This window comes from Streptomyces sp. NPDC002776 (genome assembly GCF_053592195.1).
On record NZ_JBSFVG010000001.1, the window covers coordinates 111,493 to 164,026 of the forward strand.

General features: G+C 72.0%; 41 protein-coding genes and 1 tRNA gene (1 of these 42 cut by a window edge). 14 read left to right on the forward strand and 28 right to left on the reverse strand.

Going from position 1 to position 52,534, the window contains the following annotated elements; translation table 11 throughout:
• From ACWD11_RS00545 to ACWD11_RS00555, 3 genes are all read right to left on the reverse strand, one after another.
• On the reverse strand, window positions 1-925 hold the 5' portion of the coding sequence (locus tag ACWD11_RS00545; protein WP_389415031.1) for a tetratricopeptide repeat protein. It extends 896 nt beyond the left edge of the window; only the first 925 of its 1,821 coding nucleotides appear in the window; it begins with the start codon at window positions 923-925; its stop codon lies beyond the left edge, outside the window.
• Window positions 926-1,132: 207 nt separating this feature from the next.
• Window positions 1,133-1,206: transfer RNA gene (locus tag ACWD11_RS00550), tRNA-Met, on the reverse strand.
• Window positions 1,207-1,247: 41 nt separating this feature from the next.
• Window positions 1,248-4,199, reverse strand: a complete 2,952-nt coding sequence (locus ACWD11_RS00555) for a UPF0182 family membrane protein (protein ID WP_451280433.1) — start codon at window positions 4,197-4,199, stop codon at window positions 1,248-1,250.
• Between the two features lie 143 nt (window positions 4,200-4,342).
• Here ACWD11_RS00555 and ACWD11_RS00560 point away from each other — a divergent pair, with 143 nt between their 5' ends.
• Window positions 4,343-4,885 carry a PPA1309 family protein gene (locus tag ACWD11_RS00560; RefSeq protein ID WP_389415033.1) on the forward strand — a complete coding sequence of 181 codons (543 nt, stop codon included), beginning with the start codon at window positions 4,343-4,345 and terminating at the stop codon, window positions 4,883-4,885.
• A 51-nt stretch (window positions 4,886-4,936) separates the two neighbouring features.
• Here the strand turns inward: ACWD11_RS00560 and ACWD11_RS00565 are convergent, their stop codons facing one another.
• The 3 genes from ACWD11_RS00565 to ACWD11_RS00575 form a co-directional block, all read right to left on the reverse strand.
• Window positions 4,937-6,031, reverse strand: coding sequence for a YlbL family protein (locus ACWD11_RS00565; RefSeq protein WP_389415034.1), 1,095 nt, complete (start codon window positions 6,029-6,031; stop codon window positions 4,937-4,939).
• Window positions 6,032-6,346: 315 nt separating this feature from the next.
• On the reverse strand, window positions 6,347-6,808 hold the full coding sequence (locus ACWD11_RS00570; protein ID WP_389415035.1) for a molybdenum cofactor biosynthesis protein MoaE: 462 nt from the start codon (window positions 6,806-6,808) through the stop codon (window positions 6,347-6,349).
• 131 nt (window positions 6,809-6,939) lie between these two features.
• On the reverse strand, window positions 6,940-8,052 hold the full coding sequence (locus ACWD11_RS00575; RefSeq protein ID WP_389415036.1) for an SDR family oxidoreductase: 1,113 nt from the start codon (window positions 8,050-8,052) through the stop codon (window positions 6,940-6,942).
• Between the two features lie 193 nt (window positions 8,053-8,245).
• On the opposite strand from ACWD11_RS00575, the gene ACWD11_RS00580 reads away from it, so the two are divergent.
• Both ACWD11_RS00580 and ACWD11_RS00585 read left to right on the forward strand, forming a co-directional pair.
• Complete coding sequence (locus ACWD11_RS00580) at window positions 8,246-9,679, forward strand: zinc-dependent metalloprotease (protein ID WP_389415037.1); 1,434 nt, start codon at window positions 8,246-8,248, stop codon at window positions 9,677-9,679.
• On the forward strand, window positions 9,676-10,191 hold the full coding sequence (locus ACWD11_RS00585; protein ID WP_389415038.1) for an NUDIX hydrolase: 516 nt from the start codon (window positions 9,676-9,678) through the stop codon (window positions 10,189-10,191). The genes ACWD11_RS00580 and ACWD11_RS00585 overlap by 4 nt, the downstream gene beginning before the upstream one ends.
• 44 nt (window positions 10,192-10,235) lie before the next feature.
• On the opposite strand, the gene ACWD11_RS00590 is transcribed toward ACWD11_RS00585, so the two are convergent.
• From ACWD11_RS00590 to ACWD11_RS00605, 4 genes are all read right to left on the reverse strand, one after another.
• Window positions 10,236-10,991, reverse strand: a complete 756-nt coding sequence (locus ACWD11_RS00590; protein ID WP_389415039.1) for an AIM24 family protein — start codon at window positions 10,989-10,991, stop codon at window positions 10,236-10,238.
• A 16-nt stretch (window positions 10,992-11,007) separates the two neighbouring features.
• Window positions 11,008-11,688: an AIM24 family protein gene (locus ACWD11_RS00595; protein ID WP_015657951.1), complete on the reverse strand. Its 681-nt coding sequence runs from the start codon at window positions 11,686-11,688 to the stop codon at window positions 11,008-11,010.
• 13 nt (window positions 11,689-11,701) lie between these two features.
• On the reverse strand, window positions 11,702-13,447 hold the full coding sequence (locus ACWD11_RS00600) for a TerD family protein (protein WP_451280438.1): 1,746 nt from the start codon (window positions 13,445-13,447) through the stop codon (window positions 11,702-11,704).
• Window positions 13,448-13,579: 132 nt separating this feature from the next.
• Window positions 13,580-14,176, reverse strand: a complete 597-nt coding sequence (locus ACWD11_RS00605) for a M48 metallopeptidase family protein (RefSeq protein ID WP_389415041.1) — start codon at window positions 14,174-14,176, stop codon at window positions 13,580-13,582.
• Between the two features lie 236 nt (window positions 14,177-14,412).
• Between ACWD11_RS00605 and ACWD11_RS00610 the strand changes: the two genes are divergently transcribed.
• Window positions 14,413-15,630: a TOMM precursor leader peptide-binding protein gene (locus ACWD11_RS00610; RefSeq protein WP_451280440.1), complete on the forward strand. Its 1,218-nt coding sequence runs from the start codon at window positions 14,413-14,415 to the stop codon at window positions 15,628-15,630.
• Entirely contained in the window at window positions 15,623-16,990 is a 1,368-nt protein-coding gene (locus ACWD11_RS00615; protein WP_451280442.1) for an ABC1 kinase family protein, read from the forward strand. The genes ACWD11_RS00610 and ACWD11_RS00615 overlap by 8 nt, the downstream gene beginning before the upstream one ends.
• A 4-nt stretch (window positions 16,991-16,994) precedes the next feature.
• Here ACWD11_RS00615 and ACWD11_RS00620 read toward each other — a convergent pair whose 3' ends face one another.
• The 5 genes from ACWD11_RS00620 to ACWD11_RS00640 all read right to left on the reverse strand — a co-directional run bounded on the left by ACWD11_RS00620 (window position 16,995) and on the right by ACWD11_RS00640 (window position 20,891).
• Window positions 16,995-17,204 carry a hypothetical protein gene (locus ACWD11_RS00620; RefSeq protein WP_451280444.1) on the reverse strand — a complete coding sequence of 70 codons (210 nt, stop codon included), beginning with the start codon at window positions 17,202-17,204 and terminating at the stop codon, window positions 16,995-16,997.
• Between the two features lie 135 nt (window positions 17,205-17,339).
• A complete protein-coding gene (locus tag ACWD11_RS00625) occupies window positions 17,340-17,663 on the reverse strand; it encodes a hypothetical protein (RefSeq protein ID WP_451280446.1) in 324 nt (107 codons plus the stop codon).
• On the reverse strand, window positions 17,660-18,028 hold the full coding sequence (locus ACWD11_RS00630; protein ID WP_451280448.1) for a WhiB family transcriptional regulator: 369 nt from the start codon (window positions 18,026-18,028) through the stop codon (window positions 17,660-17,662). The genes ACWD11_RS00625 and ACWD11_RS00630 overlap by 4 nt, the downstream gene beginning before the upstream one ends.
• 173 nt (window positions 18,029-18,201) lie before the next feature.
• Window positions 18,202-18,531, reverse strand: coding sequence for a hypothetical protein (locus ACWD11_RS00635; RefSeq protein WP_389415047.1), 330 nt, complete (start codon window positions 18,529-18,531; stop codon window positions 18,202-18,204).
• Between the two features lie 164 nt (window positions 18,532-18,695).
• A complete protein-coding gene (locus ACWD11_RS00640; protein WP_451280450.1) occupies window positions 18,696-20,891 on the reverse strand; it encodes an ATP-dependent DNA helicase UvrD2 in 2,196 nt (731 codons plus the stop codon).
• Between the two features lie 185 nt (window positions 20,892-21,076).
• Between ACWD11_RS00640 and ACWD11_RS00645 the strand changes: the two genes are divergently transcribed.
• Window positions 21,077-21,319, forward strand: a complete 243-nt coding sequence (locus tag ACWD11_RS00645) for a mycoredoxin (protein ID WP_351979992.1) — start codon at window positions 21,077-21,079, stop codon at window positions 21,317-21,319.
• A 64-nt stretch (window positions 21,320-21,383) separates the two neighbouring features.
• On the opposite strand, the gene nudC is transcribed toward ACWD11_RS00645, so the two are convergent.
• The 5 genes from nudC to ACWD11_RS00670 all read right to left on the reverse strand — a co-directional run bounded on the left by nudC (window position 21,384) and on the right by ACWD11_RS00670 (window position 31,500).
• Window positions 21,384-22,328 carry an NAD(+) diphosphatase gene (gene nudC, locus ACWD11_RS00650; protein ID WP_451280452.1) on the reverse strand — a complete coding sequence of 315 codons (945 nt, stop codon included), beginning with the start codon at window positions 22,326-22,328 and terminating at the stop codon, window positions 21,384-21,386.
• Between the two features lie 156 nt (window positions 22,329-22,484).
• On the reverse strand, window positions 22,485-23,897 hold the full coding sequence (locus ACWD11_RS00655) for a dipeptidase (protein ID WP_451280454.1): 1,413 nt from the start codon (window positions 23,895-23,897) through the stop codon (window positions 22,485-22,487).
• A 10-nt stretch (window positions 23,898-23,907) separates the two neighbouring features.
• Entirely contained in the window at window positions 23,908-27,429 is a 3,522-nt protein-coding gene (locus tag ACWD11_RS00660) for a UvrD-helicase domain-containing protein (protein ID WP_451280456.1), read from the reverse strand.
• Between the two features lie 91 nt (window positions 27,430-27,520).
• Complete coding sequence (locus ACWD11_RS00665) at window positions 27,521-30,856, reverse strand: ATP-dependent helicase (RefSeq protein WP_451280458.1); 3,336 nt, start codon at window positions 30,854-30,856, stop codon at window positions 27,521-27,523.
• Window positions 30,857-31,113: 257 nt separating this feature from the next.
• A complete protein-coding gene (locus ACWD11_RS00670) occupies window positions 31,114-31,500 on the reverse strand; it encodes an MGMT family protein (RefSeq protein WP_389415053.1) in 387 nt (128 codons plus the stop codon).
• 186 nt (window positions 31,501-31,686) lie between these two features.
• On the opposite strand from ACWD11_RS00670, the gene ACWD11_RS00675 reads away from it, so the two are divergent.
• From ACWD11_RS00675 to ACWD11_RS00685, 3 genes are all read left to right on the forward strand, one after another.
• Window positions 31,687-34,416, forward strand: a complete 2,730-nt coding sequence (locus tag ACWD11_RS00675) for a lysylphosphatidylglycerol synthase transmembrane domain-containing protein (protein WP_451280460.1) — start codon at window positions 31,687-31,689, stop codon at window positions 34,414-34,416.
• An 81-nt stretch (window positions 34,417-34,497) separates the two neighbouring features.
• On the forward strand, window positions 34,498-36,042 hold the full coding sequence (locus tag ACWD11_RS00680) for an alpha/beta hydrolase (RefSeq protein ID WP_451280462.1): 1,545 nt from the start codon (window positions 34,498-34,500) through the stop codon (window positions 36,040-36,042).
• Window positions 36,043-36,179: 137 nt separating this feature from the next.
• Window positions 36,180-37,730: an alpha/beta hydrolase gene (locus ACWD11_RS00685; protein WP_389415056.1), complete on the forward strand. Its 1,551-nt coding sequence runs from the start codon at window positions 36,180-36,182 to the stop codon at window positions 37,728-37,730.
• A 62-nt stretch (window positions 37,731-37,792) separates the two neighbouring features.
• Here ACWD11_RS00685 and moeZ read toward each other — a convergent pair whose 3' ends face one another.
• The 7 genes from moeZ to ACWD11_RS00720 form a co-directional block, all read right to left on the reverse strand.
• The gene (gene moeZ, locus ACWD11_RS00690; protein ID WP_389415057.1) at window positions 37,793-38,971 is read right to left on the reverse strand and encodes an adenylyltransferase/sulfurtransferase MoeZ; all 1,179 of its coding nucleotides are present in this window, start codon (window positions 38,969-38,971) and stop codon (window positions 37,793-37,795) included.
• Window positions 38,972-39,034: 63 nt separating this feature from the next.
• On the reverse strand, window positions 39,035-39,784 hold the full coding sequence (locus ACWD11_RS00695; protein WP_389415058.1) for a spherulation-specific family 4 protein: 750 nt from the start codon (window positions 39,782-39,784) through the stop codon (window positions 39,035-39,037).
• Window positions 39,772-40,731: an NAD-dependent epimerase/dehydratase family protein gene (locus ACWD11_RS00700; protein WP_383312041.1), complete on the reverse strand. Its 960-nt coding sequence runs from the start codon at window positions 40,729-40,731 to the stop codon at window positions 39,772-39,774. Before ACWD11_RS00700 ends, ACWD11_RS00695 begins: the two co-directional genes overlap by 13 nt.
• Window positions 40,732-40,861: 130 nt before the next feature.
• Window positions 40,862-41,998 (reverse strand): hypothetical protein, encoded by a 1,137-nt coding sequence (locus ACWD11_RS00705; RefSeq protein WP_451280465.1) that lies wholly within the window; start codon window positions 41,996-41,998, stop codon window positions 40,862-40,864.
• Window positions 41,999-42,354: 356 nt separating this feature from the next.
• The gene (locus ACWD11_RS00710; protein WP_451280467.1) at window positions 42,355-44,067 is read right to left on the reverse strand and encodes a DUF3492 domain-containing protein; all 1,713 of its coding nucleotides are present in this window, start codon (window positions 44,065-44,067) and stop codon (window positions 42,355-42,357) included.
• Window positions 44,068-44,257: 190 nt separating this feature from the next.
• Window positions 44,258-45,706, reverse strand: a complete 1,449-nt coding sequence (locus ACWD11_RS00715; protein WP_451280468.1) for a DUF3152 domain-containing protein — start codon at window positions 45,704-45,706, stop codon at window positions 44,258-44,260.
• A 7-nt stretch (window positions 45,707-45,713) separates the two neighbouring features.
• Window positions 45,714-46,784 carry an alpha/beta fold hydrolase gene (locus ACWD11_RS00720; RefSeq protein ID WP_451280470.1) on the reverse strand — a complete coding sequence of 357 codons (1,071 nt, stop codon included), beginning with the start codon at window positions 46,782-46,784 and terminating at the stop codon, window positions 45,714-45,716.
• A gap of 201 nt (window positions 46,785-46,985) precedes the next feature.
• On the opposite strand from ACWD11_RS00720, the gene ACWD11_RS00725 reads away from it, so the two are divergent.
• The 4 genes from ACWD11_RS00725 to ACWD11_RS00740 all read left to right on the forward strand — a co-directional run bounded on the left by ACWD11_RS00725 (window position 46,986) and on the right by ACWD11_RS00740 (window position 48,877).
• Complete coding sequence (locus ACWD11_RS00725; protein WP_451280472.1) at window positions 46,986-47,210, forward strand: hypothetical protein; 225 nt, start codon at window positions 46,986-46,988, stop codon at window positions 47,208-47,210.
• Between the two features lie 197 nt (window positions 47,211-47,407).
• Window positions 47,408-48,052, forward strand: coding sequence for a TetR/AcrR family transcriptional regulator (locus tag ACWD11_RS00730; protein ID WP_451280474.1), 645 nt, complete (start codon window positions 47,408-47,410; stop codon window positions 48,050-48,052).
• 135 nt (window positions 48,053-48,187) lie between these two features.
• Window positions 48,188-48,415, forward strand: coding sequence for a DUF3107 domain-containing protein (locus tag ACWD11_RS00735; RefSeq protein WP_351979974.1), 228 nt, complete (start codon window positions 48,188-48,190; stop codon window positions 48,413-48,415).
• Between the two features lie 192 nt (window positions 48,416-48,607).
• Window positions 48,608-48,877, forward strand: a complete 270-nt coding sequence (locus ACWD11_RS00740) for a hypothetical protein (RefSeq protein WP_389415064.1) — start codon at window positions 48,608-48,610, stop codon at window positions 48,875-48,877.
• Between the two features lie 74 nt (window positions 48,878-48,951).
• On the opposite strand, the gene ACWD11_RS00745 is transcribed toward ACWD11_RS00740, so the two are convergent.
• Window positions 48,952-49,707: a ferritin-like fold-containing protein gene (locus ACWD11_RS00745; protein ID WP_389415065.1), complete on the reverse strand. Its 756-nt coding sequence runs from the start codon at window positions 49,705-49,707 to the stop codon at window positions 48,952-48,954.
• Window positions 49,708-50,198: 491 nt separating this feature from the next.
• Here ACWD11_RS00745 and ACWD11_RS00750 point away from each other — a divergent pair.
• Window positions 50,199-52,534, forward strand: a 2,336-nt coding sequence (locus ACWD11_RS00750) for a DEAD/DEAH box helicase (protein ID WP_451280476.1), incomplete at its 3' end; no start/stop codon positions are given.

Consider the following 52,534-nt stretch of genomic DNA (forward strand, 5'->3'; position numbering starts at 1 on the left):
ACCACCGCTCGGCGGTCTGGGTCTCGCCCCGCTCGGCATGCAGCGCGCCGAGCGCGTTCGCGGCGTTGCCGTCGCCCTCCTGAGCGGCCCTTAGCCACCACACGGCGGCGCTCTCGGGGTCCCCCGCGTCACGCAGCAGGAACCCGAGCGCGCACGCGGCCCGCGCCTCGCCGTCCTTGGCGGACGTCAGGTACCAGCGCCCGGCCTCCCGCAGCTCACCGCGCCGCTCCAGGATCGCGCCGAGATGCAGCGCGGCCCGCCGGTGTCCGCGCGCGGCGGCCTGGCGGTACCACTGCTCGGCCTCCGCCGCGGCGGACGCCACGCCCGCGGTGGGGTCCGCCCCGACACCGTTGTCGCCGTCGCTCTCCCCGGCGCCCCGCCGGTCCAGCGCTCGCGCCAGGCGGTACGCGGCCTCCCGGTGCCCCCGCTCGGCCGCCGCCCGCATCCACCGCTCGGCGTCGGCGTCACCGCGGTGCTCCAGCAGATCGGCGAGCGCGTACGCGCCCAGCGCGTGCCCCTGCTCGGCGGACTGCCGCAGCCAGTACTCGGCGGCCGGCTCGTCCCCGCGCTCACGGTGATGGCGGCCCAACGCGTGCGCGGCCGCGGCCGATCCGGCGACGGCGGCCACCCGCCACCACCCCGCGGCCTCCTCGGCGTACCCGCGCTGATGAAGGAGGACTCCCAGGTTGTTGGCGGCGGCGCGGTCCCCCGCGGCGGTGGCGGCACGCAACTGGGGCTCGGCCGCGTCGAGATCACCGCGGCGCAGCAGCAAGGCACCGAGGACGCTCATCGCCTCGGCGTCGCCGGTCTCCGCCGCGAGCCGCAGTCGCAGTTCCTCGGCGGCCTCACCGGCTTCGTCCCGGTCGGAAGACTGCACAAAACGCCCTGTCTCCAACAGAGTTGCCTTGTCCCCCATAACGTCCATCGTCGCACCACCTGCAACCTGGGTACACCTCGTATACCGCAGCCAGTGAGGTCACTTCAGCGTTTTGTCGACATGCCCACAGAGAGACAAGTCAAACACAGATGGGCCAACTCCCCACCGCGGCACGGCCGTCCCCACCCCTCGGCACATGCGTTCGCACATCACGAAGGCCCGGATCCCTGTGAGGATCCGGGCCTTCGCCATCAGTAGCGGGGACAGGATTTGAACCTGCGACCTCTGGGTTATGAGCCCAGCGAGCTACCGAGCTGCTCCACCCCGCGCCGTTGTTCTGCAACAGTATCACGGCGCGGGATGGGCTTGATCAGCTGCTGTCCGGGCTGGGGCTGGGGCTGGGACTCGCGTCCCCGCCGTCGCCGGACTCGCCGGCCTGGGCCTCCTCGGCCCGCCGCAGCGCTTCCTCCAGTGCTTCCTGTGCCCGGCCGTACGCCTCCCAGTCGCCGTCCTTCAGCGCCTGCTGGCCGTCCTCGAAGGCCTTCTGGGCGTCGTTCAGCGCCTCTTGGACCGTCGGGTCCTCGCTCGTCGGCGGTGGCGTCGGCTTGCTGGGGTCACCGTCGTCCTCCGGTGGCTCCGACGGTTCCGGACTCGTACCCTTCGATCCGAAGATCTTGTTGAGCGCCTCTTCGAGGGTGTCCTCGAAGGCCGTACTGCCGCCGTAGGTCACCAACACCTTGCGCAGCAGCGGGTACTTGAGCCCGCCGCCGCGAACGTAGACGGGTTCGACGTAGAGGAGTCCGCCGTCCAGTGGCACCGCGAGCAGGTTGCCGTACTCGACGTTCGAGTCGCCTCTGCTGAGGAGGCTGATCGTCTCGGCGATGTCCTGTTCGGAGTTGAACTGGCTCTGGACCTGTTTGGGCCCGTTGACGGTGGTGTTCGTCGGCAGTTTCAGGATTCTGATCTTGCCGTAGTCGCTGGTGCCCGCTTCCGCGTCGACCGCCATGAACGCGCTGAGGTTGTCACGGCCGTTCGGGGTGAACGTCGTCGTCAGCGAGAACGCCTGGGACTTCTGGTCCGGCATCTTCATGCTCAGGTAGTACGGCGGCACCGCGTTGCCCGACTTGTTGGTCGGGTCGTCCGGCACCTGCCACACCTCGCTGCCGCTGAGGAACGTCGTCGCGTCGTCCACGTGGTAGCGGCTGAGCAGCTCGCGCTGGACCTTGAACAGGTCCTGCGGGTACCGCAGATGGGCCATCAGGGCGGGCGAGATGTCGCTCTTGGGCTCCACCGTGTCCGGGAAGGCCTTCATCCAGGTCTTCAGGACCGGATCCTGGGTGTCCCACTGGTAGAGCTTGACCTCGCCGCTGTAGGCGTCGACGGTCGCCTTCACCGAGTTGCGGATGTAGTTGACCTGGTTCTGCTGGGCCACCACCGCGCGGGAGTCGTTCGTCGCGGTCAGCGAGTCGGCCGTCGTGTCACCGAGGGTCGTCCGGGACGCGTACGGATAGCCGTTGGTGGTCGTGTAGGCGTCGACGATCCACTGGATCTCGCCGTCCACGACCGCCGGGTAGGCGTCGCCGTCGATGGTCAGCCAGGGCGCGACCGCCTCGACGCGCTCCTTGGGTGTGCGGTTGTACAGGATCCGCGAACCCTCGCCGATCGCCCCGGAGTACATGATCTGCGGCTCGCTGAACGCCACCGCGTAGGCGGCGCGGTTGACCGGGTTGGAGAGGTTGACCCCGCTGTTGCCCTCGTAGCTGTAGGTCTTCTCACCGGTGTCGTCGGAGTAGTCGATCTCCTTCTGGGGACCGCCGACGATCGAGTACGTCGAGGTCTTCTCGCCGTAGTAGATCCGCTGCTGGTACTTGCCGAGATCGCCCTTGGAGGGCAGGTCGGACTCGGTGAAGACCGGGCGGCCCTGGGAGTCGGCGCTGGTCCCCTCCGCGGCGACCGCGCCGTACCCGTGGGTGTAGCGGAAGTGGTCGTTGATCCAGTTGTTCTTCGGAATGCCGCTGAGGTTCAGCTCACGCAGACCGATGACCGTGTCCTGGTCCTTGCCGTCCTTGCTGTACCGGTCGACGTCCAGGTTGGTCGGGAAGCCGTAGTAGTTCCGGATCTGCTGGAGCTGCTGGAACGTCGGCGAGACGATGTTCGGGTCCATGATGCGGATGCTCGCGGCCTTGTCGACATCGTCCCGCAGCTGGGCCTTGTCGTCGGTGCTGCTCTGCCCCGAGTACTCGGTGACCTTGGCGTCGTCGATGCCGTACGCCTCACGCGTCGCCTGGAGGTTCTTCTCCACGTACGGCGCTTCCTTGGCCTGCTCGTTCGGCTGGACCTGGAACTTCTGGACGATCGCCGGGTACAGGCCGCCGATGAGGATCGCCGAGAGCACCATGAGGCCGAAGCCGATGACGGGCAGCTGCCAGGTGCGCCGCCACAGGGTGGCGAAGAACAGCAGGGCGCAGATGACCGCGATGCAGAACAGGATCGTCTTGGCCGGCAGATAGGCGTTGGCGTCGACGTACCGCAGACCGGTCCAGCTGTCGGTCGCCTTGAAGTCGCTGGACTTCACGGCCAGGCCGTACCGGTCGAGCCAGTAGGCGACCGCCTTCAGCGCGACGAAGATGCCGAGCAGCACCGACAGATGCCCCGTGGCCGCCGCGGTGGCCCGCGCGCCGGGGCTGGTGATGCGCAGCCCGCCGTACAGGTAGTGGGTGAGCGCGGCGGCGATCAGGGACAGGATCGCGGCGGCGAAACCGAAGCCGAGCAGGAACCGGTACCAGGGCAGGTCGAAGGCGTAGAAGGAGACGTCCAGATCGAACTGGGGGTCCTTCTGCCCGAACGAGACGCCGTTGACCCACATCAGCCAGGTCCGCCACTGACCGGAGGCGGAGGCGCCGGCGATCAGCCCGACCAGCGCGGTGATCGCGAGCAGCAGCCACTTCTTGTAGGGCGCGATGCCCATGCGGTAGCGGTCGAGGCTCTGCTGCTCCATCGACATGGCGCTCAGCGGCGGGCGCAGCCGGTGCGCCAGCCAGATGTTGAGGCCCACCGAGAGGGCCATCAGCAGGCCGAAGACGAAGAACAGACCGATCTTCGTCGACAGGGTGGTCGTGAAGACGGACGAATAGTTCACCGACCGGTACCACAGCCAGTCCGTCCAGAAGCCCGCGAACATGGTGAACGCCATGCCGAGTACGGCAAGGACGCCCAGCGTCATGAGCAGGGTCCGGACACGCCGGGACGGGCGGCCCACTCTGATCCGTGGCCCCGTCGGGCCTCCGCCGCGGTCCGGCATCTGGAAAGCCAAGGTGCGCACCTCGAAGTTCGCTGTTGATCCGTCAGGCCCGCGTCTCGTGGAGCCCTCCGGGGGGCCTCGTGATCGTAGGCCCACACCTATGCAACTTACTCACGCTTTACTCGGTTCCCGATTCCGGGTGGGAACGAGGCAGGATTGTGACCATGTCCAACACTCCCATGGCGGCGAGCCCGCTCACCCGGGCCGTACTCGAGATCGACGAGTACGCCTCCGGCCTCGGCTGGGACCAGCCCGCCCGCCTGTTCGCCCTCGTAGACACCGCACGGCTGCGGGCCCAGGAACCCGGCCTCGCCCGCCAGCTCGGCCTGGAGGACGAGCAGGAGACCTCCGGCCTGACCCCCATCGAGCAGGACGAGGTTCCCACCGGCAAGCCGCTCGACGAATTCCTCGGCACCATCGCCTGGCCCGACGCGGTGACCGGCTGCGCGCTCACCGTGGAGCGGCTGATGCTGCCGCCGTCCGCGGAGGCCCAGGTGCCGCAGGACCTGAGCGGGGCCGCGCTGACCAAGTGGGTGGCGAACCACCCCGAGCGGCAGGAGGTCCGGATGACGGTCGCCGTGCTGCGCGACGGCACCCGCGAGTCGGCCCTGCGGCTGCGCGAGAAGGACACCCCGACGGAGGTCCTGACGGGCAAGGACCTGGTGCCGGGTCTGGCGGAGGCGCTGACGGCGACGTTCGAGGACTGACGTTCCCGGGGTCCTGGCTCGCGCCGCACTTCGGGACTGAGGGCCGGGGTCCTAGCTCGCGCCGCACGTCGGCAGGTCGGCGGTGTCGCCGGCGCGGATGTCCTTCAGGGCGCCGAGCGCGTCGTCCATGGTGCCGACCTTGACCAGGGTGAGCCCGTCGGGGATGTCCTGGGCGGCGGCCGCGCAGTTGTCGGCCGGGGTGAGGAAGTACTGGGCGCCCTTGTCGCGGGCGCCGACGGTCTTCATCTCGATGCCGCCGATGGGGCCGACCTTGCCGTCGTCGTCGATGGTGCCGGTGCCGGCCACGAAGGAGCCGCCGGTGAGGCTGCCCGGGGTGAGCTTGTCGTAGATGCCGAGCGCGAACATCAGACCCGCGCTCGGCCCGCCCACGTCGGCGAGCTTGATGTCGATGCTGAACGGGAAGGTGTGGTCCGTCCCGGCGGAGATCCCGACGATGGCGCGCTTCTCGCCGCCGTCGTCGGCGGTCGTGGTGGTGATCGTGACCTTCTCCGTCCTGGCCGTCGCCCGCTGCTCCTTCTCGGCCTCGGCCTGTTCCTTCGCGGGCACGATCGTGAAGTCGACGTCCTCGCCGGGCTGGTGCCTGGTCACCAGTTCGGCGACGTCGGCCGGCTCGCGCACGGCCGTGCCGTCGACGGCCTTGATCACATCGCCGGCGTGCAGCTTGCCCTCGGCCGGTGAGTCCTTGACGACCGTGGAGACGATCACCCAGGACTGCACGGGGATGTCCAGCGCCTCCAGCGCGGCGACCTTCGCGCTCTCCTGGGACTGGCTGAACTCCTCGGCGTTCTCCTGGGTGGACTCCTCCTCCGTCTTGCCGTCGGGGTAGAGGGTTTCGTGCGGCACGACCTTGTTGTCGTGCGCGAGCCAGCCGTAGACGGCCTCGACGAGGTTCATCCGGTAGTCGGCGCTGGTGACCCGGACGGTGGTCATGTTCAGGTGCCCGCCGGCGGCGTACGTCTTGCGGCCCGAGATCTGCAGCACCGGCTCGCCGCCGTGGTCCCCCAGGGTGTTCACCGTCGGCCCCGGGGACATCTCCGAGTACGGCACGGGGATGAACACTCCCGCGCACAAAAGCGCGATCAGCATCAGGGTGGAGGCGAGCATCGTCGCGGTGCGGCGTGGCATGCCTCGACAGTACGTGACACCCCTGTCGGCGTCCCGTCAGGGCTGAGTCTTCTCCATGGCCGCACGGAACCGGGCATATCCGTCCAGCTCAGGACCGTCGCTACGGGCCTTTCGCGTCCGGTGGGCCCAACTGCCCCACAGACCGGCGCCGATCGCAGCGACAAGCGGAATCAGCAACCAGGCGAGCGCCGCCATGCCGTCCTCCCAACCCCATTGAGCGACCGCAACTGACTGATCAGCAGATTAACCATCCGCACTGACAACGCTCGGGGCAGGGGTGCGGTTACGCAACCGGAGAGGCGGGCGGGGCACGGCTCAACAGGCGCCGACCCACTCCTCGGTGCCGTCGGAGAACTTCTGGTGCTTCCAGATGGGCACTTCGTGCTTGAGATCGTCGATCAGCTTCCGGCAGGCCTCGAAGGCCTCCCCGCGATGGGGACAGGAGACGGCGACGACGACGGCCAGATCCCCGACCTGGAGATCCCCGATCCGGTGCACGGCGGCGAGCGCCCGCACCGGGTACGCACCGGCCACCTTCTCGGCGATCCGCCGCATCTCGCTCTCGGCACTGGGATGACAGGAGTACCCCAGCTCATCGACGTCGGCACCCCCGTCGTGGTTGCGCACGGTCCCGACGAACAGGGCGGTCCCCCCGGCGGCGTCGTCCCCGACGGCCCGGAAGACCTCGTCGAGCGAGAGCGCGGTCTCCCGGACGGCGATCAACTTGATGGGGTCCTGCCCGGTCAGCTCGCCGGGGTGGTCGTTCATGGGTGCCATGCCCCCATCGTGCCCCACCCGGAGGAACCCGCGGAATACCGAAATCACCCGGCACACACGCGTGCGGCTTTGGAGCCTCCTACAGACGGCGGCTGCCGCCGGGCCCCGCCATGACGGCAGCGGGCGCCCCGTCAGATCCGCCGCCGGGCCTTCCGTGCCCGCCGCACCACCGCGGCCGCGCCCAGCAGGGCCACCGTCGCCCCGGCCGCCCCCGCGGCCGTCGCGTCCTTGCGGCCGAGCCGCCGCCCGGCCACCGTGTGCCGCCCGGCGACCTCCTCCAGCAGCTCGGCCAGCACCTCCTCGTTCGTCCACTGGGGCCGCCATCCGGCGGCGTGCAGCCGGCTCCCGCTCACCACCCAGGGATACATGGTGTACGCGAGGTCCCCGGCCGGCGAGGGCGTCAGGCCGATCCGGTGCAGGCGGGCCGCCGCCCCGAGCGCGACCGCGGACGGCAGCTCCATCCGCCGGATCCCGCTGAGCTCCTCGACCTCCTCCTGCTCCAGCCATCCGTCGCACCCGACGGCGAGCTCTCCGTCGACCCTCTCCAGGACGGCGTACTCCAGCGCGCTGCACAGGTCCTCGACATGGCAGAACTGCCAGGCCGGCCGCGACCCGGCCACTACCAGCAGCCGCGGCGACTCGAAGTACCTGGTCAGCGCCGTGTCCGTGCCGCCGACGAGGATGGCGGGCCGCACCACGGTCACGTTCAGCCCCGGATGCGCCCTGGGCGCCCGCCGGGCGAGCCGCTCGACCTCCAGCAGATCGCCGACGCCGGTCGCCTCCGCGGTCGCCCGCAGCTCCGCGTCCTCGGCCAGCGGCAGCTCGTTGTCGGGAAGGGCGCCGTAGACCATCGCGGAGGTGCACAGGACGACCCGGTGCACCCCGGCGGCCGCGGCGGCGGTCAGCACGGTCTGTGTCCCCCGGACGTTGTAGGCCGTCCGGGCGGCTCCGTCGGTCTCCAGATCGAGATCGAGCGCGAGATGGACGACCACGTCGGCGCCGCGCAGCTTCTCCGCGATGGCCGGGTCCCGCACGTCCAGGATGTGCCACAGCGCGTCCGCGCACTCGCCGCGCCGCTCGTCGATGGCGATGACCTGCTTGATCTCCTCGGACGCGGCCAGCCGCTCGGTGAGCAGCGCTCCTACGCCGGACGCGGCACCGGTGACCGCCACGACGGGGCCACGCGCCGCGGGACTGGTTGACTGGTTTCGCGCTGCGCGAACCTGCGGATCAGGGGAACTCACCGGGCGTCTCCAGCGGTTGTCTTCAGTACGGACGCGCGTGACGCGTACGTACCAGGTGGCATCCATCCTGCCGCAGGCCGAGAGTCGGCGAAGCACCGAGGCCCTATCCGCCCGTGGTGTCTACGCTGGGTGGTGTTATCGGGCAGTCGTGCCGTCGGAGCAGAACCGGCGGCCTTACCAGCCGAGGAATCCCGTGAGTGACACCCCATTCGGATTCGGCCTTCCGCCGGAGGAGCCGGACGACGGCGACGAGGGCAAGAAGAAGGACCAGGAGAGCGGTGGTGGTCAGGGACCTGCCAACCCGTTCGGTTTCGGCGGCCTGCCCGGTGGCGGGGGCTTCGGCGGCCCGGGCGGTCCAGGTGCCGACAACCCGTTCGCTGCCATGTTCGGCTCGCTGAACCCCACCGACCTGGGCGCCGCGTTCCAGCAGCTCGGCCAGATGCTCTCGTACGAGGGCGGTCCGGTGAACTGGGACATGGCCAAGCAGATCGCCCGCCAGACGGTCTCCCAGGGCACGTCGGACGGCACCAAGGACGCGAGTGTCGGCCCCGCCGACCGCACCGCCGTCCAGGAGGCCGTCCGCCTCGCCGACCTGTGGCTCGACGACGCGACGTCGCTGCCCTCCGGCGCGGGCTCCGCGGTGGCGTGGTCCCGCGCGGAGTGGGTCGAGGCGACGCTGCCGGCCTGGAAGGAGCTCGTGGACCCGGTCGCCGAGCGCGTCGGCACCGCCATGGGCGATGTCCTGCCGGAGGAGATGCAGGCCATGGCGGGCCCGCTGATCGGCATGATGCGGTCCATGGGCGGCGCCATGTTCGGCACGCAGATCGGGCAGGCCGTCGGCGTGCTCGCGGGCGAGGTCGTCGGCTCCACCGACATCGGCCTGCCGCTCGGCCCGGCCGGCAAGGCCGCGCTGCTGCCGGTCAACATCGACGCCTTCGGCAAGGACCTGGGCGTGCCGAAGGAGGAGGTGCGGCTGTATCTCGCCCTGCGCGAGGCCGCCCACCAGCGCCTGTTCACCCATGTGCCGTGGCTGCGCTCGCACCTGTTCGGTGCCGTCGACGGCTACGCGCGCGGGATCAAGGTCGACACCGCCAAGCTGGAGGACGTGGTCGGCCAGTTCGACCCGCAGAACCCCGAGCAGCTTCAGGACGCCCTCCAGCAGGGCATGTTCCAGCCGGAGGACACGCCCGAGCAGAAGGCCGCCCTGGCCCGTCTGGAGACTGCTCTGGCACTGGTCGAGGGCTGGGTGGACGCGGTGGTGCACGCGGCCGCGAAGCCGCGTCTGTCCTCCGCGGACGCGCTGCGCGAGACCCTGCGCCGCCGCCGCGCCTCGGGTGGCCCGGCCGAGCAGACGTTCGCCACCCTGATCGGCCTGGAGCTGCGTCCGCGTCGGCTGCGCGACGCCTCGCGTCTGTGGGCGTCGCTGACGGACGCGCGCGGGGTGGACGGCCGGGACGCCCTGTGGTCCCACCCGGACATGCTGCCGACGGCCACCGACCTGGACGACCCGGACGGCTTCGTCCACCGCGAGCAGCTGGACTTCTCCGAGCTGGACAAGATGCTCGGCGAGGCGGCTGACGGCTCCCCCGGGAAGCCGGAGAAGGACAAGGACGACGACTCCGAGTGACACTGCACGCCGACGCGGTCCAGGTACTGAAGACCTACGCGGACCAGCAGGATCTGCGCCAGGTCTACCTGGACCATCTGGACCGTCATTCCGACGGAATGTGGAAGGACTGCAAGGACGGGCACATCACGGCGAGCGCCCTGGTGATCGACCCCGAGCGCGAGCGCGTCCTGCTCACGCTCCACCGGAAGCTGCGCATGTGGCTGCAGATGGGCGGTCACTGCGAGCGGGCCGACGACACGCTCTCGGGGGCCGCCCTCCGGGAGGCCACGGAGGAGTCGGGCATCCCCTCGCTGCGCCTGCTGCGGAGCACCCCGGTCCGCCTGGACCGGCACCGGACGCCCTGTGCGTGGCACCTGGACGTGCAGTACGCCGCCATAGCCCCGGGCGGAGCGGTGGAGGCGATCAGCGACGAGTCGCTCGACCTGCGCTGGTTCGCCTACGACGAGGTGGCGGACGTGGCGGACGACTCCGTCGTACGGCTGCTCGAGGCAACCCGCGCCGGGCTGTGAAACCGTAAGGGGTGACCGCCCTCGCGGTCACCCCTTGGCCCGGCTCAGCTCCAGACGTTGCCCTGGTTCTGGCCGCGGGCGCCCTGCTGGCCCATGCCGTACTGGGCGGCGACGCCCGAACCGAGCTGGGCGTTCTGCGGCGGCAGCAGCTCGCTGGGCTGCACGAGCGCGTAGCCGCTGCCCATGAAGCTCAGCTCCCAGCCCTCGCCGGTGTTGCCGCGGCGCCGCCACACCCCGGAGGAGTGCGTCTGGGCCTGCATCTGGACGCGCAGGCTGGTGGACCAGGCGACGATGGCGTCGGCGTCGCAGTTGACGTACTTGTCCGGCGTGACCTGCAGCATCAGCGGCATGCCCGAGGTCATCAGGGCGACCTTGCCACGGCCGGTGATGTTGAGCTGGTACTTCCCGGAGCCGGAGATGCCGTAGAGGCTGTCCACCGCGATGACCTCGTGGTGCAGCGAGGAGTCCATCGCCAGCACATAGCTGCTGTCGACGGTCAGCCCGTCCTGGTCGACGTCCATCAGGTGGATGTGCTGCTTGAGGTTGGCGAGAAAGACCGTGCCCTGCCCGTGGCAGCGCATCAGGTCCAGGCCCTCACCGGTGTGGGCCCGCGAGCGTCCCTGATCGTTGCTCTGGTACTCGGCGTCGAACTCGATCAGGCCCTGGTAGGCGACCATGGTGCCCTTGCGGGCGAGGATGTCGTCGTGACCCTCCAGGGTGAGCCGGAGCATCTGCTTGTTCTGCAGGCTCCAGCGCTCCTGGGTCTGCTGGTCGTTATGGGCGAAAAGCGGACTCTGCATGGTGTGGTGCTCCCCCTCAGCCCCGGACCCGGAGACGGTCGGTGCTGTCCTCGCTGGGCTGGACGACGACGATGCCCTGGCCGGAGAAGGCCATCTGGTACGCCTCGCCGCTGCCCCGGCCGATCAGCGACTGCGCCTTGAAGCTGCGCTTGCCCTTCACCTTCAGGTTCGGGGACCAGGCGACGAGCGCGTCCGGGTCGACGTACGTCTCGTTCTCGCCACCGCCGCAGTCGACGACGATCGGCTTGCCCCGGGAGGTCAGCGCGACCCAGCCCTGCCCGGAGATCTTGGTGTTCCACAGGCCCTGTCCGGCGAACTTCGCCAGGCCCTTGACCCGCTCGACGCCCCACGTGAGGTGGGCGTCGAAGGCCAGCAGGTTGGTGGCGTTGACGGAGATGCCGTCGCCGTTGAGGTTGATCACGACGACGTTCGCGCCGTAGTCCGCGAGGTAGAGCAGTCCGTCGCCGGAGCACTTCATCAGGGGCGCGCCCTCGCCGGTCATCCAGTCCTTGGCGATCTGGCGCACGGCCGGCGGGTTGGGCTCGTACTGGACGAACCCCTCGTAGGCGACCATCGACCCCACGCGCGCGAGGAGGTCGTTCCCGGTCTGCATGGCGACCTTCAGCATGTGGTTGCCGTGGTTCTCCATGCGGGCGGTCACCGGCGCGGGAGCGTAGCCCGCGAGCGGCTGGTTCATGACGGGCTCTCCCTCAGATCTCGTACGGCTGGACGACGATGAAGTTGCCGGGAGCGGCCCGGAACTGGAGATTGACGCTCTCTCCGGTGTCGCCGGGGTAGGCGTTGCGGCGCATCCGCACCTGGCTGGAGACCACCACCTGCGCGGCGGCCGACCAGGCGACCACGGCGTTGCAGTCGGCGAACGTCGTGGGCGTGACCGGCAGGACGACCGGCGTGCCGTGCGTCTTGACGACGATCGTGCCGGTGCCGGTGAACTGCATCGTGAACAGCGCGCCGCCGGGAATGCCGTGTCCCTCGATACGGCGGACCTCGTACTGCAGGCCCTCGTCGAAGGCGAGGACGTTCTCGGCGGAGACGCACACCCCGTCGCCCTGGAGCTCGATGGGGTGCAGCATCGTGGAGTTCTCGGCGAGGAACACCTGGCCCTGGCCGGTGCAGCGCATCAGCTGCATCTCCTGGCCGGTGGCGTTGCCCGCGATCCGGCCCGCGAACCCTGCGCCCTTGTAGCTGAAGTCGACCTTGCCCTGGTAGAGCACCATGCTGCCCTGCCGGGCCAGCACCGGCTGACCGCCGATACCGAGGTCGACGCGGATCATCTTCTTGTTCTGCTGCGTCCAGCGCTGCCCGGTGGGCGTCTCCCGGAACTGCTCCAGCGCACCGGCCACACCGGGCGCCTGGGGAGCACCCTGGGGGGCACCGTAGGGGGCGGCGGCGTGGCCCGGGCCCTGTCCGTACGCGGGCTGCTGGCCGTAGCCGGGAGGCGGCGCCGGCTGACCGTACCCCTGCGGGGCGTGCGGTGCCTGGGGCTGGCCGTAGCCCTGGGGGGCGTGCGGTGCTTGGGGCTGGCCGTAGCCCGGGGGCAGCGGTGCGCTCGGCGGCTGGCCGTGCGGCTGCGGCGGCTGGCCGTAGGGCTGCTGCGGCTGGGCGGGCTGGCCGTACGGCGCGGGTGCGGGGGCCGGCGGGGGTACCTGGGTGCCGCCGGGCGGTGTCATGGGCGCGATGATCGTCGGCTGGGCGTGCACCGACGGCGCGGGGGCCGGTGCCGGCGGCGGAGGCGTGGCTCCCGGCGGGGGCGCGAAGCCCTGGTGGGCGGGCTGCGGGGCGGGGGCAGGCGCGGGCGCGGCCGCGGGTGCGCCGAAGGCGGGGGGCGCGGTGGCCTGGGCCGGGGGCGCGAAACCGGGGGTCGCGCCGGACTGCGGCTGCTGCGGGGCCGGGGCGGGAGCCTCTTCCTCCATGACCTCGCCGCCGAAGTTCTTCAGCAGCGCGTCGAGCCCGCCGTCGAAGCCCTGGCCGACCGCGGCGAACCGCCAGACGTCCTTCAGATAGAAGTCGCCCAGCATGACGGCCCGCTCGGTGCTGAACTCCGAGCCGTTGAACGCGTACCGGGCGACTTCCTCGCCGCCGGCCACGATGCGGATGTATCCGGGGTTGATCTGCGACATCTGCCCGGCGCCGTCGAGCGTCGCGGTGAACGACAGCTTGTGGATCTGCGGCGGGATCCGGTCCAGCGTGACCCGGAAGGACTCCGTGTCACCGGCCTGGGCACCCAGGAGCTGAACGGACTCCTCGGGGGTCTTCGGCTGGTTGAAGAAGACGAAGTAACGGTCGTCCGAGAGCCGTTCATCGGCGTCGAGGCCGAAACAGCTGATGTCGAAGGTCAGACCGGGACCGGAGATCTGCACGCCTACGTACAGATCCGTGCCCGCGGTGAGGTCACTGATCCTGGCCTTGTGGCCGCGTTGGAATTCCCTGGCCATGCGTAACGACCGTCCCCCATCCCGAATACGAGTGCGTCGCGTCAGGCTAACGGCAAACTCGGACACCGGACGAAGTCGGTACAGAGCCGGTACAGAACCGGCGCCCCGCGGTACCGGAAGGTCGGCGGACGGTCACTCTCCGCGTGTGCCGGGCAGGTGCGGCAACCGGTCGGCGGCGACCACTCCTTCGAGGTAACCCCGGGCCCGCTCGGTCCGCGGATACGCCTCCAGCAGCCGCCAGAACCGGGGCCCGTGGCCGGGCACCAGCAGATGGGCGAGCTCGTGCAGCAGGACGTAGTCGACGACGTACTCGGGCATGCCCTGGAGGCGGTGCGACAGCCGGATGCTGCCCTCGGCCGGGGTGCACGAGCCCCAGCGGGTGTTCTGGTTGGTGACCCAGCGGACCGAGCCGGCCCGGGCCCGGCCGTCGAAGTACTGGGCGGAGAGCCGTTCGGCGCGCTCCGCGAGCTCGGTGTCGCCGAGCACCCGCTTGCTCTCCTGGGCGGCCAGCTTGTCGAGCATGACGCTCACCCAGCGCTGCTCCTCCGCCTCGGACATCCGCGCGGGAATCAGCACGACGGTGCGATCACCCTCGCGGTACGCGGAGACCGTCCGGCGCCGACGGGCACTTCTGCGCACCTCGATCGCGCTCGCCCCCGAACCGTTCGGCGGCGGGCTCGGCGGGCGGCGCTGTGGCGTTCCGGCGCTGTGCAGTGGGTCGACGGACACGCCCTGACGTTACCCGCTGCACACGGGGGAAGTCCCGACTCCGGTACGGTTCCGCGCCGAGACCCCACCATGCGTTTGATTTGTACGAAGATTTCCGGGGCCTGTGGACAACTTTCGGCGCCGGACCGCGGCCGGGGGCATGCTGGCTCTGCCGGGGCGACCGCGACCGACTCCAAGGAACACGCGACGGCCGCCTGTGGCACACGGGGACCGACCATGAGTTACGGGGGCCTGTCATGCATCCGATGGTGAAGCCGGCGCTCAGGCGCGGCTGGCGCGACCTCAACACCGTGCAGTTCGGGATGACGCCCGCGCACGCGATGACGCTCGGCCCGATGGACACGGCGACGGGCAGCTTCCTCGACCTGCTCAACGGCACCCGGGGGCTGGACCTGCTGCGCGCCGAGGGGCGGCGGATGCGCCTGCCCGACGGCCATGTCGACGGGCTGGTGACCCGGCTGACGCGGGCCGGGCTGCTCGACGACGCGCGCGGGGGCGGCCCCGGCGGTGCCGAGCTGCGCGGGAAGAAGGAGGCGATGGACCGGCTCCGCCCCGACCTGGCCTCGCTCTCCCTGACCACCTCCGAGCCGGGCGAGGCCATGCACCGGCTGACCGCCCGCGGCTCCCTGCGTGTCCAGGTGCGCGGTGCCGGGCGGGTGGGGGCGGTGCTGGCTTCCCTGCTGTCCGGCGCGGGCGTCGGCGAGGTCGACGTGCGCGACGGCGGCCGGGTCGAGCCGTGGGACGTGGCGCCGGGCGGACTGCCCGCCGAGGCGATCGGTGAGCGCAGGGAGGAGGCCGTCCGCCGGGCCGTACGCCGGGCCGCCCCGGACCGCCCGCCCCGCCGCGGCCCGCAGTCGCGGCCCGGTGACGCCGACCCGGGTCACTCCCTGGTGATCCTCGCCCCACGGGACGAGGTCGGGGTGCACGCGCCCCTTCCGTCCGCCGCCGAGCCGCTGATCGCTTCCGGCACTCCTCATCTCTACGCCGGAGTGGTCGAGGGAACCGGTGTCGTCGGTCCGCTCGTCCTGCCGGGCGAGACCGGCTGTGCGGGCTGTCTGCACGAGGGCCGCACCGACCGGGACCCGGTCTGGCCCCGGCTGGTCGCCCAGTGGCGTTCGGGCGTGGGCAGGCCGCGCCCGGTACCGGCCTGCGACCTGGCACTGGCGGCCATGGTGGCCGGACTGGCGGCGGCTCACGCCCTGGCCTTCCTCGACGGCGGGACCCCCTCCAGCGCGGGCGCCCGCTGGGAGGTGTCACTGCCCGGTCTGACCTGGCACGCACGCCCGGTCTGGGCCCATCCCGCATGTCCGTGCGGGGCCGCGGAGAAAGGTAAGGAAGGACACACCTCCAAGGAGGGGGAGGCGCACGAGACAATGGCGGTGCAACGGCCGTCGAGAATGTCACGCCGTCAGGCGAACGCTCGTCCCGTTGGGACCTGGAGGGCGCATGTCTGATCTTCCCCGCAAGGCGGTCACCCGCACCGCCAAGCTCGCCGCGCTCCCGCTCGGCTTCGCCGGGCGGGCGACCTGGGGACTGGGCAAGCGAATCGTGGGCGAGTCCGCGGAACTCGTCGGCAAGGAGCTGCAGCAGCGCACCGCCGAGCAGATGTTCAAGGTGCTCGGCGAGCTCAAGGGCGGAGCCATGAAGTTCGGGCAGGCCCTGTCCGTGTTCGAGTCGGCGCTGCCCGAGGAGGTCGCGGGGCCCTACCGCGCGGCGCTGACGAAGCTCCAGGAGGCGGCGCCTCCGATGCCGACCCGCACGGTGCACGCGGTGCTCGCCGAACGGCTCGGGGAGGACTGGCGCGAGCTGTTCGTCGAGTTCGACGACAAGCCTTCCGCGGCGGCCTCCATCGGCCAGGTGCACCGGGCGGTGTGGCAGGACGGCCGCGCGGTGGCGGTCAAGGTGCAGTACCCGGGCGCCGGTGAGGCCCTGCTCTCCGACCTCACCCAGCTGAGCCGGTTCGCCCGTCTGCTGGGCCCCCTGGTCCCCGGCATGGACATCAAGCCGCTGATCACCGAGCTGAAGGACCGGGTCTCCGAGGAGCTGGACTACGGCCTGGAGGCCCAGGCGCAGCGGGCTCACGCGGAGGAGTTCGCGGACGACCCGGACGTGGTGGTGCCCGACGTGGTCCACCAGTGCGACCAGGTCCTGGTCACCGAGTGGATCGACGGCATACCGCTGTCGGAGATCATCGCGGACGGCACCGAGGAGCAGCGCGACCGCGCCGGCCAGCTGCTGGCCCGCTTCCTCTTCTCCGGCCCGGCCCGTACCGGCCTGCTGCACGCCGACCCGCACCCCGGCAACTTCCGGCTCCTGCCCGGTGACCCGGACGGCGAGCAGGAATGGCGCCTCGGCGTGCTGGACTTCGGCACGGTCGACCGCCTCCCCGGCGGTCTGCCCACCCCGATCGGGGAGTCGCTGCGGATGACCCTGGACAGCGATGCGGAGGGCGTCTACGAACTGCTGCGCCGGGAGGGCTTCGTCAAGGAGTCCATAGAGCTGGACCCGGACGCCGTCCTGGACTACCTCCTGCCGATCATCGAACCGGCCGAGGTCGACGCGTTCGCCTTCAGCCGGGGCTGGATGCGCGGCCAGGCGGCCCGGGTCGCCGACCCCCGCTCCCCCGCCTACCAGCTGGGCAAGCAGCTCAATCTGCCCCCCGCCTACCTGCTGATACACCGGGTGACGCTGAGCACGATCGGCGTGCTGTGCCAGTTGGGGGCCACCGTCCGACTGCGCGAGGAGCTGGAGGAGTGGCTGCCCGGATTCGTCCCGGAGGGGGAGACCCCCGAGGAGTCGGCCGCGGGGGCCTGAGCCGCTACCACCAGGACGATTCCAGCCGTCCCTCGATCGCTCTGAGGTTCTGCCGGGAACAGACGTCGCAGAAGTAGTGGCGCTCGCCGTTCTCCACGGAGAAGGTCCAGGTGGCCTGCGGGCCCTCGGCCGTGGCGCCGCACCCGGCGCACATCAGGGGTTGCGGCTCCGAAGTGGAGCCGGCGTCGTCACCGCCTCCGGGAAGACTCGTCACCCCGTGACGATATCGCCGCCGTCGGCGCCCCCGCGGGTACCACGCACCGCGGGGGCCGGTCCGTTCGGACGGACCGGCCCCCGTGGGGAGTTGCTTCCTCCCGGGCCGGGAGGCGGCTGGCTGCAGCCGGGTCGATTACTGCATGACCGCCATGGCGATCGCGCGACGGGCGCGCATCGAGGCACGCTCGGCGCGGCGCTGCATACGGCGCGCGGTCAGCAGGCGCAGCGCCCGGCGTTCCTGCTCCGCCTCGTGCAGGCGCTCGTGCATATGCGCACGGGCCAGGGCTTCTGGGATGAGTTGCATTTCGCGGGTCCTGTTCTGGCGCGAGTCGAACGCGCCGGTGGTGGTGAAGTCTTCAGGCGTGGCGCTTGCGTGCTCGTTGAGGGACGGCTTCATCGGGGCCTGCTTCTTGGGGTCGTGCGTGAAGGGGCGGTCGATCGTTCCTGCGGTGTTCATGCCGTAACCGGGTTCTTGCGCGGGCGGCCACGCGGCCGCTTCCGGGCGACGACGACACCCTGGACGAACAGCTCGCCACCCCAGACACCCCAGGGCTCACGCCGCTCCTTGGCGCCGGCGAGGCAGGCCTCCATCAGCGGGCAGGTGCGGCACAGGGACTTGGCGTACTCCACGTCCGCGGGCGACTCGGCGAAGAAGACCTCCGGGTCGTAGGAGCGGCAGGGGACGGGTACGCCGAGGTTCTCGATGGCGTCGTCGAGCGCGGTGAGCGCCGTGAGCGGGGTCAAGGTGGAGTCCTCCGTGAGACCGGGCGGGCGGAGCGTTTCGGAAGGCGGTACGGACGGGGCGTGCGCTTCGAGTTGCACGGGTCGTCTTCCTCGTCTGTTCGTTCCGGTCGGGTGGGACCGGGTGGCGGTGGTACCGGGTTCTTTTCTTGTCCCGAGGCCCCTTCGCTCCGTCGTCCCCGTTCGGGGACAAACAGAAGGGCCGCGGATCCCGGATGGGGTTCCGCGGCCCTGAAGGCGCCGACCTGAATGAATCAGGCTGGATCACTCCAGGGTTCTGGCCCACGGAAGGCCCACATCTGGTGGTGCTGCGTCGTCTGCTTCCGGAATCCGGCACCGGTCGCCGTAAAGGCATAGGCATGCGCCTGCGCCACTACTGCCGCTTCCAGTGCCTTGGTCGGTCGCTCATTGCGCTCGCGGACAGGAAGACCCGCGAGGGACAGGGAGGCGGCCGGACGCACGGCACGGATGCCGGACAGACCGGTGCCGTCGTTCGAGGCGCCGAGCATGCACAGGGAGGCGATGACCGAGGGATCGGTCATTTTCACGGTGCTGATGATGGAGCTGGTGTTGATGCTGACCACTGGACTCGCCTCCTCTCGGCGTCTGAGGGACTGGGGTGAACCAGTCCGACGGGTATGCAAGTACAACACGGAATTAGGGCCTCCAGGAAGGCCTCCGTTCCCGTGCCTAAGAACCTATGGGGATTGCTGGGGCATGCGCAAACTATTTTTTCGACGAGTTCGCATCAGTGCCCGTCTTCTTCTTCCGCGGGCTGCCGACCTGCGCAGATGGCCAGGACATCGGCACCGTAGCGGTTGAGCTTGCGCACGCCGACGCCGGGGATCCGGGCGAGGTCGCCCTCCTCGTCGGGGCTCGCCTCGGCGATCGCCATCAGTGTCTTGTCGGTGAAGACGCAGAAGGCGGGCTGGCCGCTGCGCTGCGCCTGGTCCGCGCGCCATTCCCGGAGCCGTTCGTACAGCCCCTCGTCCATGTCGGAGGGACAGTCCTCGCAGCGCATCAGTTTCATCTCGCCGGCGTCGGTGAGGGTGCGTCCGCAGACCCGGCAGCGGGCGACGGTGCGCTGGGTGCGCCGCGGGGCGGCATCCGGTCTGCTGGTGAAGCCGCGCTCGACTCCCCCCGAGCGGGCCGCACCGGCGCGGCCCACGGTGGCGGTGGAGCCGGGGCGCAGTCCGTCGAGGAAGCGGCTGGGCCGGCGGTTGGCGCGGCCGCCGGGTGAGCGGGCCAGGGACCAGGAGACATGGAGGTGTTCCCGGGCTCGGGTGACGCCGACATAGAGGAGACGGCGCTCCTCCTCGATCTGCTCGTCGGTCTTTGCGTAGGTGATCGGCATCATGCCCTCGGCCACGCCGACCAGGAAGACGACGTCCCACTCCAGGCCCTTGGCCGAGTGCAGGGAGGCGAGGGTGACGCCCTGGACGGTGGGGGCGTGCTGGGCGCTCGCCCGTTCGTCCAGTTCCGCGACGAGGTCACCGAGGGTGGCGCCGGGTCTGGCGGCGGCGAAGTCCTGGGCGAGGTTGACCAGGGCGGCCAGGGACTCCCAGCGCTCTCTGACCGCGCCCGACCCGGCGGGCGGCTCGCTGGTCCAGCCCTCGCCCGAGAGCACCGCGCGCACCTGGGAGGGCAGGTCCACGGCGTCGTCGAGGAGGGAGTCGTTGCCGCCGAAGCGGGCCGCTCCGCGCAGCGCGATGCCGGCCTTGCGCACCTCGGGTCGGTCGAAGAACCGCTCCGCTCCGCGCAGCTGGTAGGGGATCCCGGCGTCGGCGAGGGCCTGTTCGTAGGTCTCGGACTGGGAGTTCGTACGGAACAGGACGGCGATCTCGCTGGCCGGGACGCCGGAGTGGAGGAGCTCGCGGATGCGGCGCGCGGCACCCTCGGCCTCGGCGGGCTCGTCGGTGTACTCGGCGTAGCCGGGCTCGGGGCCCGGATCGCGCTGGGAGATCAGCTCCAGACGGTGGTCGGCCGCGCGGCCCCGGGCCTGGGCTAGCAGGCCGTTGGCGAGGTGGACGACCTGGGGAGTGGAGCGGTAGTCGCGGACCAGCTTGACGACGGTGGCGCCGGGGTGGCGGATGCGGAAGTCGAGCAGATGGTCGGGGGTTGCTCCCGTGAACGAGTAGATCGTCTGGCTGGCGTCGCCGACCACGCACAGGTTGTCGCGGTCACCGAGCCACAGGTCCAGCAGCCGCTGCTGGAGGGGGCTGACGTCCTGGTACTCGTCGACGACGAAGTGCTGGTACTGGGAGCGGACCTGCTCGGCGATGTCGTGCCGGTCCTGGAGGATCGCCACGGTCAGCAGCAGCACGTCCTCGAAGTCGATGACGCCCCGCTCGCGCTTGAGGTCCTCGTAGGCGGAGTAGAGCTGGGCGATCTCGGCCGGGTCGCGGGGGGTCTCCCGGCCGGCCTTGGCGGCGGCGAGCGCGTAGTCGGCGGGGACGGTCTGGGTGACCTTGGACCATTCGATCTCGCCGGTGGTGTCCCGCAGCTCGCCCCGGTCCAGGCGGATGCGGCAGGCGGCAGCCGCGTCCGCGACGAGCTGGATCTTCCGGTCGACGAGCCGGGGCATGGAGCCACCGATCGCTTTCGGCCAGAAGTACTGGAGCTGGCGCAGGGCCGCCGAGTGGAACGTCCGGGCCTGGACGCCCCCCGCGCCGAGCTGGCGGAGCCGCCCGCGCATCTCTCCGGCGGCCCGGTTGGTGAAGGTGACGGCCAGTACGCTGGACGGCTGGAGGATCCCGGCGCGCACTCCGTAGGCGATGCGGTGGGTGATCGCCCGGGTCTTGCCCGTCCCGGCCCCGGCCAGCACGCACACCGGTCCGTGCAGGGCGGTGGCCACTTCGCGCTGCTCGGGGTCGAGTCCCTCGAGCACCGCGTCGGCCGAGTCCGGTACCTGCGGGAAGAGCGGGGAGTGCGTTGCTGCTGTCACACAGCCATGCTGCCAGGTCGCCGGTGACGGGTGAGCCGGTTGTCCACAGGCGGGGCCTCGCAGTCGTACTAATGCGGCAGGCGTCACGTCGCCGGGCATGCCCCCCGCCGGGAATGGCGGGCCGGGCGCGTGCGTTCCCTCTTCGGACGACCTGGTCCCCGAGCCATCGAAGGAGCGCGCGAGACATGCAGGGCACTGTGACGATGTACAGCACCACCTGGTGCGGCTACTGCCAGCGGCTGAAGAAGCAGCTGGACCGCGAAGGCATCGCGTACACCGAGATCAACATCGAGCAGGACCCGGCCTCCGCGGCGTTCGTCGAGAAGGCCAATGGCGGAAACCAGACGGTTCCGACCGTGCTCTTCCCCGACGGCTCGACCCTCACCAACCCGTCGCTGGCGCAGGTGAAGCAGAAGGTCGGCGTCTGACGGCTCGCTGTCCGAAGGGGCGGTTCCCAGGACCCCAGGTCCTGGGAACCGCCCCTTCGCTGTGTCAGACGAAACTCCGCGTCGGCAGCGGCTTGCCGTACCAGAGCTCGATCAGACGGGCCGCGATCGAGATGCCGTAGGGCGGCAGCACCTCGCCGGACTCGAAGGCGGCGCCCAGTTCGTCGCGGGAGAACCAGCGGGCCTCGTGGATCTCGTCGCCGTCGACGTCGATCTCGGTGGAGGTGGCGCGGGCCATGAAGCCCAGCATCAGGCTGGACGGGAAGGGCCACGGCTGGCTGGCGACGTACTCGACCTGGCCGATGGTGATGCCGGCCTCTTCGAAGACCTCGCGGCGCACCGTCTGCTCGATGGACTCGCCGGGCTCGACGAAACCGGCCAGCGTGGAGAAGCGGCCCTCGGGCCAGTGGACCTGGCGGCCCAGCAGGATGCGGTCGTCCTCGTCTGTGACGGCCATGATCACGGCCGGGTCGGTGCGCGGGTAGTGCTCGGCGCCGCACGCCTGGCAGCGGCGGATGTGACCGGCGGCGGCGATCACGGTGCGGTCGCCGCAGCGGGAGCAGAAGCGGTGGGTGCGCTGCCAGTTCTCCAGGCCGACCGCGTGCACCATCAGGCCGATGTCGCGCGCGGACAGCAACAGGCCCGCCTCGCGCAGTCCGGCCGGGCGCGCGGACTGGTCGATGCGGCCGGGCAGGGCGTCCTTCTGCAGCGCGAAGTAGCTGACGCCGTCCTCGTCGATGCCGAGGAAGTAGCGGTGCGCCTCGGTGAGGGGGGCCTCGAAGGAGGGGGTCATGACGAGTTCGGTACGGCCGTCGGCCGTCTCGTCGATCAGGACCTGGCCGCCGGAGACCACGAAGCAGCGCGTCGTGGGGTGGCTCCATGCCGCGGCCAGCCAGGCCTCGTCGAGGCGGTGGTGGGCGGCGCGGTCGATGCCGCTCGATGCGGTGAGCGAGATGGGGCGGTCGGCGGTGTGGTCGGTCCAGGTGGTCACGGGTGCTTCCAACTCCCCCGGTGGAACGGTTGGTTTCGGCGGGCGGTTCAGCGGGACGTAGGACGGGAGGGGACCGGGTCCGGCAGACCGGTGCGGTAGGGGGCGGCTTTCTCAGTGTGCCCCGCGCGCGGTGGCGTGCCGGACGGTGCCGGGTGCTCAGGGCGCATGACGCCAGGTCTCCGCGAGGTCGCCCCACAGGTACGCGGTGGTCTCGACGCCTTTGAGCAGCAGGTCCAGCTCGACCTTCTCGTTCGGGGCGTGCCAGCCGTCGGAGGGGACCGAGATGCCCAGGAAGAGCACGGGGGCGCCGAGGACTTCCTGGAGATCGGCGGCCGGTCCCGAGCCGCCCTCGCGGGTGTAGCGGACGGGCTTGTCGAAGGCGCGGCCCATGGCGCGGGCCACGGACTGCAGGGCGGGGTGGTCCAGCGGGGTCAGGCACGGGCGCGTGGCCGAGCCGAAGACGACCTCGCAGCGGATCCCGGCGGGCACCTGCTCGGCGGCCCAGGCGCGGACGGCCTTCTCGATGTGCTCGGGCTCCTGGCCGGCGACCATGCGGAAGGACAGCTTCAGCATGGCGTCGGACGGGATGATCGTCTTGCTGCCGGGGCCCTGGTAGCCGCCGCCGATGCCGTTGACCTCGGCGGTGGGGCGGGCCCAGATGCGCTCCAGCGTGGAGTAGCCGGCCTCGCCGTGGGTGGCGTGGGACTTGGCGGTGCGCAGCCATCGCTGCTCGTCGAAGGGCAGCTCGGCGAAGAGCGCCCGCTCCCGGTCGGTGAGCTCGACGACGCCGTCGTAGAAGCCGGGGATCGCCACGCGCCCGTGCTCGTCGTGCAGGGCGGCGACCAGGCGGGCGGCGGCGGTGGCCGGGTTGGGCACGGCGCCGCCGAAGGAACCGGAGTGGATGTCCTGATCGGGGCCGTGGAGCCGGATCTCGCACTCGGTGAGGCCCCGCATGCCGGTGCAGACGGTGGGGGTGTCCTCGGACCACATGCCGGTGTCGGAGACGATCACGGCGTCGGCGGCGAGCCGGTCCGCGTGCTCCTCGACGAGGGCCCGGAAGTGCGGCGAACCGGACTCCTCCTCGCCCTCGATCAGCAGCTTCAGGTTGACGGCCGGGGTGGTGCGGCCCGTCACCGCGAGGTGGGCGCGGACGCCGAGTGTGTGGAAGAACACCTGGCCCTTGTCGTCGGCCGCTCCGCGCGCGTAGAGGCGATTTCCCCGGACGACGGGCTCGAAGGGGTCGCTGTCCCAGCCGTCCTCGCGGGCGGCGGGCTGCACGTCGTGATGGCCGTAGACGAGGACCGTGGGGGCGCCGGGGTCCGCGGAGGGCCACTCGGCGAAGACGGCGGGGGCGCCGGGCGTCCGCCAGATCTCGACGGTCGGGAAGCCGGTCCCGGTGAGCTTGGCGGCGAGCCAGTCGGCGCTGCGCCGCACATCGGGCGCGTGGTCGGGCTGGGCCGACACGGAGGGGATGCGCAGCCATGCGGCGAGGTCGTCGAGGAAGGCGGCGCGGTGCTGCTCGATGTGCGTACGGACGGCGCTGACGACGCTGTCAACGGGATGGCTCATGGTCACGAGCCTATCGGCCCGCACCGACATCCTTGCTGGGCGGTTCGTCACATGACGGGTCCTCGGTCAGCAGCCGCTCCAGCGCGGCCCGGTCCGGCAGACCCTCGGGACGGACGATCTCGCCGCCGCGCACGTACAGGAACGCGGCGCTGACCGATTCCAGCGGCACCCCCTGCTGCTCCGCCCAGGCCACCCGGTACACGGCCAGCTGGAGCGGGTCGGCGTCGCGGCCGCGGTTGGTCTTCCAGTCGACGATCTCGTACGTCGCCCGCTCGCCGTCGCCCTCCTTGTACACGGCGTCGATCCGCCCGCGCACGACGCGGCCGGCGAGGGCGAGCTGGAAGGGGGCCTCGACCCGGTACGGAGTGCGCTGGGCGTACTCGGTGCGCTCGAAGGCCTCCTTGAGCGCCTCCAGGTCCCGCTCGTCGGCGATCTCGGCCTCGGCGCCGGGCAGCTCCTCCGGCTCCAGCATGGGCAGGGTCAGCTCTTCGAAGCGGGCCTCGACCCACGCGTGGAAGCGGGTGCCGCGGCGCGCCGCGGGTTGCGGCGGGCGGGGCATGGGGCGGGCCAGTTCCTGGGCGAGGCCGTCCGGGTCTGCGGCCAGCCGCAGCACCTGGGAGGCGGTCAGGGAGGCCGGCAGGGGTACGTCGGTGACGGCCTCCCGCGCGCGCAGGAGCTCTCCGGTGAGGGCGTCCAGGTCACGGTCCCAGGAGGCGACGGTGCGGGCCTCCTCCGGAGTGAGGCGGCTAGGGGTCGGCTCCGGGGTGAGGCGGGTGCGGGCCTCCTCCGAGGCCAGGCGGGTGTGGGTCGGCTCCGGCTCGGGGGGTGGCGCCTGGCGGGGGACGGTGGGGCGGTCCGCGGGCCAGGAGTCCCAGTCGGCGGGGTCGGCCGGGAACGGGTCCTCGTCGGGGAGGTCGTAGGGGTCCTCGGCGGGAGGGCCGTACGGATCCTCGGCGGGGTGGCCGTAGGGGTCCTCGTCGTCCGGCGGTGGGGGCCAGTCCGGGTCGTGCGCGGTGCCGGGGTGGTCGTCGTCGTGGGAGGCGAGGTGCGCGAGGACCGTCTCGGCGGCCGCCCTGCGCCGGGCCAGCGCCGCTTCGTCCAGGGGCAGCGGCCACACCTGGTCGGCGCCGGCCGTGTGCAGCGCCGGGTTCTCCTCGTCCTCGGCGGGTTCGTCCGCCCACACCTCGATCTCGCCGTACCCGGCCGCGCAGTGGTCGTGGAGGTCCTGGAGGAAGGCGGAAGGGCCGCGGGGCTTCTTCTGGCTGGGGCCCCACCAGTGGCCGGAGCCGAGGAGCAGGGAGCGGGGGCGGGTGAACGTGACGTAGCCGAGGCGGAGTTCCTCGGTGTGCTGGTGCTCCTTCATCGCCTCGTGGAAGGCTTTCAGGCCGCGTGAATCCCAGGAGTCGACGTCGGGCAGGGTGTCGGCGTCCCCGCGCAGGGCGTGCGGCAGCACCTTGCCCTGAGAGGTCCACTTCTCGCGCCCCTGGGTGCTCGGGAAGGTGCCGGTGACCAGGCCGGGGACGGCGACGACGTCCCATTCGAGGCCCTTGGACCTGTGCGCGGTGAGCACCTTGACGGTGTTCTCGCCGCCCGGGAGGGCGTTGTCGAGGCCCTTCTCGTACTGGGCGGCGGTGCGCAGGAAGCCGAGGAAGGCCAGCAGGCTGGCCTCGCCGTCGCCCGCGGCGAAGGAGGCGGCGATGTCCAGGAAGTTCGACAGGGTCTCACGGCGGCGAGCGGCCAGGGCGTGTGGGGAGGCCGACATCTCGACCTCCAGGCCGGTGACGGCGAGGACGCGGTGCAGGACGTCCATAAGCGGGTCCGCCAGCGACCGGCGCAGGTCGCGCAGTTCGGTGGCCAGGCGCGCGAACCGCACGCGCGCGTCCGGCGAGAAGGGCAGCCCGTCGTCGTCGCCGGCACTGTCGAAGGGCGTCTCCACGAACGTGTCCAAGGCGTCCGCGAGCGATATCACCTCGGCGGGGTCGACCCCCTCGACGGCCTCGGCGAGCCGGCGGTCCGGGTCGTCGTCGCCGTCCACGCGTGCGTGGGACACCAATCGGCGCGCCCGGCGCCCGAGGAGGGCGAGGTCGCGGGGGCCGATGCGCCAGCGCGGGCCGGTCAGTACCCGGACCAGGGAGGCGTTGGCGCCGGGGTCCTGCAGCACCTCGCAGACGGCGACCAGGTCGGCGATCTCGGGCAGATGCAGCAGCCCGGACAGGCCGACCACCTCGACAGGGACGTCCCGGGCCACCAGCGCGCCCTGGATCTCGGCGAAGTCGGTGGCCGTACGGCACAGGACGGCGATCTCGCCGGGCGCCTTGCCGGTGTTCACCAGGTGGGCGACGGAGTCGGCGATCCAGTCGATCTCCTCGGCGTGGGTGCGCAGCAGCGCGCAGCGCACCGTGCCGTCGCGTTCGGCGCCCGGGGCCGGGCGGAGCGCCTCCACGCCCGCGTGCATGGCGCGCAGGGGTTCGGCGAGGCCGTTGGCGAGGTCCAGGAGGCGGCCGCCGCTGCGGCGGTTCTCGCTGAGGGCCTGGCGGGTGGCGGGGCGGCCGTCGGCGTGCGCGAAGTGCTCGGGGAAGTCGTCCAGGTTGGCCACGGAGGCACCGCGCCAGCCGTAGATCGCCTGGCAGGGGTCGCCCACGGCGGTGACCGGGTGGCCGGTGCCGCCGCCGAACAGGCCGGCCAGCAGGATCCGCTGGGCGACCGAGGTGTCCTGGTACTCGTCGAGGAGGACCACGCGGAACTCGTCGCGCAGCACGCGGCCCACCTCGGGGATCCGGGCCAGCTGTGCCGACAGGGCGATCTGGTCGCCGAAGTCGAGCAGGTCGCGTTCGCGCTTGGCGGCGCGGTAACGGACCACCAGGTCGGCCAGTTCGCGGCGCGCGGCGGCCGTCTCGGGGACCTTGCGCAGATCGGCGTTGGTGAGCTTGACGCCGTGCAGGGTGAGCAGCAGCTCGGCGTCGTGGGCGCGCAGCGCCTCGGGGCGTACCAGGTGCTCGGCGAGTTCGGCGTCGAGCGCGAGGAGGTCGCTCACGAGGTCGGCGAAGGAGCGGGTCAGCGCCGGGTAGGGGCCCGGGGCCTCGCGCAGCACCCGCGCGGCGAGCTGGTAGCGGGTGGCGTCGGCGAGCAGGCGGGAGGTCGGTTCGAGCCCGATGCGCAGGCCGTGGTCGGTGAGCAGGCGGCCCGCGAAGGCATGGTACGTCGAGATCACCGGCTCGCCCGGCGGGTCGTCCGGGTCGATGACGTCGGGGTCGGTGACGCCCGCCCTGATCAGGGCCTTGCGGACGCGCTCGGCGAGCTCACCGGCGGCCTTGTTGGTGAACGTCAGGCCGAGCACCTGCTCGGGGGCCACCTGACCGGTGCCGACCAGCCACACCACGCGCGCGGCCATCACCGTGGTCTTGCCCGACCCGGCTCCGGCCACGATCACCTGCGGGGCGGGCGGCGCGGTGATGCAGACCGTCTGCTCCGGGGTGAAGGGGATGCCGAGGAGCTCTTTGAGCTGCCCGGGGTCGGTGATACGTGGTGGCACCTCAGAGAGGCTAGCGGCGGCCACTGACAGTCGAGGCCGAATCGGCTGCCGTGAGCGGCGCAGCGCAGGTCAGCACGTGGGGTGCCGTCCGTCACTCGACCACGTGCCGCCCCTCGGGGCGCGCGCTGCACGAGGCGCGGAACGCGCAGTGCGTGCAGTGCTGGCCCGCGGTCGGCGTGAACCGTTCGTCCAGGACCTTGCCGGCGGCGGTGGCCAGCAGCTCGCCGACCCACTCCCCCTCCAGCGGCTCCTGGGCCTGCACCTTGGGCAGGGTCTCGCCGCCGTCCCGCTTCGCCGCGCCCTGCCGCAGATGGACGAGCTCGGCACCGCCCGCCTCCGGGCGCACCCCGTCGAAGGCCTCGTCCACGGCGCCCTCGCGGACGGCGAGCTGATAGACGGCGAGCTGCGGGTGCCGGGCCACCTCGGCCGAGCTCGGCGCCTGCTTGCCGGTCTTGAAGTCGACGACATAGGCGCGGCCGTCGCCGTCGGCCTCGACGCGGTCCATCTGGCCGCGGATGCGGACCTCGTACTCGCCCGCTTCGAGGGTGACGTCGAAGTCGTGCTCGCTGGTGACGGGGGTACGGCCGGTGCGGTCCGTGACATGCCACTGCAGGAAGCGTTCGAGCGCCACGCGCGCGTGTTCCTTCTCCTGCGCCGACTTCCACGGGGCGTCGAAGGCGAGGGCGTTCCACACGGAGTCCAGCCGCTCCATGAGCACGGCGAGATCGGCCGGGGTGTGCCCGGAGGCGACCTCGTCGGCGAGGACGTGCACGACGTTGCCGAAGCCCTGGGCGACGGTGGCGGGCGCGTCGGCCTTCACCTCGCGGCCCAGGAACCACTGGAGGGAGCAGGTGTTGGCGAGCTGGTCGAGGGCGCTGCCGGAGAGCACCACGGGCTGGTCGCGGTCGCGCAGCGGCACCTTGCTCTCGGTGGGCTCGAACATGCCCCACCAGCGGTAGGGGTGCGCGGAGGGCACCAGCGGGCGGCCGTCCTCGTCGGCGAGCGCGGCGAGCCGGGCCAGGCGGCGGGCGGCGGCCTCCCTGAGGGTGTCGGACACCCGCGGGTCGACGGTCGTGGCGCGCAGCTCGGCGACCAGCGCCGCGACCGACAGGGGGCGCCGCGGGCGTCCGGTGACGTCCTTGGGTTCGACGCCGAGTTCGGTCAGGAAGCGGGAGGGCTGGTCGCCGTCGTCCGCGGGGGCCTTCACCGCGGTGACGACAAGGCGCTCGCGCGCGCGCGTGGCGGCCACGTAGAACAGCCGGCGCTCCTCGGCGAGCAGCGCTCCGGGGGTGAGCGGTTCGGCGAGTCCGTCCCGCCCGATCCGGTCGGCCTCCAGCAGGGAGCCACGGCGGCGCAGGTCGGGCCACAGGCCCTCCTGGACGCCCGCGACGACGACCAGCCGCCATTCCAGGCCCTTGGAGCGGTGGGCGGTCATCAGGCGTACGGCGTCGGGGCGCAGGGCGCGCCGGGTGAGGGTGTCGGCGGCGATGTCCTCGGCCTCGATCTCCTCCAGGAAGTTCAGGGCGCCACGGCCGCCGGTGCGCTCCTCGGAGCGGGCCGCGGTCGCGAACAGCGCGCACACGGCGTCCAGGTCGCGGTCGGCATTGCGTCCGGCGGCTCCCCCGCGCCGCGCGGCCCGTTCCAGGCGCCCGGGCCACGGGGTGCCCTCCCACAGGTCCCACAGCGCCTCCTCGGCCGTACCGCCGCCCGCGAGGCGCTCCCGGGCCTTGCGCAGCAGCGCGCCGAGCCGCTGCGCACCGCGCGCGTACGCCGGGTCGTGCGCGACCAGCCGCTCCGGTTCGGCCAGCGCCCGGGCGAGGAGTTCGTCCGAGGGCGGCGGCAGCGCCACCCCGGCCGCGCGCTCCTCGTCCCGCAGGGCGCGGCCGAGACGGCGCAGGTCGGCCGCGTCCATACCGGCGAGGGGGGAGGCGAGGAGGGTGAGGGCGGTCTCGGTGCCGAGCCAGCAGGGGGCCGAGTCCTCCTCGACAGAGTCGGAATCCCCGTCCGCCTCCTGCCCGCTCCCCCGGTTCCCCGCCTCCGCCTCCGCCACCGCCCGCAGTGCCGTCAACAAGGGCGCCACCGCCGGTTCGTGGCGCAGGGCGAGGTTGTCGCCGTCGATGTCCAGGGGGACGCCGGCGGAGGTGAGGGCACGGCGGACCGTCGGGATCGTGCGGGAGCCGGCGCGCACCAGGACGGCCATCTCGCGCCACGGAACGCCGTCCTCCAGATGTGCCCTGCGCAGGATGTCGGCGATGTTGTCCAGCTCCGTGCCGGGTGTGGGGTACGTGTACACCTCGACGCCGCCCCCGTCGCGGACCGGCGCGAGGTCGCGGTGGGCGCGGACCTTCTCGGCGGGCAGCCGGGTCAGCGGCATCCGCTGGGTGAGCAGCCGGGTCGCGGCGAGCAGCCCCCCGCCGGAGCGCCGGGAGGTGCGCAGCACCGCGACCGGCGCCGGACGGCCGTCCGCGCGCGGGAAGGCGTGCGGGAACTCCAGGATGCCGTTCACATCGGCGCCCCGGAACGCGTAGATCGACTGGTCGGGGTCGCCGAAGGCGACCAGGGTGCGACCGCCGCCGGCGAGCGCGTGCAGCAGCCGTACCTGGGACGGGTCGGTGTCCTGGTACTCGTCGACGAACACCGCGTCGTACTGCTCGGCGAGCTGCCGGCCGACCTCGGGACGCTGGGCGAGGAGCACCGCGCGGTGGACGAGTTCGGCGTAGTCCAGGACGCCCTGGAGGTCGAGGACGTCGAGGTACTCGGCGAGGAAGGCGGCCGCCGCCCGCCAGTCGGGTCGGCCGATACTGCGGGCGAAGGCGTCCAGCGCGTCGGGGCCGAGGCCCAGTTCACGGCTGCGGGCGAGGACCGCCCGGACCTCGTCGGCGAAGCCGCGGGTGGTCAGGCAGGCGCGCAGTTCGTCCGGCCAGCGCACAGGGGCGAGCCCGAGCCGCTCCAGGTCCGGCTGGCCCGCGAGCAGCTCGCGCACGGCCACGTCCTGCTCGGGACCGGACAGCAGCCGCAGCGGCTCCACGAACAGTTCGCTGTCCTGGTGGGCGCGGACCAGGGCGTAGCAGAACGAGTGGAAGGTGGTCGCCCGGGGCGCTCGTGCGGCACCGGTGCGCAGCGCCATACGGTCCCGCAGTTCCACGGCCGCCTTGCGGCTGAACGTCAGCACCAGCATCCGCGCGGGGTCCGTGCCCCGGGTGATCCGCTCGGCCACGGACTCGACCAGCGTCGTGGTCTTTCCGGTGCCCGGACCTGCGAGGACGAGCAGTGGGCCGGTGCCGTGGTCAACCACGGAGCGCTGTGCGGCGTCCAGACGAGGGGGGTCCATCCTGGCCGGCGGGGTACGGATCAGTCGGTAAGCGCCACGACTCCCCTGCCGCGCCTGGGGGTGCGGCAGTCGCCTGGTGGAGAAAGAGGAGCTCACGTGGTTCGCCGGTCCTGGTGGGTGTGCTGGTGGGCTGGCCATCGCGCGTGGAGGGCGGTGACGGCGGGATGAGGGGGACGTGTGCAGCCGACGCTACGCCGAGGGATCCGGCGGAAGCAGGGCTTCCGATTCATCCCTCGGGGCGCTCGCGTCACCCGCGCCCCTCGACTCACGAACGTACGTCATGCCACGGACGTGCCCCTGTTCCCCCGTACGGATCACGGGTCACACGAGGGCCCGTCCGATGGCGGAAGCTGTCAGGTGTGACCTTCCGCGCGTTCGCCGCCGTCCCATCGCGCCCGTCTCATGTCGAGGCGCGGCAGGTGTCCCTCGGTGGTCCGGCCGGCCTCCTTCAGCGGCGTGCTCTCGGCCCGGTAGTGGCCGAGCGCCCGCAGTTCGTGCCCGGGGAGCAGGGCACCGTCCGCGCGGACGACACGCCACCACGGAACGGCTCCGCCGTACAGGGCCATCACCCGGCCGACCTGTCTCGGGCCGCCCTCCTGGAGCCACTCGGCGACGTCCCCGTACGTCATGACGCGCCCCGGCGGAATCAGTTCGGCCACCTCGAGGACCCGCTCGGCGTACTCGGGCAGCGTGTCCGCGTACTCCGGGCGGGCGTCCTCCGGAAGGCTCTCCTCGCTCATCCGCCCCATCCTGCCCCACCCCACCGACAATGTGACGGGCCCGCGACGGTGCGTGGCCCTCGCTCCGCGGCGGCGCTTCCGGCAGACTGTGCGCCCCCGCATCTGCACCCTGACGCCCCCATGTGTCGGTGGGGCATGCCACCATCGTGCGGGCGGTGACCGTTGATACGAGATCAAGAAGAGTCGATGAAGCAGCAGGGTGTGCACCCTGAGGATGCGGAGAGCACCTCTGAGGCTTCGTCGCGCCCGGACACCGCCGACGCCAGGAAGGGCGCCGCCACGAACGACGCCGAAGGGCCCGCCGCGCACGACGAGGTGCACGCCGACGAGGTGGAGGGCGACGAACCGCTGCTCCCCGCGCGCGTGCACCGCCCCTCCGACCTCATGCGGCTGCTGGTGGGCGTCCTCGCGGTGGCCGTGCTGATCGCCATCGCCGCGTTCGCGCACGGCACCACCTCGGGGCTCGAACAGGACATCAGCAAGGGCACCGGACAGGCGCCCGACCTGCTTATCAAGATCGCGGGACTGGCCTCCAGCATCGCGATCCTGCTGGTGCCGGTGGCCTTCGCGATCGAACGGCTGATCAAGCGCGACGGGCTGCGGATCGCCGACGGCGTGCTCGCCGCGGTCCTCGCGCACGGTGTGACGCTCGCCACCGACCTCTGGGTCGCCCAGGCCGCCCCCGACTCGATCCAGGAGGCGCTCACCCAGCCCTCCCCCGGCGACCTCAACGCCCTCACCGACCCGGTGCACGGCTATCTGGCCCCGGTCATCGCGTACATGACCGCGGTCGGCATGTCCCGCCGGCCGCGGTGGCGCGCGGTGCTGTGGATCGTGCTGCTGCTGGACGCCTTCTCGATGCTCGTCACCGGGTACACCACCCCGTTCTCGATCATCCTCACGGTGCTGATCGGCTGGAGCGTGGCCTACGGCACGCTGTACGCGGTCGGCTCGCCCAACGTCCGTCCCACCGGCCGGACGCTGATGGCGGGCCTGCGGACCGTCGGCTTCCATCCCGTGAGCGCGGCCCGGGACGAGACCGCGGACCACAGCGACAGCGGCGACCGCGGCCGACGGTACTTCGTCACCCTGGAGGACGGCCCGCCGCTGGACGTCACGGTCGTCGACCGTGAACAGCAGGCACAGGGCTTCTTCTACCGCGTGTGGCGCAATCTGACGCTGCGCGGCTTCGCCACCCGCCGCAGCCTGCAGTCGCTGCGCCAGGCGCTGGAGCAGGAGGCGCTGCTCGCCTACGCGGCCATCGCGGCCGGTGCGAACGCGCCCAAGCTGATCGCGACCTCCGAGCTCGGCCCCGACGCGGTGATGCTGGTCTACGAGCACAGCGGCGGACGCACCCTGGACTCCCTCGCCGACGAGGAGATCACCGACGACCTCCTGCGCAACACCTGGCACCAGGTACAGGCGCTGCAGTCCCGGCGCATCGCGCACCGCAGGCTCGCGGGTGACGCGATTCTGGTGGATCGTTCCGGCACGGTGATCCTCACCGATCTGCGCGGCGGTGAGATCGCGGCCGGCGAGCTGCTGCTACGCATGGACATCGCCCAGCTCGTGACCACGCTCGGCCTCCGGGTGGGCGCCGAACGCGCCGTCGCCTCGGCGGTCGGCGTCCTCGGCCCCGACGCCGTGGCCGACTGCCTGCCGATGCTCCAGCCCATCGCGCTGACGCGCTCCACGCGCGCGACGCTGCGCAGGCTCGCCCGGGAGCGGGCGGAGCGCGAGCGCGAGGCCGTCCTGGAGGCCTCCCGGCAGGCCAAGCACGCGCGCGTGGAAGCCGCCGCCGAGGAAGCCGGGCCCGTCATCCTGGAGAAGGCCCCCAAGAAGGCCGTACGCGCTCAGGAGCGGGCCGAGAAGCGGGCCATCGGCGAGGCCATCGAGGAAGCGCGCGAAGAGGACCTGCTCACCCAGATCCGGCACGAGGTACTGCGGATCAGGCCACAGGCCCCGGTCGAGCCGGCCCGGCTGGAACGGGTCCGGCCGCGCACCCTGATCAGCTTCATCGCCGGTGCCATCGCCGCGTACTTCCTGCTGACGCAGCTCACCCACATCGAGTTCGGTCCGCTCGTCGCCAACGCCGAATGGGGCTGGGTCGCCGCGGCCGTGCTGTTCTCCGCGGCCAGCTACTTCGCGGCGGCGATGGCGCTGCTCGGGTTCGTGCCGGAGCGGGTGCCGTTCATCCGCACGGTGGGGGCGCAGGTCGCCGGATCCTTCGTGAAGATCGTCGCGCCGGCCGCGGTCGGCGGGGTCGCCCTCAACACCCGGTTCCTGCAACGCGCGGGCGTGCGGCCGGGGCTGGCGGTGGCGAGTGTGGGCGCGTCGCAGTTGTTCGGGCTCGGCTGCCACATCCTGATGCTGCTGTCCTTCGGCTATCTGACCGGTACGGAGAAGACACCGTCGCTGTCGCCGTCCCGGACGGTCATCGCGGGGCTGCTGACCGTCGCGGTGCTGGTGCTCGTGGTGACCTCGGTGCCGTTCCTGCGGAAATTCGTCGTCACGCGCGTGCGGTCGCTTTTCGCGGGCGTGGTGCCGCGCATGCTCGATGTGCTCCAGCGGCCCCAGAAGCTGATCACGGGCATCGGCGGGATGCTGCTGCTGACGGCGTGCTTCGTGATGTGCCTGGACGCCTCGATCCGCGCGTTCGGCAACGAGCAGACGTCCATCAGCATCGCCAGCGTCGCCGTGGTCTTCCTGGCGGGCAACGCGCTCGGCTCCGCCGCCCCGACGCCGGGCGGTGTGGGAGCGGTCGAGGCGACCCTGACGGTCGGCCTGATCGCCGTCGGCCTGCCCAGCGAGGTCGCCGCCCCCTCAGTGCTGCTGTTCCGGCTGCTCACCCTGTGGCTGCCCGTCCTGCCGGGCTGGCTCGCCTTCAACCACCTCACCCGCAAGGGCGCGCTCTAGCACGCCCCCTGCCCCCGTACCTCGTACCTCGTACGGACCGTGCCCCGAGCGTCCCGTCGTGCGCGACCGCAGGATGGGATCATGCCGAACCCCTCCCGCCTGCGGGCCGCCGTCCTGACCGCCTCCGCCGTGCTGCTGTCCTCGCTGCTGGCGGGATGCGGGGACGACTCCACGGACGAGGATCTGACGGCCCAGAAGCTGAGCTGGAAGGACTGCCCGGCCCCCTCCCGGGCGGAAGGCGGCGGCGCCGCCCCCTCTCCGCTGCCCAACGGCGACGAGTGGCAGTGCGCCACCCTGAAGGCCCCTCTGGACTGGGACGAGCCCTCGGGCGACACGATCGGTCTCGCGCTGATCCGCGCGGAGACCAGCGGCGACAAGGGAAAGCGCATCGGCTCGCTGCTGTTCAACTTCGGCGGGCCCGGCGGCTCGGGCGTCACCACCCTGCCCGCCTTCGGCCAGGACTACGCGAAACTGCGCACCCGGTACGACCTGGTCAGCTTCGACCCGCGCGGGGTCGGCCGCAGCGCCCCCGTGCGATGCCAGGACGACCAGCAGCTCGACGCCTACTTCCAGCAGGACGGCACCCCGGACGACGCCGCGGAGCGCACCGAGCTGCTGGACAACACCAAGGAGTTCAACGCGGCCTGCGAGAAGAACTCCGAGAAGATGCTGCCGCGGGTGCGCACCACCGACGCCGCCCGCGACCTGGACCTGATGCGCCAGGTCCTCGGCGACGCCAAGCTGCACTACTTCGGCATCTCCTACGGCACCGAACTCGGCGGCGTGTACGCGCACCTGTTCCCCAAGCGCGTCGGCCGTGCCGTCTTCGACGCGGTCGTCGACCCGACGCAGAACCCAGAGCAGGGCTCGCTGGGCCAGGCCAAGGGGTTTCAGCTGGCGCTCGACAACTTCGCCGAGGACTGCACCTCGAAGGTCGAGGACTGCCCGATCGGGGACAGCGCGCAGGACGTGAAGGACCGCATCGCCAAGCTGCTGGCGGACCTCGACGCAAAGCCGCTGCCGGGCATCTTCCCGCGCGACCTGACCCAGACCGCCGCGACCAACGGCATCGCGCAGGCGCTGTACTCACCGGACTTCTGGGAGTACCTCACCGAGGGACTGCAACAGGCGTACGACGGTGACGGCCGGATCCTGATGCTGCTGTCCGACTCGATGAACGGCCGCAGCGAGAACAGCGAGTACAGCAACATCACCGCGGCCAACGTGTCCATCAACTGCGCCGACGACAAGCCGCGCTACACCGCCGAGTACGTGCGGTCGAAGCTGCCCGAGTTCCGCGCCGCCTCCGAGCTGTTCGGCGACTTCCTGGCCTGGGGCATGGTCTCCTGCATCGACTGGGCCGTGGCCGGTGCCGCCGACCACCCCGACGTGAGCGCGCCGGGGTCGGCGCCGATCCTCGTGGTGGGCAACACCGGCGACCCGGCCACGCCGTACGAGGGGGCACGGAAGATGGTGCGGGCGCTCGGCCCGGGCGTGGGTGTCGAGCTGACGTACAAGGGTCAGGGGCACGGCGCCTACGACTCCAAGAACAAGTGTGTGCAGAGCGCGGTGGACGGCTACCTGCTGGACGGAAAGGTGCCCGCGACCGGGACCGTCTGCTCCTGAAACCACCACCCGCCCTGCACAAACTCGCAGGTCAGAAGGTTATCCACAGGCTGAAGCGGGTTTGGGGCACTCCGCCTACTATGGCTTGACCGCCATCCGCCGCACGGTGCGGACGGCCTGCGAGGGGGGTAGTGCACATGGCGCGTTTCGTACGGTGGGCGGCGCTGACCGCCGCCACCGCGCTCCTGGTCACGGGCTGCAGCTCGGGGAGCGACGGGGACAGCGACAGCAAGGGCGAGGAGACCGGCAGCACGACACCGTCGGCTCCTTCCTCCGGCTCCGCGGCGCCGCTGCCGGCCTCCCTGACCTCCCAGAAGCTGGACTGGGAGGAGTGCGAGGCCACCGAGGACTCGGCGGCGCCGGGCGGCGACTGGCGGTGCGCGACGCTCGAGGTGCCGCTGGACTGGGCCGAGCCGGAGGGGGAGACGATCGGGGTCGACCTGATCCGCTCCAAGGCGACCGGGGACGACCGCATCGGCTCGCTGCTGTTCAACTTCGGCGGGCCCGGCGGCTCCGGCATCTCGATGATGCCGTACTACAGCTCGACCGTGCCCACGCTGCACAAGCGCTACGACCTGGTGAGCTTCGACCCGCGCGGGGTCGCCGCCAGCGAGGGGGTGCGCTGCCGCGGTGACAAGGAGATCCAGGCCGCCGAGGCGCTGGACGCCACTCCGGACACCGCGGCCGAGGAGAGGGCGTACCTGAAGGACGCCGCCGACTTCGGCAAGGGCTGCGCCAAGTCGGCCGGGAAGCTGATGTCCCATGTGTCGACCACCGACACCGCCCGCGACATGGACCTGATGCGCCAGGTCCTCGGCGACGCCGAGCTGCACTACTTCGGCATCTCCTACGGCACCGAACTCGGCGGTGTCTACGCCCACTTGTTCCCGGAGAACGTGGGGCGGCTGGTCCTCGACGCCGTGGTCGACCCGAGCGCCGACACCGTGGACCACGCCAAGAACCAGGCCCGGGGCTTCCAGCGGGCGCTGAACAACTACCTGAAGTCCACCAGGCAGGACCCCGAGGAGGGCTCGCGGAAGATCGCGGATCTGCTGGAGCGGATCGACGCGAACCCGCTGCCTACGTCGTCGAAGCGGAAGCTGACCCAGACGCTGGCCGTCACCGGCATCGTGCTGCCGCTGTACGACGAGTCCTACTGGCCGACGCTGACCAGCGCACTGGAAGCCGCGGAGGCAGGCGACGGCTCGGAGCTGCTGACGCTCGCCGACAGCTACAACGAGCGGGACGCCTCGGGGAGCTACGGCACGACGACCCACTCGCAGCGGGTCATATCGTGCTTGGACGCCAAGCAGCGGCCGACCGTCGCACAGACGAAGAAGCTGCTGCCCGAGTTCGAGAAGATCTCGCCCGTGTTCGGGACGTTCCTTGGCTGGGACACGGCCGGCTGGTGCCACGAGTGGCCGGTGCCCGGACAGCACGACGACCCGGAGGTGAGTGCGCCGGGTGCGGAGCCTGTCCTGGTGATCGGCAACACCGGCGACCCGGCGACCCCGTACGAGGGCGCCCGGAAGATGGCGGACGAACTCGGCGAGGGTGTCGGCGTGGTGCTCACCTGGAAGGGCGAGGGCCACGGTGCCTACGGCAGCGGCAGCGACTGCGTCGACTCCACGGTGGACGGCTACCTGCTGTCGGGCACCGTCCCGAAGGACGGCAAGGTCTGCTCATGACGACGGCGGGGGCCCCGGACACCCTGGGCGTCCGGAGCCCCCGCCGTGACGGAGAAGGAAGGTCAGTAGACCGGCTTCTCCGGTTCGATCTGGTTGACCCAGCCGATCACGCCGCCGCCGACGTGGACCGCGTCGGAGAAGCCCGCGGACTTCAGGACCGCGAGGACTTCCGCACTGCGGACACCCGTCTTGCAGTGCAGGACGATCTTCTTGTCCTGCGGGAGGCCCTCAAGGGCGGTGCCCATGAGGAACTCGTTCTTCGGGATCAGCTTGGCGCCCGGGATGGAGACGATCTCGTACTCGTTGATCTCGCGGACGTCGATGATCTCGATGTTCTCGCCGTCGTCGATCCACTCCTTGAGCTGCTTGGGAGTGATCGTCGAGCCGGCGGCCGCTTCCTGGGCCTCCTCGGAGACGACGCCGCAGAAGGCCTCGTAGTCGATCAGCTCGGTGACGGTCGGGTTCTCGCCGCAGATCGCGCAGTCGGGGTCCTTGCGGACCTTCACCTGGCGGTACTGCATCTCCAGGGCGTCGTAGATCATCAGCCGGCCGACCAGCGGCTCACCGGTGCCGGTGAGGACCTTGATGGCCTCGGTGACCTGGATGGAGCCGATGGACGCGCACAGCACGCCCAGCACGCCGCCCTCGGCGCAGGAGGGGACCATGCCCGGCGGCGGGGGCTCCGGGTAGAGGCAGCGGTAGCAGGGGCCGTGCTCGGACCAGAACACCGAGGCCTGACCGTCGAACCGGTAGATCGAGCCCCATACGTACGGCTTGTTCAGCAGCACGCAGGCGTCGTTCACCAGGTAACGGGTGGCGAAGTTGTCGGTGCCGTCGACGATGAGGTCGTACTGGCTGAAGATGTCCATCACGTTGTCGGCCTCGAGCCGCTCCTCGTGAAGGACCACGTTCACGTACGGGTTGATGCCCAGCACGGAATCGCGCGCGGACTCGGCCTTGGAGCGGCCGATGTCCGCCTGGCTGTGGATGATCTGGCGCTGCAGGTTCGACTCGTCGACCTCGTCGAACTCCACGATGCCGAGGGTGCCGACGCCCGCGGCGGCCAGGTACATCAGCGCCGGCGAGCCCAGGCCGCCGGCGCCCACACAGAGCACCTTGGCGTTCTTCAGCCGCTTCTGCCCGTCCATGCCCACGTCGGGAATGATCAGGTGGCGGGAGTACCTGCGGACCTCGTCTACGGTGAGCTCAGGAGCTGGCTCGACCAGGGGTGGCAGCGACACGGGGGCTCCGTTGGTCGGTTCATCACTACGGTTGTTCTCTCCGTAACAGTGCCATGGCCTTTTTCATTCCGAGACACCTGTTCCGATCCGCGAGACGATGTCGTCCCAGTAGCCGGGCAGGGTGGCCCAGGGGTCGGTGTTTCCGCCGCGGTCGGTGCGGTCGGTGAACCAGAGGGTGGCGGCGCCCTGCCAGCGGGCGATGCGCAGCGCCTCCGCCAGGTGGCCGTGGGGCACTCCGTGGACGAAGTGGCAGAAACGGTCGGCGGGGTAGTCGGCGGTCCACTCCGCCACCTGCGACCAGCGGTAATCGCTCCAGGGGCCGGAGAAGGTGACCAGCTGGTCGGCGTGCTCGGCGTAGCCGGGGTACGGGTGGGTGCCGTGGCCGAGGACGATATGGGCGTCGTCGCGCAGCGCCCGCAGGGTGGTGGCCGTGCGCCGGATCTCCGGGAGCGCCGTCCGCTCCGTGGGACAGCGGTCCAGCAGGAAGCCGTCGACCTGGTACCAGTCGAGATAGCGGTGGGCCTCGGAGATCACCTCCCCGAAGGAGCGGGCGCCGTAGGTGCTGTCCAGGCGCCCGAGGAGCCGGACACCGGCGTTGCGCAGCCGAGCCGCAGCGGCGAGGCAGTGCGGGTCGGGGCGGCTGCCGGGACCGTCGGCCACGTCGAGCGCGGCCCAGTGGACGGGGGTGCCGGGGCGGACCAGTTCGGCCCACTCGGCCGGAGCGACGAGGGGGTGGGCGAGGCCGGGGACACCGAGCCCGGTGCGCAGGTCGGTGTGGGCGGTGCCGGATGTGGTGCTGGTCAGATGCGGCATGCCGCCTCCATCCAGATGTCGGCGAGGGACTCTTCGAGGTTGATCCGGGGCCGCCAGCCGAGCCGGTCGCGTGCGGTGCGCACGTCGGCCTGCTGCCAGCTGCCGCAGCCGTCCGGGTACGGGTACGCGACGGGGGCCGCGTGGTCCGATTCGGAGCGGGGGTGTCCGATGGTCGCCCGCAGCGGTCCCGGGGGGCCGTCGAGTTCGTGGAGGGCGCCGCCGTATCCGGCCACGCGGGCGAGGACCGCGGCGGCGTCGCGCAGGCGGACCGCGCGGCCGGAGCCGATGTTGATGACGCCCTGGGCGGCGGAGAGGGAGGCCGCGTGCACGGCGCGGGCGACATCGCGTACGTCGACGAAGTCGCGCTGGGCGCCGAGCCCGCCGAGCTTCAGCTCACCGTCGCCGGACTGCATCGCGCGGCGCATGGCCTCCGCGAGCCGGCCGAGCGGCGATCCGGCGGGGGTGCCGGGGCCGGCCGGTGAGAAGACGCGCAGCACCACGGCGTCCAGGCCGGAGCCGAGGACGAGTTCGGTGGCGGCGAGTTTGCTCACGCCGTACGGGCCGCCGGGGCGCGGGACGGCGTCCTCGGCGGTGGAGGAGCCGGGCTGGCTGGGGCCGTACTCGGCACCGCAGCCGATCTGCACCAGACGGGCGCCGCAGCCGCTGCGGCGCAGGGCCTCGCAGACGGTGGCGACGGCGACGGTGTTGTGGCGGGTCAGTTCCCGGGCGCCGCCCCGGGTGGCGCCGGCGCAGTTGATGACGACGCCCGGGTGGACCGCGTCGAGGAAGCGGGTGAGGGCGCCGGGGCTGCCGGACGCGAGGTCGAAGCGGACGTCGGCGTCGTCGCCGCGGCCGAGGGCGGTGAGCTGGACGGCGGGGTCGGCGAGCAGGCGGTCGGCGACGAAGCGGCCGAGGTAGCCGTTGGCTCCGATCAGCAGGACTCTCATCGCGCGGCTCCCGTGGCCGAGGGTTCGGGTCGGGAGGTGATCATGTGCGGTTCTCCTTCGGAGGGATGGTGCGGTGCCTTGGGCGGCCTTCGCGCGTGGGGGGAATGCGCGTTCGCTCGCGGCCGGCGCGTCAGCACGGCGCGTCCGGCGTGGCGTGGGCCGAGGCCCGGGTCAGGGTGCGGGAGGAGTGGATGAGCAGGGTCAGGGCGCCCGCGCCGCAGACGAGCGCGGGGACGGCGCCCGGTCCCCAGGCCGTGGCGAGGGACTCCACGGGGGTGGCCAGGAAGCCGCAGCCGGGGAGGCGGGCGAGGAACACCGAGGCGAGGGCCAGCGCCTCGGCGGTCGCGGCGGCGCCGAGGACCACCGCGGGGGCGTGGGTGAAGCCGTGGGCGGCGAGGAGCCGGGCGAGCAGCAGGAGGGCGCCCAGCGTGAGGACGTGGGGATGGGCCGCGGGCTCGTCCAGGGCGGCGCCGGTCAGGGCCGCGAGGGCGGTGAGGGAGGCCAGGTACAGGGCGAACGTGCCGAGGAGCAGGGGCTGTACGGAGGTGGCGTACTCCTCCAGGCCCCGGCTGGCCGCGAGTCTGCGGCGGGCGCGGACGGTGAAGAGGTGGGCGCACCAGGCCGCGGGGGCGAAGGAGAGCGTGAGGGCGAGGACACCGGTGACGGCCAGCGGCCAGGCGCCGTCCGGGGAGCCGGTGGGCAGGGTCGCGGGGCCGTCGGCGAGGGCCGCGCCGAGCAGTCCGTCGCCGAGGGCCGCGTAGCCGGTCAGCCAGCACATCCACGCCGCGGTGGGGCGCTGGGTGCGGTCGGCGACCCGCAGCGGGCCGCGGGACACGGCGACGCGCAGCACCACGGCCACGGCCAGGACGCCCACGACGGCGACGATCAGGCGCGCCTGACCCTCGGCGAGCCGCAGGGCGGTCACCGCTGCCGCGCACAACGCCCCGGGGAGCAGCGCGAGGACGACCCAGTCGGCCCGGACCCGGGGGGTGCTCGGGGTCGTGAGGCGCGCCGGCGCGTCCCCGTCGCGGGGCATGCGCGCGTACATCTCCTCGGCCAGGGAGAAGACGTCCCGGTGACGGAAGCGTGCCGCGGTGCGGTCGGTGACGCCGTGCGCCTCCAGGCCCGCGGCGATCTCCAGCGGGTCCACGGCCCGTTCGCACAGCTCGCGGTGCCGGTGCATCAGCGCCTTGACGGGATCGACGCCGGTGCGGCGGGAGCGGCGCTCCGACACGGGCGCCGAGCCGATCTCCCCGACTTCCGGCACTCCGGTTTCCAAGGCATCGGTTTCCAGCACGCCGGCTTCCAGCACATCGGCTGCCGGTACGCCGGTATCGAGCACGCCGGTCCCCGGTACGCCGCTTCCCAGCACATCGGCTGCCGGTACGCCGGTATCGAGCACGCCGGTCCCCGGTACGCCGCTTCCCAGCACATCGGACCCAGCCACGCCAGTCCCGAGCACACCGGACCCAGCCACGCCGCTCCTCAGCCCATCGCCCCCCGCCACGCCCGGTTCCGATACCCCCCGCACATCCGTCCCCGCCCCCAGCGAGTCCCGCGACCGTGCGTCCCAGCCTCCCGGGCTGGTCGGTCTCCCGGGGCGGTCCAGTCCGCCGAGCCCGGTCATCGCGCCCCCTCCGCGGCCACCCGCGCGGTCGCCCGGACGGGCGGTCCCGCCGCCCAGCCGGGTCCGCCGCGGGCCCCGAGCCGTGCGGCGGGGCCGTTCCAGCGGCCGGGGACATGGGCCTCGGCCGGGACGGCGAACGGCAGGGGTTCGCCGGTCTCGTCGAGGACGACGCGGCGGACCGGACAGCGCGCGACGATCTCCAGGTAAATGCCGTGAAATGCCGCGATGTTCTGCTCGACCGTGAACAGTTCGAGGGCACGCGCGCGTGCGGCGGCGCCCAGGCGCTCACGCCGCTCGGGCTCGCGCAGCAGCGCCACGCACGCCTCGGCGAGCGCCCTGGGGTTGCGCGGCGGGACAACGAGCCCGGTGCCACCGATGACCTCCGTCACCGCGCCCACGTCCGTGGACACGGTCGCGCGACCGCAGAACATGGCCTCGACGAGACTGATCGGGAACCCCTCGACGACGCTGGACAGCACGGTCACGGCCCCCGCGGCGTACGCGTCGGCGAGCGCGGGCAGTTCGGGGCCGCCGATCTCCTCGAAGGAGACGGGGTTGTCGCCGACGGCGTGCAGTCCGTCCGCCTCATCGGGGAAGAGCTGCGCGGCCAGCGCCTTGCAGTGGCCGAGATAGGCCGCACCCTCGGAACCGGCCGGGGCGCCGACGATCCGTAGCCGCGTCTTCGGCTCCTCCTTGCGGATCTCGGCGAAGGCGTGGAGCAGGGAGACCAGGTCCTTCGCGGGCTCCACGCGGCCGACCCACACGAGCGTGTCCCGGTCCGCGCGCTCCGGGGCCTCGCCGGCCTCAGCGAAGCGGGAGGCGTCCATGCCGGGGTAGACGGTGCGCAGTTTGGCGCGGTCGGCGCCGCAGTGCTCCTGCCAGCGGCGGGCGTGGGCGTTGCCGGGCGTGACGATCTCGGCCCGGCCGTAGATCTCGGCCGCGAGCCAGCCGTGGAAGGCGGCGAGCAGCGCTCGTACGGCGGGCGGGGCGTCGGTGGCGGCGAGGTAGTGCGTACGCAGGCGCACGCCGTACTCGGTCACCAGCAGGGGTACGCCCGAGAAGTGCCGCGCGAGCAGCCCGGGCAGCGCCGCCGGGCCGCCGGAAGCGGCGTGGCACAGGTCGACCGAGCCGAGCCCTTGGTCGTCGTACCAGTCGAGCGAGAGGGGGCGCAGTGCGCGCTCCAGGTGGGCGGCGACGCTGAGCAGATCGGGGACGCGCGCCTCGCGCGCCGTGCGGAGAGCGCCCGGCGCACGGCAGGCGCGCTCCAGGGCGCGTACGGCGGCCTCGGAGCGGAGTGCGCCCGCCAGACCGCCCCCGCCCTCGTCGCGGGCCAGTTCAGCGAGCCCGTACAGCGCGTTGCCGAAACGGTCCGCCACATCATCCGACGGGCCCTCGGACGCACCGTCCTGGGGCTCGGCTCCGGCACACAGCACCGCGGCCAGCGCACCGTAGTGCTCGGCGAAGCGCCGGCGCGCGCGCCGCCTGTACACCACCCCGTCGCTCTCCGCGCTCCACAGCGGGGCCGTCCGCACCCGCCTGACCTGCGGCGGCAGCGGGACCCAGCCCTCGTCCTCCTGGCGCTCGCTGCGACTGAGCGCGTAGACGTCGAACTCGTGCTGCCCGAGCCCGCGCACGAGCCGGTCGCACCAGAGCCTGGCGTCACCGCTCACATACGGATAGCCACCCTCCGTAAGCAGTCCGATGCGCACGAGTGCACCCCCGATCTCCCTTAAGGGGAGCCGCCGTTGACCCGGCGGCTCGCAGCGGGACGAACGTATGCGGACAAGGCGGTGGCGCGACGGACGGTTGTCCATCGCGCCACCAAAAGGGGTGAACGGTCGTAACTTTCCTGTGCGGGTAGCGTTCCGTCGCGCTAAGACATCGAACCGTTACGCACTGTCAGGCGCCGGGGTAAGCCCAGGGGTTGGGGCGGCAGCTGATGCCGTCGTGGTCGAGGAACTTGGTCTGCTGCTGCATGACAGGGGCGAGATCGCCGTCCTTGTCGCAGGTCACGTGGTGGAAGCCGAGCCGGTGGCCGACCTCGTGGTTGATCAGCATCTGCCGGTAGGCGTGGATCCGGTCGCCGTAGGTCTTCGAGCCCTGCGCCCACCGATAGGCGTTGATCATCACGCGCTCGGTGGCGGCGGAGTCGCAGGACACGTTGTCCACGGTGGTGTCCAGGCCCGACTTGGCACACCAGTCCGCGGTCGTGCCCGGGCTGGCGAGCGTGATCACGAAGTCGGGCTCGCCGGAGTGGACGCGCTCGAAGGTGCGCGCGCCGTTGTGCGCCCAGCTCCGGTCGTCGTTCAGCGTCTTCTGCACGGCCTGCGCGAACAGCTCGCCGTCCAGGCCGAGCCCCTTCTCCACGTCCACGCGGTAGGTGAACTTCTGCCCGATGCCGGGCGCCTTGTCGATGCCCTTGACGGCGTCGAACTCGCCCGACCCGTCGAGCGTGGCGCTGAGCGGGTACGTCTTGCCCATCCGCTGCTCGTACGTCAGCGGCGGCGCCGCCGCCGGTCCCTTCGGCGTCGGCCGTCCGTCCCCTCGCGAGGCGGAGTCCCGCGCATGCCGCGCCTGGTCGGTGGCGGACTGCGCCTGTACGTCGGGGTCCTGGCGCCGGTCCGTGACCTGCCCGGCGACCACGACCGCGAGCACGGTGGTGACGGCGGCGGCCGCGATACCGGCGAAGGCACGCCCCCTGGAGCCCTTGCCGGACGCGGGTTCACCGGTCGGCGGCGGATGCGCGACGTCCGGCTCGCTCGGCACGCCGACGTCGGCGGACCAGTCGGTGACCGAGGCGTACGGGTCGGCGGAGGTCCGGGGGGTGAAGACGTCGGTGTCCTCGTCGAAGGCGTCGACGTAGTCCTGGCGGGGCCCACGCCGCAGGTGCGGGGGGCGCTGCTGTGGTATTCCGGCCTCGCTCGGGACGGAGCCGCTCCGCACCTCCCCCCAGCCACCCCCGGCTTCACGCTGCTCGGGATGTCCACCGCGGACCGGAGGGACGCCATGCGCGGGCGTGCCGTCGGGATAGCGCGGCACACCATGAGCCGGGGTCCCGTCGGGAAGCCGCGGAAATCCATGCGCAGGAGTCCCGTCAGGGAACCGTGGCCCCCCATGCACCGGCGTCCCGTGAGCCGGAGTCCCATCAGGAAGCCGCGGAAATCCATGCGCAGGGGTCCCCTCAGGGAACCGCGGCACCCCACGCACCGGCGTCCCGTGAGCCGGAGTCCCATGCACCGGAGTCCCGTGAGCCGGCGTCCCCTCGGCCCCCCGGGGAGCCCCCCGCCGTCCCGCTCTGTCCGCCGCGTCCCCCTTGGGCGCGGGCCCCCGCCGACTGTGGCGTCCCACCCGCGCCTCAGCTCCCCGAGGTCTCGGTCAGGGCCCCGCCACCGTGCGCGGCGGGTGCGTTGGGGGCCTGTGCGCCCGAAGCCGCATAGCCCTCGTCCGGCTCGCTGGACGCCACCTGCCCCGACGCGGCGTCGGCGACGAGTTCACGGAAGGCCCGGGCCACCAGGTCCGGGTACTCCATCATCGCCACGTGCCCCGCCTCCGGCAGGGTCAGCAGCCGGGAGCGGCGGAAGGCGCGGGCCGCCCGCTGGGCCATGCGGTAGCCGACGAGCTGGTCCCGGCCGCCGTAGATGAGGAGCGTCGGGGCGAGGACACGCTCGGCCTGGCGCCACAGGGCGTGCTGGCCGCCGAGCGTGTAGGCGTTGACGATCCCGCGCGCGGAGCGCGCCATCGCGTCCCAGAAGTACGGCAGTTGCAGCCGCCGCTCCATCTCCTGGACGGCGTTGCGGAACCCCTCGTCGGTCACGCGCGCGGGATCGCCGTAGCAAAGGCCCATGACGCCGCGCACTCGCTGCTCCGCGGACCACTCCTTGGTGAGCCGGGTGAAGAGGGTGACCACGCCCGGCAGCGCGAGCAGCGCGGTGGGCACCGCGGTGCGCTGGACTCGGAGCTCCGGGAGGGCGGGGGACACGAGCGTCAGCGTACGGACGAGATCGGGTCGTACGGCGGAGACGCGCGTGGCGATCGCGCCGCCGAGCGAGTTCCCGAAGAGGTGCACGGGCCCGCGCCCCGAGGCGTCGAGGTAGCGGATGACCGCCCGCGCGTGGGCGGTGATCGAGTAGTCGCCGTCGTCCGGCGGTGGGGAGTCGCCGAAGCCGGGCAGGTCCACGGCCTCGCCGTCGACGTCCGCCTCCAGCACCTGCATCAGCTCCGACCAGTTCTGGGAGGAGCCGCCGAGCCCGTGCACGAACAACGCGGGCGGCAGTCCCGTCCGCGCCGGTGGTCTGGACCGCACCGTGAGCGTGATGCCCGGCAGCCCGACCGATCGCAGCCGTTCGCCCTCCGCGACCCTGACGGGCGACACCTTCGGCAGTACGTTGGCCGCCGGACTGGCGGACGGCAGCTCGGTCGAAGACATGCGGCAATGTTACGAGACGATCACGCACTGGTTCATGTGTTCGCCATCACAAGAGTGCAGCAGTGTTCCGCCCGGGCCGCCGGCCCTGCCGCCCGGACACGGATCGCATAGCGTCCGAATCGGGTGTCTCCTAGGCTCGTACAGAGGGCACCCGTGTGGCCCCTGCTTCTCTCAGGGACGTTCATAGGAAGGGAGCCCACCATGGCCGTAGACCCCAGCGATCCCGAGACCTTCGAGGACGAGGACGCCCAGGAAGGCCAGGAGTTCGACGTCGAGGCCCCCGTGGCCGACGCGGCCGAGCAGCAGGCCGCCATCGCCCCCGAGCGCGACGATCCGCTCGACGACGCCGCCCAGGACCGCGCCAACGTCGCCGACCTGGCGGAACAGGCCCGGGTCGTCTCGCTCGACGAGGACGACTATCGGTGACGGACGATGTCCCGAGGGGCCACTGAACAGGAGGGAGGCAGATTTTTGCCCCGCTCACCCCAGTTCGAAACCTTCCGCACGGCTTTCGTCACCGTCCGGTCCGTGAAATTCTGCGCTCGCACCGCGCACAGCAGGGTTACCGAAAAGTACGATGGCGGCGCGGCGCACACCGCATGTGGACGACATTGGGAGGCGGCGTGACAGCCATCGAGCAAACAGAGGCGGCACGCCCACGAGGTACGCGCCTGCCGCGCCGTGCCCGTCGGAATCAGCTGCTGGGCGCCGCGCAGGAGGTCTTCGTGGCGCAGGGCTACCACGCGGCCGCCATGGACGACATCGCCGAGCGCGCCGGGGTCAGCAAGCCGGTGCTCTACCAGCACTTCCCGGGCAAGCTGGACCTCTATCTCGCCCTGCTGGACCAGCACTGCGAGTCCCTGATCCAGTCCGTGCGCCACGCGCTCGCGTCGACGACCGACAACAAGCAGCGCGTACGGGCGACGATGGACGCGTACTTCGCCTATGTCGAGGACGACGGCGGCGCCTTCCGGCTGGTGTTCGAGTCGGACCTGACCAACGAGCCCGCGGTCCGCGAGCGCGTCGACAAGGTCACCAATGAGTGCGCGGAGGCGATCTGCGACGTCATCGCGGAGGACACGGGCCTCTCGCGCGCCGAGTCGATGCTGCTGGCCTCCGGGCTCGGCGGCCTCGCCCAGGTCGTGGCCCGCTCCTGGCTGCACAGCGACCACAGTGTCCCGCGCGACCAGGCGGTCCAGCTGCTGACCTCGCTCGCCTGGCGGGGCATCGCGGGGTTCCCGCTGCACGGCACCGACCAGCACCACTGAGGGACCGGATGTTCCCGGCCGCTGTTCGCTCCTGGCGTTCTTGCGCGGAGCGTGGACGTCCCCTCACCGGGCTAATGTGTGCTGGGTACGGCGCGTTAGGTCGCGCACTTCACTGACCGTCGGAGGGACATAGCCGTGGAGGTCAAGATCGGCGTGCAGCACGCGCCCCGCGAGATCGTTCTGGAGAGCGGTCAGACCGCCGAGGAGGTCGAGCAGGCGGTGTCCGAGGCGCTGGCCGGCAAGTCGGCGCTGCTGAGCCTCGTGGACGAGCACGGCCGCAAGGTCCTCGTCCCGGCCGACCGTCTCGCGTACGTCGAGCTCGGCGAGCCGGCCCCCCGCAAGGTGGGCTTCGGCGCGCTGTAAGCAGCTGCACAGGAGGGCCCGGCGGTGTCGAAACCGCCGGGCCCTCCGTCGTTCCTCCACTGCTCCCCCACCCGCTCTCCTTCACGAATGGAGCACAGGCCGCACACAGGGGAGGATTGGATTCCGCAGGTCAGGGGTAATGAGGGGCTACGACCGTTTCGAGCAGGCCGGCCATGTGGGAGGGACCCCAACATGCTCTTGGAAGCGCTGAGCTCCGCCATCCTCGGCCTGGCCCTGGCATGGGCTGCGGCGCACCGCCTGCCCCACCGTCTGCCCGCCCGCACCCTGGTCCTGCCGACCGGTGTGGCCGGCGCCCTCTTCGGCGCCTTCGTCACGCACACGGCACTGGATCTGGGGAATCTGCTGCTGATCCTGGCGGGGGCGGCCGCGGTTTCCACGGCGTCCCTGTCGCTGCTCCTGCGCCCGTCCGGGGGAAGACTGGGCCGCAGGGCGACGGCGTGAACGAGCTTTAGGGGCGCGGGGATTCGCGCGGCAAGCCCCCCGGCCGAGCCGCGCAACCACCGGCCCCCTGAGCGCTACGCCGCCAGGCCCAGCGCGGCCATCCGCTTCGTGTGCGCCTCGGTGATCCGGGAGAACATCCGGCCGACCTCAGCGAGGTCGAACCCGTCCGCCACTCCGCCGACCAGCATCGTCGACAGCGCGTCCCGGTCGGCGACCACCCGCTGGGACTGCGACAGGGCCTCGCCCATGAGGCGCCGCGCCCACAGGGCGAGCCGTCCGCCCACGCGGGGTTCGGCGTCGATGGCGGCCCGCACCTTCTCCACCGCGAACCCGGCGTGCCCCGTGTCGTCCAGCACGCCGAGGACCAGCTCCCGGGTGTCCGAGTCGAGCCGGGCCGCGACCTCCCGGTAGAAGTCGCTGGCGATCGAGTCACCGACGTAGGCCTTGACGAGCCCCTCCAGCCAGTCCGACGGCGCCGTCTGCTTGTGGAAGCCGTCCAGCGCGGCGACGAACGGCTCCATCGCCCGGGTCGGCTCCTCACCGATCGACGTCAGCCGGTCGCGCAACCGCTCGAAGTGGTGGAACTCGGCCGACGCCATCTTCGCCAGCTCCGCCTTGTCCGCCAGCGTCGGCGCCAGCTTGGCGTCCTCCGCGAGCCGTTCGAACGCCGCCAGCTCCCCGTACGCGAGCGCGCCGAGCAGGTCCACGACCGCGGCGCGGTACTGCGGGTCGGCGGAAGCGGTCGCCCAGTCCTGGGCGGCGACGCCGGTGTGTTCGACGGGGGCTTCCGAGCTGTCCGTGGCGGGGTCAGGCTTGTCAGAGGTGGTCATGCAGCGCACAATAGCTCGCTCGTCGCACGGGGGAAGTCCCTGGTCAATCACTGTGACGACGACTACGTGACCAATTCGGCCATCGCATGTGCGCGATTCCGGGGTATGGTGGTAATGCGCCTGCTGAGTACGTCGACGCAATTCGACGCTGTCTCTCCAGGCCGCACGTATGAGGATGCCCGGTCGGTGGCCCGATCGGCTCCGACCCGACAGCCCCTCGTCCGTACGGCACAGTGCGTACGGATTCCCGGGGGGACACCCTCAGCGGTACGAGCGCTAGAGCGTCGGCAGTGGTCCCGTGCCTTACGGCCCGACCGTATGGCAGCCGACGTCCCCGGCACGGTCCGTCAAAGACCCCCGCGCTCGCCTCGCACCGCGCACACAGAAGAGGCAGCACCCTGACTACGACTTTCCGCGATCTCGGGATTCTCACCGAGACGGCCGAGGCCCTCGAAGCCGTCGGCATCATCAACCCCTTCCCCATCCAGGAGATGACGCTCCCCGTGGCCCTCTCGGGCTCCGACGTCATCGGCCAGGCCAAGACCGGCACCGGCAAGACGCTGGGCTTCGGCCTGCCGCTGCTGGAGCGCGTCACCGTTCCCGCCGACGTGGAGGCCGGGCGCGCCAAGCCCGAGGACCTCACCGACGCCCCGCAGGCGCTCGTCGTGGTCCCCACCCGCGAGCTGTGCACGCAGGTCACCAACGACCTGCTGACCGCCGGCAAGGTGCGTAACGTCCGCGTTCTCGCGATCTACGGCGGCCGCGCCTACGAGCCTCAGGTCGAGGCCCTGAAGAAGGGCGTCGACGTCATCGTCGGCACCCCGGGCCGGCTGCTGGACCTCGCGGGCCAGAAGAAGCTCAACCTCAAGCACGTCAAGGCGCTCGTCCTCGACGAGGCCGACGAGATGCTCGACCTGGGCTTCCTGCCCGACGTCGAGAAGATCATCAACATGCTGCCGGCCCGCCGCCAGACCATGCTGTTCTCGGCGACCATGCCGGGCGCGGTCATCGGCCTCGCGCGCCGCTACATGTCGCAGCCCACCCACATCCGGGCCACGGCACCGGACGACGAGGGCGCGACCGTCGCGAACACCGCGCAGTACATCTACCGCGCGCACAACATGGACAAGCCCGAGATGGTCGCGCGGATACTGCAGGCCGACGGCCGCGGTCTCGCGATGGTCTTCTGCCGTACGAAGCGGACCGCGGCGGACCTCGCCGACCAGTTGCAGCAGCGTGGCTTCGCCTCCGGCGCGGTCCACGGCGACCTCGGCCAGGGCGCCCGCGAGCAGGCGCTGCGCGCCTTCCGCAACGGCAAGGTGGACGTGCTCGTCTGCACCGACGTCGCCGCTCGCGGCATCGACGTCGAGGGCGTCACGCACGTCATCAACTACCAGTCCCCCGAGGACGAGAAGACGTACCTGCACCGCATCGGCCGTACCGGCCGCGCGGGCGCCAAGGGCATCGCGATCACCCTCGTCGACTGGGACGACATCCCGCGCTGGCAGCTCATCAACAAGGCGCTGGACCTCGGGTTCAACGACCCGCCGGAGACGTACTCCACGTCCCCGCACCTCTTCGAGGAGCTGAGCATCCCCGCCGGCACCAAGGGCGTCCTGCCGCGCGCGGAGCGTACGCGCGCCGGGCTGGCGGCGGAGGAGGTCGAGGACCTCGGCGAGACCGGCGGTCGCGGTGCGCGTGACCGGGGTGGTCGAGGGGGCCGCGGTGACGGCCGGGGCGAGTCCCGTTCCACCGAGCGCGAGCGTCCGGCCCGTACGCCGCGCCGTCGCCGCCGTACCCGCGGCGGAACGGCCCTGGACCCGGCCGCGGCTCCCGCCCCGTCCGCCACGGACGTTCCCGAGGCGGTCCCGGCCGCCGAGGAGACGGCGGCCCGCACCCCGCGCCGCCGTCGCCGCACCCGCGGCGGGGCAGCGCCGGAGTCGGCGCCGGCCACGTCCGCCGTGGCGGAGCCGGCGGAAGCCGCGCTCGACACGGCGGAGGCGACCACCGAGACCCCGGCCGAGCCGCGTCGCCGCCGCACTCGCAAGTCCGCTCAGCCGGCGGTGACTTCGGCGGAGCAGACGGTCGTGGAGACCCCCGCACCGCTCGCCGAGACCACGGCGCCCGAGCCGGAGGCCACCAAGCCGCGCCGCCGCACCCGCAAGACGGCCGAGCCGGCCGCCGAGGCCGCGGTCGACACGGCGGAGGCGACCGAGCCGAAGGCTCGCCGGACCCGCAAGGCAACGGCGGCCGCAGAGGCGGTAGTTGACACCGCCGAGACGACCGAGGCCAAGCCCCGCCGCACTCGCAAGGCAACAGCAGCCGCCGAGGCCGCAGTTGACACCGCCGAGACGACCGAGGTGACGAAGCCCCGCCGGACCCGCAAGACAACGGCTGCGGCGGAGACCGCGGTCGAGACGGCCGAGGCCGAGCCCCGCACCCGCAAGGCGGCGGAGCCGGCAGTCGACACCGCCGAGGAGCCGACGGCCCCGCCCCGCCGGACCCGCAAGACGGCGGAAGCGACGGTCGACACCGCCGAGGCCACCGAGGCCAAGCCCCGCCGGACCCGCAAGGCGACGGCCACGGCGCCCGAGCCGGAGGCGACCACCGAGGCGAGCCCGCGCCGCACCCGCAAGGCCGCGGAAGCGGCGGTCGACACCGCGGAGGCCACCGAGGCCAAGCCCCGTCGGACCCGCAAGGCGACGGCTACGGCGGAGGCCGCGGTCGACACCGCCGAAACCGCCGAGGCCAAGCCCAAGGCACGCCGCACCCGCAAGACCGCCGAGCCGGCCGAGATCCCGGCCCAGGCCGCCGAGGAGCCGACGGC

What these genes read in the sequence shown, in the direction of transcription:
- ACWD11_RS00560 (WP_389415033.1), top strand. Translation starts at nt 4,343, where the DNA reads ATGTCCAACACTCCCATGGCGGCGAGCCCGCTCACCCGGGCCGTACTC.
- ACWD11_RS00565 (WP_389415034.1), bottom strand. Translation starts at nt 6,031, where the DNA reads ATGCCACGCCGCACCGCGACGATGCTCGCCTCCACCCTGATGCTGATC.
- ACWD11_RS00570 (WP_389415035.1), bottom strand. Translation starts at nt 6,808, where the DNA reads ATGGCACCCATGAACGACCACCCCGGCGAGCTGACCGGGCAGGACCCC.
- ACWD11_RS00590 (WP_389415039.1), bottom strand. Translation starts at nt 10,991, where the DNA reads ATGCAGAGTCCGCTTTTCGCCCATAACGACCAGCAGACCCAGGAGCGC.
- ACWD11_RS00595 (WP_015657951.1), bottom strand. Translation starts at nt 11,688, where the DNA reads ATGAACCAGCCGCTCGCGGGCTACGCTCCCGCGCCGGTGACCGCCCGC.
- ACWD11_RS00600 (WP_451280438.1), bottom strand. Translation starts at nt 13,447, where the DNA reads ATGGCCAGGGAATTCCAACGCGGCCACAAGGCCAGGATCAGTGACCTC.
- ACWD11_RS00610 (WP_451280440.1), top strand. Translation starts at nt 14,413, where the DNA reads ATGCATCCGATGGTGAAGCCGGCGCTCAGGCGCGGCTGGCGCGACCTC.
- ACWD11_RS00615 (WP_451280442.1), top strand. Translation starts at nt 15,623, where the DNA reads ATGTCTGATCTTCCCCGCAAGGCGGTCACCCGCACCGCCAAGCTCGCC.
- ACWD11_RS00625 (WP_451280446.1), bottom strand. Translation starts at nt 17,663, where the DNA reads ATGAACACCGCAGGAACGATCGACCGCCCCTTCACGCACGACCCCAAG.
- ACWD11_RS00645 (WP_351979992.1), top strand. Translation starts at nt 21,077, where the DNA reads ATGCAGGGCACTGTGACGATGTACAGCACCACCTGGTGCGGCTACTGC.
- ACWD11_RS00655 (WP_451280454.1), bottom strand. Translation starts at nt 23,897, where the DNA reads ATGAGCCATCCCGTTGACAGCGTCGTCAGCGCCGTCCGTACGCACATC.
- ACWD11_RS00670 (WP_389415053.1), bottom strand. Translation starts at nt 31,500, where the DNA reads ATGAGCGAGGAGAGCCTTCCGGAGGACGCCCGCCCGGAGTACGCGGAC.
- ACWD11_RS00675 (WP_451280460.1), top strand. Translation starts at nt 31,687, where the DNA reads ATGAAGCAGCAGGGTGTGCACCCTGAGGATGCGGAGAGCACCTCTGAG.
- ACWD11_RS00680 (WP_451280462.1), top strand. Translation starts at nt 34,498, where the DNA reads ATGCCGAACCCCTCCCGCCTGCGGGCCGCCGTCCTGACCGCCTCCGCC.
- ACWD11_RS00685 (WP_389415056.1), top strand. Translation starts at nt 36,180, where the DNA reads ATGGCGCGTTTCGTACGGTGGGCGGCGCTGACCGCCGCCACCGCGCTC.
- ACWD11_RS00695 (WP_389415058.1), bottom strand. Translation starts at nt 39,784, where the DNA reads ATGCCGCATCTGACCAGCACCACATCCGGCACCGCCCACACCGACCTG.
- ACWD11_RS00700 (WP_383312041.1), bottom strand. Translation starts at nt 40,731, where the DNA reads ATGAGAGTCCTGCTGATCGGAGCCAACGGCTACCTCGGCCGCTTCGTC.
- ACWD11_RS00720 (WP_451280470.1), bottom strand. Translation starts at nt 46,784, where the DNA reads ATGTCTTCGACCGAGCTGCCGTCCGCCAGTCCGGCGGCCAACGTACTG.
- ACWD11_RS00725 (WP_451280472.1), top strand. Translation starts at nt 46,986, where the DNA reads ATGGCCGTAGACCCCAGCGATCCCGAGACCTTCGAGGACGAGGACGCC.
- ACWD11_RS00740 (WP_389415064.1), top strand. Translation starts at nt 48,608, where the DNA reads ATGCTCTTGGAAGCGCTGAGCTCCGCCATCCTCGGCCTGGCCCTGGCA.
- ACWD11_RS00745 (WP_389415065.1), bottom strand. Translation starts at nt 49,707, where the DNA reads ATGACCACCTCTGACAAGCCTGACCCCGCCACGGACAGCTCGGAAGCC.